This window comes from Streptomyces sp. NRRL S-378, from assembly GCF_000720645.1.
GTDB lineage: Bacteria > Actinomycetota > Actinomycetes > Streptomycetales > Streptomycetaceae > Streptomyces.
Window position 1 is genome coordinate 1 of the sequence record NZ_JOBX01000008.1, and the last position, 56340, is coordinate 56340.

The following is a 56340-nucleotide window of genomic DNA, read 5'->3' on the forward strand; positions in this document are numbered from 1 at the left end:
AGCCGATCCGGACCTCGGAAGCCGACAGCTTCCTGCCCTCCGTGGCCGCGACGTTCGTCCCGGCGTCTTCCTTCTTCGCCTCGGAGCCGTAGCCGCAGGCCGTCAGGAGGAGGGGGAGCGTTGCGGTGACGGCGATCGTGCGCAGGGTGATGAGCGGTCTGGCGGCAGACACGGAGGTGTCCTTTCACGGGAAGGGCCTTGGGGGCGCTGCGGAGCTGTGGGTGCTGCGGAGTTGCGATGGTGCGAAGTGGCTGAGGTGCGCGGTGCGAGGTCCTCGGCACGCGCGTGCCCGTCGCCGATCGGCGGGACCGTCGTCGTGGGCGGGGAACGGAGAAGGTGTCGCGGATGCCGGATGCCGGATGCCGGATGCCGGATGCCGGATGCCGGAGGCGGAGGTCGAGCCGCCGTACATCGCACGCCGCGCTGAAGGTGCTGCGGGCGGCGAGGTCAGCCGAGTGCGTCCATCCGGCTGCACGAGGAGCGGACGGCGCAACGCACCGTGTCAGGCAGGCTGACAGATGGCGCTGGAGGTTCGGGCCAGGTCGATGTGCCGACGGCTGGTGAGACGGGGCAGCAGGAGGCCTGCGTGATGCGGCATGCGCATGGCGACCTCACCCCTGAATCCCTAGTTTTCCTACCTGGCTGATAGGCATCTTGGCAGAACAGCGCCACCCACCCCAAGGGGTGGCTCATATAGTGGACGCTCCGGTCTCGGATGGCGAGAAACTGCAGGTGAGGAGGCCTGTCGGAAGGTCAGTGGAAGGTCTGACGGACGGCCTTGCTCAGGGGTTGGTCCAGGCATCCGGAACGTCGGCGAGCGCGGACACGTCGGTCGGCAGGTCGGATGCCGCCACATCGGCGATGGTCACACCGTCGAGGATCTCGCGCACGTTGGACCGCAGGGCGATCCACAGAGGGAGCAGCGACTCGGCGGGGCCGGTGTAGGAGAGGTCCGGGGGGCGGACCCCGCGTACCGAGACCAGCGGTCCGTCCACGACGCGGATGACATCCGCGATGCTGATCGACGCGGCGGGCTTGGCCAGCCGGTAGCCGCCGTTGCCGCCCCGCTGGCTGAGGACGAGACCACCCCGGCGCATGTCGTTGAGGATGCCCTCGAGGAACTTGTGCGGGATGTCCTGGGCGTCGGCGATGGCTTCGGCCTTCATGGGCCCGTCGTCCTGTGACGCTGCGAGCTGCAGTGCGGCACGTACCGCGTAGTCCGCCCTGGCTGAGATCCGCATGCGCACATTATCCCGCACGGCTTCGGCCCACGTCGTGCGGGTGGGCGGCGGGCCGCCGGGCGAACGGGCCGGCGAACCGGGCGGGCGGACCGCCGGGCGGACGCGGTGCCCGGCGGTCGTGGCGGTCGTTGCGTGGAGCGGCGGGGCCGTCCCTCGGAGGCCGGACCCGCACGTCAGTGGAAGGCCGCCGCCACCGCTCGGTGCGAGCCGTTGAGGTAGTGCTCGCCGATGGAGCGCAGGCGGTGTGCGACGGGTCGGTGGGCCGTCAGGACGCGCGCGTTGCGCCAGAAGCGGTCCAGACCGGGCGCGTCGGCGAGCTCCAGCACCCGCGTAGTGACGTGCAGGGCGGCCCGCGAGGCCACCGTCTCGGCCGTGGCCACCAGCGCGGCGACGCCCGCGGGCTCCTCGGCGTCCAGGTGCGTGCCGACGTCGAGTGCCTGTGCCATCGCCTCGGTGGCCCGGTCGACCACGGCGATGGCGGTGTGGGCTGCGGAGGCGAGCTCCCCGTACGTCAGCAGGAGGTCCGGGTCCTCACCGGGCAGCCGGTGCGCGCGGCCGCCCCTGCTGAGGTCGCGCGCTTCGGTGAGCGCGCCCTCGACGATGCCGAGGACGACGTGGCACAGGGCCAGCCGGAGGGCCGGCTCGGCCAGCGCGGTGAAGGGTGCGGTGGACTCCTCGTCGTACGGACGGCGGCCCAGCACCTGACCGGGGGTGACGGTGACGCGGTCCAGGACGACCTCGCCGGCGCCGGCGACGCGCTGCCCGAGGCGGTCGGGCGTGGCCTCGACGGTCACGCCCCGCGCGCGGGGCGAGACCCGTACGACCAGGACGTCACCGGTCACGGCGCAGACGGCGTCCAGCACGATCTGGTCGGCGACGGCCACCGCCGTGTCGACGGCCCGGCGCCCGTCCAGCACGTAACCGGTGTTGCGGGGCCTCAGGGTGAGGTCCGCCCCGTCGTCGCCGTTCTCTGCGGGTGCGGGCGCGCGGACCGCCCCGGTCCACAGCCACTGTTCGCGTACCGACGCCTCCTCAAGGGTGGCCGCCTGCTGGTGACTCGCGTAGAAGCGGCCGCTCCAGGTGTGGACGTAGTGACGGGCGAGCACGTCCCCGACGGAGCTGTCCGCCGCGGCGACCTCACGTATGACGGCGCATCCGGTACGCCAGTCCGTGCCGCGGCCGGGCGAGGGCGGGGTGAGGGCCGCGAGCAGCCCGGCCTCGCGCAGCCGGGACCGCTCGTCGGTCGGCGGCCGGCCCGCCTGCTCGCGGACGAGGGCGTCCGCGGCGAGGTCGTCCGCCACGTCGCGGGCGGTTCGCAGGAGCGCGCGGTGCCCGTCGGCGGACCGGCCGACGGGCCGGTCGGCGGCCGTGCTCGGTTTGGTCGCCACGGACTTCACCGACAGGCCGGGTCGGCGTGGCGCGGCGTGGGGGCTGGGCGGACGACGAGGCCGGGCGGGACGGCGGTGATCATGCGGGCTGCTCCGGGGCGTGTCGGGTGGCCGCGGCCGGTTGCCGGGCGATGCGTGGAACGGGGGAAACCGGGCGGACGCCGCACGGCGACTCAATCCCACTATCCCTATCGGATTGATAGGGATACTCGCCCACGCCGGCCTTCTCGACAAGGGAGCGCTCGCATCGTGGACAGGGCTGTCTCGGGAGAAGAGACGCGCTGGTCGGCGGTCCGTCCTGGGATCGGTCCAGCGGCTGTTCGACCGTGCCGGTGCCAGTGCCCTCCTGGGATTCCCAGGCCCAGCCCTCCTCCATATGGGGGCGGCCGTCGGGGAGTTCGGTCACGAGCGAGGTGCACTCGCCGCCGGCCCAGCGCCCGCAGGCGGTCGTGCCGTCCAGGCGGAGCTGGACGTACCCGGAAGCCGACGCTGGTGGCGCCCGCCCGCGTGGCCGATCAGGTCCCCCTGCCACGTCTCCGCCATGGTGGCCGGCCCGGACGGCAGATGAAGCGGGCCCGTGCGGGTAGGCGGAACGGTGAGCGAGGGGCCGGAACGGGCCCGGTGACGGAAGGCGAACCACCCATGACGCAGGACACCGAGACCGCGACGAACGAACCGCACGAGCCGACCTCCGAGGAGCGCGCGGCCCGCGACAGGGTACGCCGACGGGCCACGGGCATGACGCACCACCAGACCGCGGAGGCGCTGGAGGCCGCGGAGGAAGCCGTGGAGCGATCCGCGGGCGACCTGGCCGCGGCGGACACCGGCACCCGTGCCGAGGTGGCCGAATGGCGACGCATCACCGATCTGCTCTTCGGCCACGGAGGCCCGTACACGACGGAGACCGACGCCTACGTCCAGGGCCAGCTCACCGCCCGCAGGAACCGCCCCGCCGCGACCTCCTGAACCGGTCGGACGGTCGCGGCCTCCTGGGCCCGGTCGGGCGGTGCCGCCTCCGGCCGCGTCAGCCGGCCGCGCGGAGGCGGGTCGCGGCCGCCTCGGCCTCACGGACGACCCGGGCCGTGTCGATGTCGACCAGCCGGCCGCCCAGCTTCAGCGCCCGGCCGTCCACGAACACCGCGTCGACGTTCTCGGGCCGCCCGTTGAAGACGATCTGGCCGACCCAGTCGAAGCGTGGTGCGAAGTTCAGCGCGGCAGGGTCGATGACGACCAGGTCGGCCCGCTTGCCCGGTGTCAGGGAGCCCACCCGGTCGGCGATCCCCAGTGCCTCCGCACCGCCCAGCGTGGCCATCCGTAAGACGTCCCCCACCTGTGGGAAGACGCCGGCGTCCGTCGCCCGGGCGCGTTGCAGGCCGATGGCCGTCTTCATCAGCGCGTGGAAGTCCGAGCTGTCGTTGGTCCCGCCGTCGAGACCGAGCCCGACCTTCACGCCCCGGCGCCGGAACTCGGACAGCCGCATGATGCCGGAGGCCAGCCGCATGTTGCTCAGGGGGCAGTGGGCCGCCCGTACGTCGTGTTCGGCGACGGCGGCGATCTCGGCGTCGGTCAGGTGGACGGCGTGGTTGATCAGGAGCCGGGGCCCCAGCGCCCCGATGTCGCCGAGGACCCCGATGGGGTCGTCCGCGCGCTGCTCGGGGCGTTCCAGTACATGGGAGTTGAGCATGACGCCCAGGTCCTGGGCCGCCTCCCAGTGCGCGCGGTTGAGGTCCTGGACGGCCCGCGCCGCGTGCGTGGCCACCTGGAAGGACCCCAGGGGTACCGGATCGACGAGCTCCTTCTTCACCTTCGTGACCAGCGCCGTGTCCGGCCCTGGCGGGAACATCGCGTAGGTGAAGCGCACCCCCGTGCCGGCCAGGGCCCGTACGTAGCTCTCGATGAGCTCGTAGGCGAAGATGTCCACCCAGTCCACCAGCGTGGTGACGCCCGACTGGACGGCGTCGAGGGCGGCGAGCCGTACGAAACTGTGGAGGGCTCCGGGGGTGAGCCGTGCGCGCTGGGGGTCGGTACACCCCGCGAACCACCCGAACAGGTCGCGGTCCGTACAGCCGCCGCGGATCACCGCCTGCCAGAGGTGCGTGTGGGTGTCGACGAACCCCGGCATGACCAGCTTGCCCGAGGCCTCCACCACCCGGGCTCCGGGCGGTCGTTGCAAAGCCGTGCCGACGGCGGCGACGGCGCCGTTCCGCATCAGGACGTCGGCGTTCTCGACGGCCCCGAGAGGCCCGCTGCCGACTGCGGGGTCCATGGTGAGCACGAGGGCGGCCCCACGCAGCAGAATCGTTCCCCCGTACGGGGCGGGCCGGGGGGAGGGGAGGCTCGGGGATGTGGGGCGGTCGGTGACGCCGAGGAGCAGCGGTGCGGCCGCGACCAGACCCAGACCGGTGAGGAGATCGCGGCGGCTGGGGGACGCGTGCGGGGTGGGGGTGGACTGCATGACGTGTTACCTCCCGAGGGCGCAGAACGGAAGGCCCGCCCGGGCGACGCCGGCCGGGGCGTCCGGGGCGTCGGGGAAGGGCGGGAGATCACACGCAGCATTCCCAGCGAACGGCCGTCCGATAGGCGTCAGCGGAAAACATTTTCCGTTCCGGCAGCGCGCCAGTCACGTACCGGCCATGTTGTCGGGGGACCGCCCCCGCGGCAGCCGAAAGGGCCGGCACCGTCGGTGTGACGGTCCCGGCCCTCCTCGGCCGGACGCGCGGCGCACCGGTACACCGGTGCGCCGCTGCAGCGGTCAGGACCTGCGCATGCCCTTCTTGGTCCGGCCCGCAGCCTCCGAGGCCATCTCCTCCGCCTTGCCGGCCATCTGCTCGGCGCTGCCTTCCGCCTGCATGCGCTTGTCGTCCATCGTGTCGCCGGCGGTCTCCTTGAGCTTGCCCTTGACCTGCTTGGCCTTGCCCTTTGCCTTGCTCATGACGAAGTGCTCCTTGCCTGTGGGAGGAATGCACTGCCCACCATGCGTCCGCCGCGGGCGACCCGCAACGCACAGGGGACCGTCCGGCTCGTCTCCCTAGTCGGGCGGCTCGGTGACCGCCGGCCGTTTGCCGGAAGACGGTGGGCCGGGTACCGGGCGGGGGCGCGGTTCATCCGGCCGGGGTGCGCGCTGCGCGTGCGCGGGATCCCGTGGGGTCGGGTCGGGCTTCCTGGGCGTGGGCCCGGAGCCCTCGGGTTCGGCTTCGGACGCCTTCCGGTCCATACGGCTCTCACCTCGCTGTCCGTGTGCTCCAAAGCGGTGCTGCGCCGTCGGCGCGCTCCTGCGTCTGCCCTGCCGGAGGCGTTCCAATCCGATGCGACGGATCGCGTACCGGCACAGATAAGCGCGGTTTTCGCGGGCACACGCCGTCTGAAGCGCCACGGCGGAGCCAACCGTTCCGCCGACACTCCCACACGAGAATGAGGTACTCATGATTGCCGTCGGGCTGATCCTGCTGCTCATCGGACTTCTGACCGGGGTTTCCCTCCTGTGGACCCTAGGGGTCATCCTGCTCGTGGTGGGCGCGGCGCTGTGGATCATGGGATCGGTCGGCCACGCGGTCGGCGGCCGGCGCCACTACTGGTAGTCCAGGACGTGACCGAATCGGGCCTGTCCGGTCGATCATGACCGGGCAGGCCTCGGTGCGTTGCTCGTCGCCATGCGCCCGATGCGGCCATCGCCGTCAACCGTGGCGTCGGTGACGGCCTCGAGGCCGCACAGCGCCTGCTGCGGCTACCAGCCATCCCGGGCGAGGTTGTAGACCAGGATCAGGATCGCCGCCGCCATCACGGCCAGGTGGACCCAGACCGGCGCGTCCACGACGCTCGCAGCCATACCAGCGTTCATCACAGGGCCCTCCCTTCCCGGAAGGTGCCGAACTGCTGTAACCGCGTCAGATTCGCTGTCTCCATGTACCGCACCTGCCCGCGCCGGGCCCGACAACGCACCGCGGGGCCCGAATTGTCGCCGTGGCGACGATCGCACAAGCCCCCGGGTGGGTGCGGCCGGAGCCGCGTCCACCCGGGGACGGGTCCGCTAGAACGCCGCCCGGCAGTTCAGCAGCCCGGTGGTGCCCACCTTGCGGTCGCAGGCGTACGCCTTCACGTCCTTCTTGTTCTTGAAGGTCCAGCTCTTCGAGCCGTTGACCACCGCCACCTTGTTCTTCACCGTAACCCAGGCACCGCCCACCCAGTCCTTGTACGACAGGGCGAGCACCGCCTCGTAACCGTCGCCCGCCACCCTGTCCTTGGCGTAGGCACCCTGGAACGACCCGGCGTAGAGCTTCTCCTGGGACCCGGGGACCGTTCCCGTCACGTGGTACTCGTAGGTACCGCCGACCTCGGCCTTGCCGCTGGTGGAGGTCTGGTGGAAGCCGATGGTGGCGGCGCCGGCCGTGCCGGCCAGCCCGAGGACGAGGGCGGAGGCAACGGCGGAGGCCCCGAAGAGCACGCGCTTCACGGCGATGGTCATGACTGTGTCTCCCTTTCGCAGGGGGTCAGAGGTTCGGAAGAACGAAGGATCACGGTTCGGTACGTGCCGCCGCCGCTGTGTGCTCCCGCAGCGCGGCAGGACAGAAACTAGGCGGGCCGCGGGCCTCCACGCGGCACGCACCGGGATGATCCCGCCCTCCACCCGGCGCGGGTGGCTGCCCCCGGATCTGCAACTCCCGCGGCAGCCGGGGCACACGGACGCGGTAGGGGCCCGTCGTACCACGGGCCCATGGCCCCGCCGGGTAACGGCCCGTAGGCTGCGGCGATGCACGCTGGATCCGGGTCGCGCGACGACCTCGCGGGAGGCGACCGGCATCGGTTCCGGTACCGGCCGCTGGCCATCGACTCGGCGCTCGCCCTGGGCTATGCCGGCGCGGGACTTCTGCTGGGCCAGGAACAACCACCGCCCGGATGGCAGCCGCTGGACCAGTTGGGCGCGGTCCTTACCGTCCTGGTGGGCGTGGTCCTGCTGGCCCGCCGGATCGCGCCCGTCGCGGTCTTCGCCACCAGCAGCGCACTGTGGATCGTGTTCATCACCTGCGGGTACTGGCCCGTGGTCAATTCGATGCCACCGCTCCTGGGCCTCTACACGGTGGCCGCGACCCGCCCCCTGCGCACCTCCGTGGCGTGCACGGCCGTCGTCACCGGGACCTGGGTGTACGCAGGGCTGGGCAACGCGGATAACGGCTCCATGCCCACCGTCCTCGCCCAGGCCGTCCTGTTCCCGGCAGTGGTGTTCGTCGTCGGCCGCGGATCGGGCCGACTCGCCGAACGCAACCGCCAGTTCGCCGAGCTGACCTTCCAACTGCGCAGCCAGCAGCAGGAGATCGCCCGCCAGGCCCTCACCGAGGAACGGGTGCGCATCGCGCGCGAACTCCACGACGTCGTCGCGCACCACATGTCCGTGATCTCGCTCCAGGCCGGCATGGCCTCGTACGTGTTCGCCACCGACCCGGCGGCCAGCCGGCAGGCCCTCGACACCATCGCCGCCACCAGCCGGGAGGCGCTGGAGGAGATGCGCCGCATGCTCGTGCTGCTGCGCGTCGGCCAGGACGGCCCGCCGGACCGACGGGCAAACGGACGGGCGAGCGGACGGGCGGACGGACGGCTGGATCCGGACGACTCCGACGCCCTGGAGGACGGCGGTGCCTATGCCCCGGCCCCCGGACTTGACCTGCTCGACCGGCTCCTCGACCGGGTACGGAACGCGGGCGCCCAGGTCACCATGGAGGTATCCGGTGCCCCCGCGCCACTCCCGCAGGGCATGGCCCTGTGCGTCTACCGGGTGATCCAAGAAGCCCTGACCAATGTGCTGAAGCACGCCGGGCCCACCAGCGCCGCCGTCGCCATCCGCTACGAAAGCCGCGCCGTCGTCGTGACCGTCACCGACGACGGAGGTGGCGCGTTCCAGCCAAAGACCGTGGTCACAGCCGGGCACGGCTTGATCGGGATGAGGGAACGAGCGAAGATCTACGGCGGGTCGGTCACCGCCGGCCCCCGCACCACCGGTGGGTTCGAGGTGCGCCTCGTCCTTCCGGCACCGACCACCGGTGACCGGCCAGGTGGCCGCCCGGCCCCGGGTCCCGGGGACGTCCGTTCCCGATGAGGATGCCCCGATGCCGACGGTACTGGTGGTCGACGATCAGGTGCTGATCCGTGCCGGCCTGGTCTCCCTGCTCAATGCCGCGCCCGGACTGACCGTGGTCGGCGAAGCCCGCGACGGGGACGAAGCCGTCCGTCTCGCGGAGGCCACCGCACCCGACGTCATCCTCATGGACCTCCGGATGCCGGGCACCGACGGCATCACCGCGATGGAGCGCATACTCGGCGCGGCCGCGCCGGGGGACAGTGCGCCGAGGATCCTCGCCCTGACCACCTTCGACCTGGACGAATACGTCTACAACGCGCTGCGCGCGGGCGCCTGCGGATTCCTCCTCAAGGAAACGCCGCCCGAGCGGCTGGTCGCCGCCATCCACACCGTGGCCTCGGGCGACATGCTCTTCGCTCCCACCGTGACCAGGCGGCTGATCGAGGCCTACCACCCGGGGCCGGCGTCACCGAGGACGATCGCCCCGGAATGGGACACCGTGACCGGCCGCGAACGCGACGTCCTGCGCCTCGTGGCCACCGGAGCCACCAACACGGACGTCGCCCGGCAGCTCTTCATCAGCGAAGCCACCGTGAAGACCCACCTCAACCGCGCCATGGCCAAGCTCGGCCTCTCCAGCCGCGCCCAGGTCGTCGTCTTCGCGTACGAGACCGCCCTCGTGACGCCGGGCGGCGGCCCGACCGCCCTGCCGGACACCCCGTAGACCCGGTGGTCACGGCCTGCGGCCCTGATCGCGGCCGCGTTCCGCGTCCTCACCCGTCCGCTTCGACAGCGGTGGGACCCCGTCCAGCGCCACCAGCCGGTGGCGTGCGGCCATGACCGCCACCGCGGCCGCGGCGATGACCACCCCGCCCAGGCGCAGGACCGCGTCGTAGGCCTCCTCGGGCGGCCGCTGCGGGGTCATGGCAGAGATCGCCGCCGCCGTCCCCGCCAGGGCGATCGCCCCCAGCGTGACCAGGAACGTCAGCAGTACGCCCGAAGCCTCGCCCGCCCTGGCCGGCGCGACGACCTGCTGCGTGGCCACGCTGGAGTAGGTCCAGCCCAGGCCCAGCCCCAGGCCGCACAACGCGAACACCGGCACGTACAGCCACCACGCGTCCACCCCGGCCAGCACGAACATCCCGGTGCCCGCGAGGGCCCCGGCCAGCGCCATCACCGCGGTCGGCCGCATGTGCCGGCCCAGCCGCACACCGAGCGGCCCGCTGACCGCCACCAGCAGGGCCGGGGCCAGGAACACCGTGCCTGCCAGGAGCGGCGAGAGCCCGCGCACGCCCTGGAGGTAGAGCGTGGCGAGGAAGACGGTGACGCCGTAGCCCATGTTCGTGAGCGAGCCCATCGCGGTGACCAGGACGTAGGGGACGTTGCGGAAGAGCCGCAGATCGACCAGCGGGTGCCCGGCGCGCCGCTCCCGTACGAGGAACAGCCCGCCCGCCACCACGGCGACGGCGAAGCAGGCAAGGGTACGGGCGCTCTCCCAGCCCCAGGCGTCCCCGCGCTCCACGGCCAGCGTCAGGGCCGCCAGCGAGCACACGATCAGGGCGCAGCCGAGGAGGTCGAGCTGGCGCGGCGCCGACGTGTCGCGCGAGTCCGGTACGTACACGAGCGCGATGAGCAGCGAGAGCAGGCTCAGCGGTGCCATCAGCCAGAAGATCCACCGCCAGCCGGGCCCCTGGGTGAGCCCTCCGCCCACGAAGGGACCGAGTGCGGTCCCGATGTTGGCGACGCCGAACACCGCGCCCAGGGCCCGGGCGCGGGTCTGCTCGGGAAAGGTGTTCGTGATCACGGACACGGACACGGGGAAGACGAACGCCGCGCCCACGCCCTGTGCGACCCGTGCCGCCACCAGCGGTCCGAGCCCGGGAGCCAGCGCGCAGCCCACGGAACCGGCGGCGAACAGGGCCGTCCCGGCCAGCAGCGTGCCCCGGCGACCGAAGACGTCCCCCACCCGGCCGCCCACGACGAAGAAGCAGCCGATGGCGAGCATGTACGCGGACAGGGTCCACTGCGCGGCCGAAACCGTGATGCCGAGCTCCGCCGCGATGCCGGGAAGGGCGAGGTTGAGCGCGAAGAAGTCGAGCTGGATGCAGAACAGGGCCAGGGCGACCGCGACGAAGGCCCCCTTCCTCCGCGCGCCCGGCGAAGACTCAGCGCGCATGGGGGCGTTCCTTTCGGCCGACGCGATCGCGGCTGCACGGCCGACGACGGCCGCACGCACGCCCTCACCCCATTGTGGGGCGACCCACGACCGTCCGCAGTTCCGCACGCGGAGTGCCACGGCGCGGGACTCCCGCCGACTCGGCAGTGCCTGCGGAGCGGCGGCTGAAGACTCGCTCGAGCGTCTTCCGAACCCGCCTGCGACGGGGGGCGGTTGCTGTCTGGAGCGGGCGTCGTGCCCGGAGCGCACCACCGTTGGGGACAGACGTACTCCATGTCTGCGGGACCGTCGCCGTTCGTGCCGCCCGCCTGCCCGCCCGCACAGTCCGGCTCGCCCACGCCACCCGCGCCCCGCCACGAGTTGGGTGGCCACCCGCATCATCCGCACGCTGCTGTGCACCACCACCCTGGCGGCCCGCGCTCTGCTCCTCCACGACCGCACCATCCGCCGAACGGGGAGGGCCGCCGGCTCCGCCCGGCACCCGTCGGCGACTGCGTCGTCTCGGTGGGTCAGTGCAGGGCCAGCGCCCAGGCGAGGAGGCCGAGGGAGACCGTGCACAGTACGGCCCGCCACACGTTCGCCCGTACCCACGGCGCTTCGAAGGCGTGGCGGACCGCCGCCGGGTCGTCGATCCGCTCGACGGGCCCGGCCTGTTCCAGGGCGTTGTTCAGCGGGATGTTGATCCGGGCCGTCACGGCCATCGCCGCGAGGTACACGACGAGCGCGCCGATCAGCGGCCCCAGGGCGTCCCGCCCGCCGCCGCCGACGGCGTGGAGGACGACCGCGGCCGCGCTGAAGACGAGCGCGCCGACGTACCCCAGCAGGAACCAGCCGTTGAGGATCGCCACGTTGATCCGCTGCATCGTCTCGATTGCGGTGCGGTCGGCGGCGACCCGGAGTCCCGGCATCACGGATACGGAGAACCCGTAGAAGAGGCCGCTCATCCAGCCGATGGTGATCGTCGCGGCGATCAGTGTCGCCAACCGTGCCGTTTCCACGTGAACCCCCGGGATCGAGAATCAGGTCGAGCGGGTCGAGCAGGTAGAGCGGCCGAGCCAGCCGAGTGGGTCGAGCGGGTCGAGAACTGGTTCCGGACGGTCAAGTCCCGCCGATCATAGGATGCCGGGAACCGGTCTGCGCCCGCGTAGTCTGACCGAACCAGCACGTCACCCACCAGCACGTCGCATCCTCACCATCACCCCCGAACGGAGTCGCCCGCCATGCTGACCGCCCTCACCGGTGTCCATGGGGACCGCGCGGACGCCGTCACCGTCGCCGGCCGCACCGCCTCCTACGAGGAACTCCTGGGGGCCGCCCGCCAGGTGGCCGTCGATCTCGCCGAGTCGGGGGTGCCGGCCTTCGCGGTGACCGCGACACCCACCCTGGAGACCGTGGCCGCCGTGGTCGGCTCCCTGCTCGCCGGCGTGCCCTGCGTCCCCGTGCCGCCGGACGCCGGTCCGGCCGAGCGCGGGCACATCCTGCGCGACTCGGGGGCCCGCCCCATCGAGGTCGACTTCACCCGTCGCTCGGACCGGACGCCCGACCCGGCCGCCGCACGCACACCCGACGACCCCGCCCTGATCCTCTACACCTCCGGCACCACGGGCGCCCCGAAGGGCGCGGTCCTCAGCAGCGCCGCGATCACCGCCGACCTGGACGCGCTCGCCGAGGCCTGGCAGTGGAGCGCCGAGGACACCCTGGTCCACGGACTTCCGCTGTTCCACGTCCACGGACTCGTCCTCGGTGTCCTCGGCGCCCTGCGTACCGGCAGCCGCCTCGTCCACACCGGCCGGCCCACGCCCGAGGCGTACGCGGCCGCAGGCGGCAGCCTGTACTTCGGCGTGCCGACCGTGTGGTCACGCATCGCCCGCGAGCCGCAGGCCGCGGCCGCCCTGTCGGGGGCCCGGCTCCTGGTGTCGGGCAGCGCCGCGCTGCCCGCGCCCGTCTTCCGGGACATCGAGCGGGCGAGCGGACACCGCATCGTCGAGCGCTACGGGATGACGGAGACGCTGATCACGGTGAGCGGCCGGGCCGGCGGCGACCTCCACCCGGGCACGGTCGGCACCCCGCTCCCCGGTATCGCCACCCGTATCGCGGCCGAGGACGGCGCGGAGATCGGCGAACTCCAGCTCACCGGCCCCACGCTCTTCTCCGGCTACCTGGGCCGGCCCGAGGCGACCGCCGCCGCGTACACCGAGGACGGCTGGTTCCGGACGGGTGACATCGCGGCCGTCGGCGAGAAGGACGGTGTCCACCGGATCGTGGGCCGCGCGTCCACCGACCTGATCAAGTCGGGCGGGTACCGGATCGGCGCGGGCGAGATCGAGAACGCGCTGCTGGACCATCCCCGGGTGCGGGAAGCCGCCGTCGTCGGGGTACCGGACGCGGATCTCGGCCAGCGGATCGTCGCGTTCGTCGTTGCCGAGGGAGTCACCGGAGCCGAGCTCACCGACTTCGTCGCGGCCCACCTGTCGGTCCACAAGCGGCCGCGTGAGGTCCGCTTCGTCGAGGCGGTGCCCCGCAACGCGATGGGCAAGCCCCAGAAGCGCCTCCTCCTGGACGGTGCCGCCCCCGACGCCACCTGACCGGCCGCGCGAAAACGTGAACTGGGCGGGTTCACAGGAGCGACGGACCGGCACCTGGTTGAAGGCCTTCGCCGCGCCCGCCGCTGACGCCGGCACGCGACCGGCCGGGTGACCCCGGCCCGGTCGACGGCCGCGTACGGCGCCGGAGGGCAGGCGCACGGGCGAGGATGCACGAACGCGTCCTCGTCCACCTCGGCAGCCGAAACGGCGGAGAGGAAGAAGATCCACGATGCCGTCCCAGGGATCCGCGCAGCGGCCCACGGCCGAACTCGACGCCCGCTACAGCTCCGCGCTCAACCCCCGCCCCGGTGCCTCCGAGGCCACCGCCACCGACTGGGCCGAGGCCCGGCGGCTCCTGGGGGCCGCCGAGATCTTCTGGCTGTCGACGGTCCGGCCCGACGGACGCCTCCACGTCACCCCCGTGATCGCCGCCTGGCACGACGGGGCCGTGTACTTCTCCACGGGACCGGACGAGCAGAAGGCGAAGAACCTGGCCCACGACGGCCACTGTGCACTGACCACCGGAGGGAACTCGCTCACCGAAGGCCTCGACCTCGTGATCGAGGGAAGGGCGGAACGGGTCTCCGATCCGGCCCGGCTGGAGGAGGTGATCACGGCGTACGCGGCGAAGTACGGCCCGCACGTCACCTCGCCGGAGGGTACCTTCCACGGGATCGACGACGCGCTCCGGCAGGGGACCGCGGTGGCGTTCGCGGTGACCCCGGCCACGGCGTACGGCTTCGGCCGCGACGACGGCGTCTACAGCCACACACGGTGGACCTTCTGAGGGCCCGCGCCCGCGGCCACGCCCTCAGCCCGACCGGCGCGCGTTCAGCCGGGCGTTGATCCGGGCGGCCTGGCGCGTCAGATGGTCGCGTTCGGCGAGGTTCGGAGCCTTCCGGGCCGCCTCCGCGTACAACCGGGCCGCCGTCACCGGGTCACCGTCGCGCTCGTGCAGGTACGCGGCCACCGCGGTGTGGCGGGGGAGTGCAGCATCGAGTGCCGCGAGCACCGCCAGGCCCGCCCGCGGCCCGGCGGCCTCGCCGACGGCCACGGCACGGTTGAGCCGTACGACCGGGCTGTCCGTCAGGCGCGCCAGCTCGTCGTACCACTCGACGATCTGCGGCCAGTCGGTCTCCTCGGCGGTGGACGCGTCCGCGTGGAGCGCCGCGATGGCCGCCTGGGCCTGGAACTCGCCCAGCCGGTCGCGGGCGAGGGCCGCCTGCAGCACCGCGACGCCCTCGGAGATCATCCCCGTGTCCCACCGGCCGCGGTCCTGCTCGGCGAGCGGCACCAGACCGCCGTCGGCGGCGGTCCGGGCGGCCCGCCGGGCATGGTGGAGCAGCATGAGCGCGAGCAGACCCGCCACCTCCGGATGATCGACCCCCGCCGCGAGCTGCCGGGTGAGCCGGATCGCCTCGGCGGCCAGGTCGACGTCGCCGGAGTAACCCTCGTTGAAGACCAGGTAGAGGACGCGCAGCACGGTGGCGACATCACCGGGCCGGTCGAAGCGCACGCCGGAGACGGTGCGCTTGGCCCGGCTGATCCGCTGCGCCATCGTCGCCTCGGGCACCAGATAGGCCCGGGCGATCTGGCGGGTGGTGAGCCCGCCGACCGCCCGCAAGGTGAGCGCCACTGCGGACGACGGCGTCAGCGACGGGTGCGCGCACAGGAAGTAGAGCCGGAGCGTGTCGTCCACCCCCGGTGCGGGACCGGGCGGCGGCTCCTGATCGACGAGGTCCTCCCGACGGCGGCGGGAGGCGTCCGCACGTGTCGCGTCGAGGAAACGGCGCCAGGCCACGGTGACCAGCCAGCCCTTCGCGTCCCGCGGCGGGTCGGACGGCCAGACACGGACCGCCTCCACCAGCGCGTCCTGCACGGCGTCCTCGGCCGCCGCGAAATCGGCTCCGCGGCGGACGAGAACGGCGAGCACGCCGGGCGTGAGGCTCCGCAGGAGGACCTCGTCCATCACGGGATCACTCCGTGATGGTGGGCGGCGCGGCCAGGAACGGGCGCACCTCCAGCCACTCGTGGATCGGCTTCCCGCCCGCCCCGGGAGCGGCCGACAGCTCCCCGGCCAGCTCGAGGGCGCGCTCGTAGCCGTCCACGTCGATCACCATCCATCCGGCGATCAGGTCCTTGGTCTCGGCGAACGGCCCGTCGGTGACCGGCGGCCGCCCCTCACCGTCGTACCGGACCCACGCCCCCTCGGGCGCCAGCGCCTGACCGTCGACGAACTCGCCGGTCGCCTCGAGCCGCGCCGCGAAGTCGGTCATGTACCGCATGTGGTCCGAGATCTCCTCCGGGGTCCACCGGTCCATGGGTACGTCGTTGACCGGGGCCGGGGCGCCGCGGTAATGCTTCAGCAGCAGGTACTTGGCCATGGTGCATCTCCTCGGTGCTGGTGCGACCCATTCTGGCCGCCTTCACACCGGGGACGGAGCGGCAGGCCGCTTCTCGACATCCCGGCCCCGACCGGTTTCCGGCGACCGCCGTTCTACCGACCCGGCGCCCCGCGCCCCGGCCGAACGCACCGCCCCGGCCGACGCACCGCCCCGGCCGACCGACACCACCATCGGAATGATGCCCGTGGGCCAGTCGTGCTGCGCCCCCGCACGCCTCCGACGCCTCGGCAGGTCTCGGGACCTACGGTGCCGTCAACCCGTCCAATGCCGGACTCCGTCCCGCCCCTCCGGCGTTCCCTTGGAGGTCACGATGTCCCGTCCCCCCCAGCCGTTCGGCACCGTCGTCAGTACCGCCGGCGTCAACCTGCGCCAATACCCGAGCACGGACTCCTCCGTCGTGGGCAACCTCAGCCACGGCACCGAGATCGGCCTGCACAGCAAGGTGCACGCCCAGACCATCGACGGCAACAGCATCTGGTACCTGCTGCGCGACAGGGCCGGATGGGTGGCCGCCCGCCACGTCGACAACACGGGTGAGGTACCCCTGTCCAAGGACGTCCAGCCGGCCTCCCCCCAGGGCTGAAGCCGGTCCTCGAACCGCCCGCGTCCGCCCGGGCCGTCCCGGGGGCAGCCGGTGTCTGCCCCCGGGGCAGGAGCTGAGCGCGTCCCGGGGGGTGTACGGGGGAACGGCGGGCACCGGCGCGCCGATTCCTCAGGCGACGACGCGCAGCCCCCTCACGCCGCGGTCGACCGCACCGCGTACATGGCCGTTCGGTGCGGCCGCGGTCCGCTGGAGGAACCGGACGACCTCGGCGGTGATGACTTCGCCCGGCAGGACGTTGGGAATGCCCGGCGGGTACGCGGCCAGCGTGTCCGCGGAGATCCGCCCGACGGCGTCCTCCGCGGCCACGACCCGGGCAGGGCTCAGGAACGCCTCCCGGGCGGTGAGCTTCGTGGCGCCCGGGTCCGGCAGCCGCAGCCCCTCCGCGTCCGCGGTTGCTCGCGCGTCCCTGTGACCGGCGGCGGCCGGGCCGCCGAGGGGGGAGGGCAGGGTGTGCAGTGCTTCGACGAAGCGGTCGGTGTCCGGGACGGACCCCGCGCCGATCACGGCGACGACCGCCGCCCCGGTCGCCACCTCGACCATGACCTGATGGTCGAGGAAGAGCCGGCGCCGGGCCTCGTGGCCCGTGATCCCGCCGGCACGGGTGTCGATCGCGATCCGCAGCGGATCGGCACCGACGATGTCGGGGAAGGCGTGGAACCCGTCGCTCACCACCGTGAACCGGCCCAGCGCGCGGACCGCGCCCCGTACCCTCTCCGCGGCCTCGACGCAGCCGCCCGTGGCGTCGGCGTCTGTGGCGAGCCTCCTGCGGGCGAGATCCAGCGACGCGGTCAGCAGGGCACTGGCGCTGGTGGACTGGACGAGCCGGAAGGCGCGGTCCACCAGCGGTTCGAGCCGGTCCGCGAAGGGCCCCTCCGCCAGGTGGAGCATCGCCGACTGCGTCAGGCTGCCCGCCAGCTTGTGCGTACTGGAGGTCACCAGGTCCGCGCCCAGGAAGAGGGCACGCGCGGGGAGGCCGGGGTGGAAGCCGAAGTGCGAGCCCCACGCCTCGTCGACGATCAGCGGGACCCCCGCGGCATGGGCGGTGTCCGCGATGGCGCGCACGTCGGCCACCGCCCCGAAGTAGCTCGGCGAGACGATGTACACGGCGGCCGTGTCCGGTGTCCGCGCGAGCGCCGCCGCCACGTCCGCGGCGGTCACGCCGTGGGCGATGCCCTGGTCGGGGTCGACGGACGGCTGGACGAAGACGGCGTCCATGCCGGACAGCACCAGCCCGTCGATGACGCTGGAGTGCACGCTGCGCTGCACGACGAGGGTGCGTCCCAGTGCGGGGGCGACCATCGAGGCGATCTGGTTGCCCTGTGAGGCGCCGTTGGTCAGGAACCACGTGCGGCGCGCGCCCCAGGCTTCGGCCGCCAGCTCCAGGGCCCGGTCCAGCGGGGTGTCCTGGCCGAGGTCGATGCCGTCGAGCAGCGGCGGGAAGTCCAGCGCGGTGACCCTCGGGCCGAAGTAGCCGGCGAGGTCCGAGCCGGGAGTCGCGGCGTGGCCGGGCACGTTCAGCCTCAGCCAGTCACGTCCGGCATGGTCCAGCAGCGCCTCGGCATACGGGGCGCGGAGCTGGGAGGGAGGGGCGCAGGGAACGGCGTGCTCATCGGTGTGCTGATCGGTGTGTCGATCGGTCGTTCTCGTGTTCACCCTGGGAGGGTGACAGCCCTCGGGCCATCGAAGAAGGGTGGAGTTTTCTTTATCCCTCCATAGGATGTCTATATGCTCGAGGTCAGGCATCTTCAGGTACTGCGGTCCATCGCGCAGGAGGGTTCGCTCGCCGCCGCCGGCCGTGCGCTGCACTACAGCCAGCCCACGATCACGCATCACCTCGCCGCTCTGGAGGCCCACTTCGACGCCCGGCTCGTCCAGCGCGGACCGCGCGGCGCCACGCTGACCGAACTCGGCGAAGCCCTGCTGCCCCACGCCGAGGCCGTGCTCGAACGGCTGCGCCGGGCCGAGCTGGAGGTGCGTGACCTCGCCGAGCGGGGCGCGCGCACCCTCCACATCGGCACGTTCCCCACCGCGGGCGCCCTGCTGCTGGCGCCCGCGGTCAAGCGGCTCCACCGGCAGGGGGTGCACATCTCGCTCACCGAAGGTGAACTCCCGCTTCTGCTGAGGGGGTTGAGGGCCCGCGAGCTCGACGCCGCCCTCGTCTTCTCGCAGCCAGGCGACCGCCTCGACCTCGACGAGGACTTCGAGGTCCATCCGCTGCTGACGGACCCGCTCCTGCTCGCCATGCCGGAGGACCACCCGTGCGCAGCGCTGGACCGGGTGCCCCTCGGTGCGCTGCGGGACGCCGCATGGGTGGGCGCCGCCGATCCGCACGATCCGTGCGATCGCGTGCTCGCATGGGCGTGCGCCCAGGAGGGGTACGAGCCCCTGCACGCGATGCGCACCGACGACTACGCGGTGGTCCAGGCCCTCGTCGCGGCGGGCACGGGCGTGGCCCTCGTCCCGCGGCTCGCTCTCGGACACCCCCGGCCCGACCTGGCCGTGCGCCCCCTGACCAGCCCCGGCCTGGCACGGCAGATCAGCGTCGCCCTCCTGCGTTCCACGTCGGCCGCCGCCGCCCAGGAGCTGATCCCGGCACTGCAGGAGCAGGCCGCGCTGATCACGGAGCGCTGGTCCGAGGCCTGATCGCGGGACGCCGCCCGGCGGCTGGCCCGCCCGGCCGCGGGACGCCGCCCGGCCGCCGGACCGCCCGGCCGCCGGACCGCCGGGCCCCGGTCTCCTTCGCCGCCGCGACGCAGGGCAGCGCTCGCCACGTTCGTTCCTCGGAGGACTGAGCCGCGTCCCGGCATCCTGACAGCCCCCGCAACTGACCGGCACGGCGATGAAAAGTGATGGATCAGGGCAACCATCTGCGCAGGTCGGACGTCTTCTGTGCGAAGAAACGTTTCCAGGGGGTTTTGTCTGTGAAGTTGTCCCGGATTGCCGCAGCGGTCACCACGGCCGCTCTTGCTCCGGCCGTCCTCATCGCGTCACCGGCGTTCGCCGCCGGTTCGGACGCTCCGGCCGCCGGCAACCAGCCGGCTCCGACCACGCCGGACCAGTCCGTTCCCGACCAGGCCGAAGAGGACCGCAAGACCATCCTCGCGATCATCGCTCACCCGATGGCCAGCGAGTACATGAAGGAAGCCGGCCGCAAGGCCATGGCCGACGGCCCACAGGCCATGAGGAAGTTCATCGAGGTCGACCAGCACAGGATCCGCATCGACGACTACCGGGTGGCGATCCTCCGACTCTCCCACGATGCCGGGCCGGGCCTGAAGGAAGGGATCGAAAAGCTCTTCCGGGGCGGGGAGACCCTGGAGCAGCTGCAGCACTTCTACGAGGTGACCCAGCACGAGCTGCGCGACCAGGACAACAAGGTCGAGATCTCCAGGATCATCAGCACGGGCGGGACCGAGGTCAAGGAGGCCGGCAAGAAGGCGCTCCAGGGCACCCCGGCCGACCGCATCGCCTTCCTGAAGACGGGCCGGTACCTGGCCCAGGCATCGGACGACCGCGTCGAGCTCGCCCGCATCGACGAGGGCTGGCAGGGCCCGATCCTCAGCGACGCGATCAGCAAGCTCCTGGGCGGATCGCCGACCCCGGCCGAGCTGCGCCACTTCCTTGAGGTGACCCAGCACGAGCTGCGCGACCAGGACAACCGCGTCTCGATCGCCAAGATCATCGACGGTGGCGGTCCCGAACTGGTCAAGGCGGGCCGCGCCGCGCTGGCGGGCACCGCCGCCGACCGGGCCGAGTTCCTGAAGACGGGTCAGCACGAGGCCCGCGCCAAGGACCAGGCGGCCAAGGACAAGGGGAAGCCCGACGCGGACAAGGACGGCCAGGGGCAGGGCAACGGCTCCGGTACCGGCGGCAACGGCGCCGGCAGTGGTACGTCGGCCGGCGGCGGCTCGGGCTCCGGCAACGCCGCCGTCACCGCCCAGGGCGGCAACGGCGCGTCCCTCGCCACCACCGGCGCGGGCGACAACACGACCATGATCGCGGGCGGCGCGGGCACTGCACTCGTCGCCGGCGCAGGGCTGCTGCTCGCCGCCCGGATGCGTCGCGCCGGAGCCACGGGCTGACCGGCCCGCCCGCCGCGCGTTCACGCAGCAAGGGCCGTCACCCCCACGGGTGGCGGCCCTTCGCCTTCTCACGTAGCGGGCCGGGGCGCGCCCCTCCCTGCCGTTCGGTGCCTTCCTCTCAGCCGGCCGCCGGGCCGCCGCCCACCCCGGCCATGTCACGTGGCCCCTTGCCGTTGAGCGTCGCGCCGTCACGGGCCGGCGGGCCGCTGCCTTCGCCCTTGCGACGGCCGTCGTGGGGCGTAGCCGACGGGCTGGTCGCCCTTGTCAGGTGCAGGACGAACCGGTCGTCGTGATCCGTGCCCAGGCCGGCAACCGACGGTCGAGCAGGATGCCGTACCACCGGTGGTGACCCCCTGTGCCCGGTCGACGTCGTCGGTCACGCGGACCAGGGTGAGTCGCCTGCCCGAGGACCCGGCCTCCCGCGCAGGTACGGACTGACCGCCCCCCGCGGCGCGACACAGATGCCGGCCCCGGTGCCAAGGCTCCCTGTCGATCACAAACCGTACAGGCGGCGGGTGTTGGCCCCTATGGAGTGAACCGCGCCGGAAGCCCGTGACCCTTGGCCGGAACCTTCCATACGGTGGCCCCTCTTCGCTCATCACCACAACTGGGGGGCCGGTGCGCAACCACCGACTCGTAATGACCGCTGCCTTCGTGGCGGCCGGTCTCGGCATCATCCCGGGCACCGCGCAGGCGGCTGATCCCGTACCCGTCGCGGCCGGCGTGGCCGAGGCGATCACCAAAGCATCCACGTCCCAGGGCTTCCACAGCCCCGCGGACCGCACGGTCCGTACCACTCTGCCCGCCGCCACCGAGGGGAAAACCAAGGCGAACGCCAAGACAGCCGCACCGCAGACCGCCCAAGCCGCGGCGACCGAGCAGGCCGCACTCGACGCGGCAGCCAACCCCGGCCTCGCCGTGGACGTCAGCGGCACCAGCTACACCGCGCACGGCATCGAGCTCACCACCCTGATCACGAGCGCCGACTTCGCGCTCGACGTCGTCATCGACTGGGGCGACGGGAAGACCGACACGCTCACCGCCCAGGGCACCGCCGAACTCCACCACTCGCACACGTACGACAAGTCCGGCGAGTACCAGGTGCAGGTGAAGGTGACCGACGTCGCCAACGCCGTCCAGGCCACCAACGGCGGCGCCTTCCTCACCCCGGGCGCCGACTTCACCCCGCACGCCCCGACCCGGCTCCTCGACACCCGCAACGGCACCGGCGCACCCCTGGCCAAGGTCCCCGGCCAGGGCTCCGCCCGCGTGAAGGTGGCCGGGAACGCCGCCATCCCGGCCGGCGTCACCGCGGTCGCCCTCAACGTCACCGTCACGGAGACCGTCGACAGCGGTCACATCACCGCCTGGCCGGGCGCCGGATACGACCGCCCCGTCACCTCCAACCTGAACTACACGGCGGGACGCTCCGTACCGAACCTGGTGATCGTTCCGGTGGGCGAGGACGGCCACGTGGAGCTCTTCAACGGCGGCTGGAGCGCGGTGGACCTGATCGCCGACGTCACCGGTTACTTCACCCGCGCCTCGGACAGCGGGTACACCTCGATGACGCCCGCCCGGTTCGTGGACACCCGCGAGGGCGTCGGCACGCCCCCGGGCATGCTCGCCGCCCGCAGCGCCTTCACGACCCCGATCAGCGGCCGGCAGGGGGTACCGCAGAACATCACGGCCGTGGCTCTGAACGTCACGGTGACCGAACCGCAGGGGCCGGGTCACCTGACCGCCTTCTCCGGCACCGGGGCGGTTCCGACCGCGTCGAACCTGAACTTCGTGCCCGGCCAGACGGTGGCCAACGCCGTGATCGTGCCAGTGGCTCCCGACGGAACCGTCAAGATCTTCAACGGGGCCTGGTCGCCGACCCACGTGGTGGTCGACGTCGTCGGCTACTACAGCAAGGAGAGCAAAGCCGCCTTCCTGCCCTTCACCCCCTTCCGGACGCTCGACACCCGCGTGGAGGAGTACGGCTGGCCCGGCGGCAGGTTCCGGGCCCGCGAGTACATCACGCAGGGGTTCACCCCCGAGGCCGCGACCCCGGCGGGCGTCGAGGCCTACGTGCTCAACGCCACCGTCACCGAGACCGCCGGCACCGGATTCCTCTCCGTGGCCCCGAGCCCCTCCGCGCTGCCCGCGCCGGGCGAGCCCGCCGCACCCGCCGCGGCGCGTCCCGTCTCCTCCACCCTGAACTGGACGGCCGGTACGAGCGTGCCGAACCTGGTGCAGGCGAGCGACGGCGACCACGGCGTCATCAACTTCTGGAACCAGGGCCATGAGGACGCCGACCTGGTGCTCGACGTCTTCGGGGTCTACCAGACGAAGTGACCCCCCGGGGGTGACGCGCCCGTGCGCGTCACCCCTCCCGGTCTCCAGGGGGGTGCACGGGCGTGTCAGTGGGTGCGTCTAGCGTTGCGGCATGATCTGGACCGCCGCTCAGGACACCCTGCCGCCCGTGCCTCCCGCGCGGCGGCTGGACCCCGCGCCCGAAGGCCTCGCCGACACCGTCGAGCTGACGGCGGCCCACCTCGACTCCCGCGCCCACACCGTGGCGGACTTCGAGCGCTCCCTCGACGGGCTGGTACGGCAGGCCCACCGGGACCGCCACCCGCTCGCCAGGGCCCTCTCCTCCGCCCTGGGGCACCGCTACGAGGAGCAGGAGATCGAGGCACACCGGCTCGGCGGGGTGAACGTCGTCGTGGCATCGCTGCTGTGGCTGGTCCCGGGATACAGCCTCAAGCCCGAGTACGTGCGCCGCCACCGGGGACACGAGGAGTGCGCTCAGGAAGGCCTGGAGCTGGTGATCGCCGCCCGGCTGCGGGAGATCGCCTACACCCTCATGTCGAAGGACCCGCTCCCGTTCCTGCTGTCCACGCCCAGCTGGGACACCGGCGCACTGGAGGCGGCCGAACTGGTCGAACGGCTCACCGAGTACCGGCGCGCGGGTGTCCGGCCGGGCCCGGCCGACTTCGGCCAGGCGCTGCTGCGCGTGCGCCGCGACGACCCGGCGGCCGGAGCGGCCGCCGACGCCGCGGCCCGCCTCGGCACCGCCGAGGGCGTCCGGCTCGCCGCCTGGCTGGGCCGCGACGGCGAACCCGCCCCGGCGCTGCGCCGGGTCGTCGAACCCGACCCGGCGGCGCACCGGGCCTGGCGGCGCACCGGAGCCGCCGCCGCGCAGGTCGCTTTCCTCACCGGTGAACGTCAGCTCCTGCAGCGGGAGTTCCCGGAGCCGTTCCACTGGCTGGGCCGTCCGCACGAAGGATTCACCCAGTGCTACCACTGGCACGAAGGGCACCCCGTCCGGGCGTCGGTGCTGCCGGAGGACCGGGAGGCCCAGGCCGCCTGGCTCCTGCCGCAGGTGACCCTGGCGGCGACGGCCGGCGATCACGGCGGCGCCTGGATGCTGCCGCACCTGGCCCGGCTGGGCGGGCCCGCGGGGCCGGCCCTGCACGCCGCCGTGGCGGCGGGACTGGGCGGCCGGTACGTGGAGAGCAGGCGCCCGGCGGTGGAGGCGCTGCTGGTGCTGGCGGCCCGCGGAGAACTCGACGCCCCGCTCCTGGGCCGCGAGCTCGCCGCCATGACGGCCCTGGGTACGGTCAAGCCCAACCGGCTCGCGGACGCCGCCCGAGCCGCCGCGGCAGCGGGTGCCCACGCGACCCTCTGGCGCGTGCTCGCCGGGGTACTGCCGGCCCTGCTGCCCTCCGTACGGGGCGCGGGCGAGGTACTGGCCGTCGCCGCGGACTGCGCGGAGCGGTCCCGTGCCGCGGGCCCGGTCCCCGAGGAGGTGGCTGCGGTCGCGGCCCGCCGAGGCTCCTCCGCCGTCGTGACCGGAGCCCGCCGCCTGACCCTCGCGCTCACCGGCGGGTGAGCCGGGCGTCAGAGGCCCGCCGGTCCGGCGCCGTCGGGCCGGCGCCGCAGGCTCGTCCGGGTCGCCGGGCGGCGCGGGTTTGTGCACGAACACGGACGGCACCGGCAGCAGGCCGCTGCCGGACGCCTTCAGCTGGTGCCGACTGATCATCCGGCCGATGCGCAGCATCCCGTCCTTCCAGCGCAGGTTCGGATGCATGCCGTCGAACAGCAGCCGGGCACCCCCGCGGCCGAGCTGCCTGGCCCGATGGGTCATGTCGGCCTCCAGGACCAGCCGCATGCGCGGCCACACCGGCCGCACGGCCACACCGGCCGCACGGCCACCTCCCAGAACACCGTCGGCATCAATGGGCCACCACGGTCACGGCAGAGCCGCGGCCCGGGATCGTCTTCCGTGACCACGACCAGCCTCAGCCAGGGCGCTCCCTGCCCACGGGACCACCGATACGGGCCCAGTCAAGGCAAGCCGAAATCCGTGGAGCCCACCTGCACGGCGTGGAATGATCTTGGCGACTGCTGACGAAAAGGGAAGGCTGAAAGCGTGTACGTACCGTCATCTGCACGAGCTCTCGATAATGACGAGCGTGAGCTCGTGGAGCTGGCACGCCGCACCATAGACGCGCATACGGACGCCGGGCCCGACGAAGACGGGATCCACACGATGGGGGCGGCGGTCATGGCCGCCGACTACCGGATGTTCGCCGGCGTGAACCTCTACCACTTCACCGGCGGACCCTGCGCCGAACTCGTGGCTCTGGGAGCCGCACGAGCCCAGGGCGCCCGCCAGATGCGCTGCATCGTCGCCGTGGGAAACCACGGGCGGGGGATCATCGGCCCGTGCGGGCGCGACCGGCAGGTCTTCGTGGACTACTACCCCACCATGCGCGTCATCGTGCCTACGCCCCAAGGGCCCAGGTCCGTTCTCGCCGCCGACCTGATGCCGCTGACTCAGCGATGGACTCCCGAAGGTATGAACCGTCTCGACCGGTCGCTCTACCAAGACCCCGATACGGCCGGTCCCCAGATCATCCGGTTCAACCCCCGCTACCTCGAAGACGTCCGCTCTGGCGCCAAGACCAAGACCACCCGCTTCCGGGATCCGGCCCAGCTCGGGCCCGCGCGGCTGGTGTTCGCAAGCGACCCCGAAGTCGTCCTGCCGGCAGAAGTGACCGGCATCAGGCACTGCCTGGTCAGCGACCTCACCCACCAGGACGCCCAAGCCGAGGGGCTGAGGACCGCAACCGAACTCCGGGAAGGCCTCAAGAGCCACTACCCAGAGCTGGCGGGAACCGACGAGGTCGACGTAATCACCTTCCAGATCAACGACAGGACGGGTGCCGCTTAAACCGCGGGGGCATCTGAGGTCAGGATGACCGAGCCCGTTTCGTCAGCGCTTTAAGATCACCTGGAACACCAGGTTGACCTCGGCTCGTTCCACCGGCTGGCAGCAGGCCTCGTCAACGACGAGGACGCCCGGCCGGGGGTAAGGATGGGTGAGCACCGGGGCCGGCACCGGCAGAAGCGGCTCGCCGATCGCTGCGATGTCAGCGCGCACGATATCGGAGTAGTCGGTGTCAGTACCGTGTCCACGGTCCTTGCAATCACCACTCCCGCTTGATCTCTTCTTCTCGTGACCACGACCTCGCCGAACCTGGATCCACCACCCTGGCCGCACTGCGCCGTCGGAGCGAACCTGGACGATCCCGTGGGCTGTCGTGGCCTCATCGTCGACCCGTACGACGCCTGCCTGACCCACCTGCCGGAAGCCCTCCGCGCGACGTACCTGGCCAGCCTGGCCCCCGACACCGAGATCAATCACTCCGGCACCACCTTCACCAGTGATCTGCTGCATCGGCTGCTCCACGCGCTCCGGGACCCGCGCAGCGGGCGACTGCTGGTCAGCCATGCTCGCTTCCAAGCCACCACGTTCGCCGGTACAGCCGACTTCGGAGGAGTGACCTTCGCGGACGTCTCGTTCGACGGGGCGGTGTTTTCCGGTGATGCTGTCTTCCGCGGGGCGACGTTCGCAGGGAGCGCCGGGTTCAGGAGGGCGACGTTCGCCGGGAGCGCCGGGTTCAGCAGGGCGGTGTTCTCCGGTGCTGCAGACTTCGGTGGGGCGGGGTTCGCCCTTGACGCCCGCTTCGACAGCGCGATGTTCACCGACGCTGCGTTCGTCAGGGCGTCCTTCTCCGGTGATGCCTGGTTCGGTGGGGCGGAGTTCCGTCATAGCGCCCGTTTCGACAGTGCCGAGTTCAGCGAAGCCGACTTCCGCAGCGCGGAGTTTTCCGGGGACGCGGAGTTCAGCAAGGCGGCGTTCTCCGGTACGGCTCTCTTCGACGGGGCGGGGTTCTCGGGCGGGGCGAGCCTGCGCGAGGCGGTCTTCTCCGGTGATGCCGGGTTCGGCGGAGTCCTGTTCGGCGGCGACGCCCGGTTCGGCGGGGCGACGTTCGCCCGCAGCGCCGACTTTCGCGGCGTGACGTTCTCCGGCGATGCCTGGTTCAGCCTGGCGACCTTCTCCGGCAGCGCCCGGTTCAGCTCGGCGGCTCTTGCCGGAAGTGCCCGCTTCGACGCTACGACGTTTTCTGGCGAGGCTGCCTTCCACAGAACGGCGTTCTCCAGCGAGGCCCGCTTCGTCGGGACGGTGTTCTCGGACAACACCGACTTCAGCGGGGCGATGTTCTCCGGCGGGGCGGCCTTCCGCGGGGCGGCCTTCTCCGGCGATGCCGTTTTCGGCGCGGCGACCTTCTCCACCGGCGCCTCCTTCAGTGGAGCGACCTTCGACACCTTGTCCCAGCTGGGCCCGTTGGCCTGCCAGGGGGAGCTGGATCTCTCAGGTGCGCGTTTCGGCGGTCCGGTGGCCATCGAGGCGGCAACGGCCTCCCTCTCCTGTGCCAGGACGCGCTGGGACTCCACGGCCACGCTGCGTCTGCGCCACGCGACAGTGGATCTCACGGACGCAGTCTTCGAGTACCCGTTCAGCGTGGCCACGCACCAGTCCGTCTTCACGTACGACCGGCAGCCGCTGGACGAATCCGGGTTGGCCGGCCGGGACCCGACTGCCCGGATCACCTCGTTGACCGGTGTGGACGCGGCGCACCTGGCCCTGACCGACGTGGACCTGTCCAGCTGCAGGCTCACCGGCACCTTCCACCTCGACCAGCTCCGCTTGGAAGGCCGCTGCGCCTTCGCGGCCGCCCCCGCCGGCCTGCACCGGCACGGCGCGTTTCCGACTCGTTGGACACAGCGTCGTACCCTCGCTGAGGAACACCACTGGCGCGCGGCCACCGGCTCGACCGGCTGGACTCCCGCGCCGGCCGGGACGTCCCCCCAACAGCCTGCCGCCCTCGCCCCCGTGTACCGCCATCTGCGGAAATCCCTCGAGGACGCCAAGAACGAACCGGACGCAGCAGACTTCTACTACGGTGAGATGGAGATGCGCCGCCACGACGGCGACCGGCCCCACTCCGAGCGCGTGCTGCTCACCCTGTATTGGGCCCTGTCCGGCTACGGCCTGCGCGCGTCCAGGGCCCTTGCCTGGCTCCTGGGCGCCATAATCGCCACAGTCCTGATCATGATGCTGTGGGGCATCCCGGAGAACGACCCACAGGCCGTAACGACCGGACAGCTCACCGGGCAGAACATCTCACTGGCCACGGAGAACCCCACCCCCGTCAACCCGTCCGGCCCGCTGCGCACCCGAGTGACGTCACAGCGCTGGGAGAAGTCCCTGCGGATCGTCGTCAACTCGGTTGTCTTCCGCTCCTCCGGCCAGTACCTCACCACAACCGGAACCTACACCGAGATGGCATCCCGCCTGACCGAGCCCTTGTTGCTGGGGCTTGCGGTGCTTGCCGTCCGTGGACGAGTCAAGCGGTAGCCCAGCGCCGGCGGCGGGATGGGCACAGCCGCAAACGTCGGCCGCCGCCTCCTGCGCGCGAACCGAGCACCTCGACCGGATCACCGCCGCCCACCTCGCCGCCGCCCCAACCGGAACCCACCCGCACGCCATCTCCCCCTCACTCACGGAATGCCCGGGCCGGTCCGCACCCTCGAGCAGGCAAACGCACACCTGCTGTCCCCGCCGACACGCTCCGCGGGGAGCTGGACCGGGGGGGGTCTGGCCGCACCTGTCCGACGTCCAGTCTCCCGCCTTGACCGTCGTGGTGTGCGGGGACCTTCCCGCCGAGGCACTCCTCCCGGATTCGGGCGGAGCTGGGCGTCGCGGTGCGGGTGGTGTCCCTCCTCGATCCGGCCGTGCTCGGCGATCCCGCCGTGTGGCCCGCCGGCCTCCGCGCCGGTGAGCTGGACGCCGAACACGGCCACGTCCTCGTACTCATGGACAGAGCCCGACGGAGGTCACTACGGACCCGGCCTGGCTCTCCCCGTGAGGTTTCAGCAACTGGTGACGGGTGTGCCGTTGTACAGATTGCTGTCGGCGATGCCGTTGGTGACACTCTTGAGGTAGTAGCCGCAGGTGGGGCGGTTCTTGAAGTCAAAGGTCCGGCCGGGGGAGAGGTGCCAGATCTTGTAGTTGGAGAAGGTGAGGGGCTGTCCCGAGACCGCCTTTTCAGGCTGGTGGTCGCCGAGGACGACGTAGGCGTCGGCGCCGGAGAGGGTAGCGAGGCCGTTCTGGTCTATGAAGAGGGAGCCTCCCTCTTCGACCCCCACCCCCCAGGCCTTTCCGCCCGAGGTGAGACTGTCCTTGAGCGCGCGCGCCACGAAGGCCATGATGCGGCCCATACGGTCGCGGGTGACGAAGTGGGAGTCGTTGATGGTGCCGCCGTAATGGGGCCAGTCGAACATTCCTGTGGTGAACGTCGCGTAGGAGTCGTAGGGGTTGGCCAGAGCCTCGCTGGAGGTGATGCTCCCCTGGCAGGCGTTGTACACGACGGAGCTGTTGATGTGGTGACCTGCGCTGCCTCCGCCGGAGCCGCCGCCCTTGGCGACGACCGACTGCACCGAGGCGCGAAGCGCAGTGGATTTCCAGGCCGCGTACTTGCACTGGTCGCCACCAGCGAAGTAGACGAACTCCGCGTTACGGATGTCGGTGTTGGCCTGTGCGTTGTTGCCGTCGCTCGCCTTCGTGAGCGTCCATGTGGTGCAGGAGTTGATTCCGCCCAGGCGCATGACCGCATCGCACTCGGGTGTCCTGCTACCGGATCCCGGACTCGACGCCGCCAGCACCACCACGTCGAGTGAGCCGGTCCCGCCGCGGATCGCGTCTACGGCCTTCGCCATGGAGGCGGAGACGATGCCACCGGACCCGTTCATGGTGAAGGCGGGGCCCGACCAGCTGGTGCGGCTGACGTCGACGGCGTTGCCGAGGCGGATCCGGCCCGCGGCGGCCTCGACTTGATCGGCCTGGGCGATCCCACCGGCCATGACTGCGACAGCGACTGCGAGGCACGCGGCGATGCGGTGTGCGGGTCGGCGCTGCACCGGTGAGGCGGCGGGGAGCGCGGGGGAGCTGTGGTGGGGGAACGAACTCATGGATCCTCCGTGCGCAGAAGTGACGGGTGCCGACGAAACGGCGAAACAGGACTGCGGCTTGCAGCAACGGAAAGTACAGGTCGATCGCCAACTGCGATAGATGTAACGCACGAGTCGGCCGTGTGGACGGGTGTCGCGCCGATGGAGCAGGTGAGAGCCTCGAACGCGGAAGCATCGTGGCGTGATGCGGCCCGTTACCACGATGAAACATGAGTTACATCTAGCCAATTCTAGGCAGTGCATGTAATTTCCTTGCGTGTCAGACGGTGGCGTACCCAGTCGTCGCCGCCCGGTCTTCCGAGAGGGCTACCTGTATGCCAACCCCGTCCCCCCGTCGCGTGGCCACGGCCACCGCCTTGTCCGCAGCCATCCTCATGACACTCGCGGCCTGCGGGGACGATGGTTCTGACGGTGCCGGTGCGCCGCCCGCCGCCACGATCGCCGGGGTCACCGTCGCCCAGGACGCGGCGCTCCACGACGCCCTGCCCGAGGAGATCAGGAAGTCGGGCGTGGTGCGGGTGGCCACCGATGTCCCGTACGCGCCCTTCGAGATGTTCGTGGCCGAAGGCAAGCCCGAACTGACCGGCCTCGACTATGACCTGGGTCAGGCGCTGGGCGCGAAGCTGGGTGTGAAGTTCGCCTTCACGCCGCAGAAGTTCGACGGCATCGTGCCGGCCATCCAGGCCGGAAAGTTCGACGCGGCGATGTCGGCGATGACTGACAACAAGGAGCGGCAGGCGGTCGTCGACTTCGTCGACTACTCCGTCTCCGGGTCCGGAATCATGGTCGTGAAGGGCAACCCGGAGAAGATCACCACCCTGGACGACCTGTGCGGCAAGAAGGCGGCGGTGCAGGCGGCGACGAACCAGCTGGACCTCCTCCAGGAGCATCAGAAGAAGTGCAAGGCAGCGGGCAAGGCCGAGATCGACATCCAGACCTTCCCCAAGGATTCCGACGCCCAGCTCGCCCTGCGTTCCGACAAGGTCGTCGCCATGGTGCAGACGAAGCCCGCCGCTGGCTGGACGGCCAAGACCGCCGACAACGGAAACGCCTTCGAAGTGGTCGACGACCCGGCCGCCGCAGGCGGCTACGGTGCCTCGCCCAACGGGATCGCGGTGTCCAAGAAGCTGCCGCAGCTCAGTGACGCGATCCAAAAGGCGCTGCAGGCCCTGATCGACGACGGAACCGTCACCAAGATCTTCGACAAATACGGTGTCGCATCCATCGCCGTCAAGGAGGCCACCAAGAACGCGGCGGTGGACTAGAGATGACCACCACCACGGCTCCCGCGGGCATCGACCGCCCGGCGCCCGAGCAGCTCACCATCGTTCCACTGCGCCACTACGGCCGCTGGATCGCGGCCCTCGCGGCGGTCGCCGCCCTCACCGGCGTGGCGGGCTCACTGGCGAAGAACGGCAATCTCCACTGGGAGATCATCGGCCACTTCCTCTTCGCCGACCTGATCTTCTCCGGCCTGGTCACCACCCTGTGGCTCACCGCCGCGTCGATGGCCCTCGGGCTCGCCCTCGGCACGCTGATCGCGGTGATGCGGCTGTCGACCAACCCCGTGCTGTACGGGATGTCCTCCCTCTTCGTCTGGTTCTTCCGGGGCACCCCTCTGCTGGTGCAGATCATCTTCTGGGGGTACGCCGCAGCCCTCTACAAGTACGTGATGATCGGTGTCCCTTTCACCGACATCACCTTCTTCCAGGTCGAAACGAACTCCCTGCTCACCCCGGCCGTCGCCGCGCTGCTGGCCCTCGGCCTCAACGAGGCCGCCTACGCCTCCGAGATCGTCCGCGCCGGCATCCAGTCGGTGGACACCGGCCAGACCGAGGCAGCCCACTCCCTCGGTATGCGACCGGCCCTGACAATGCGACGGATCGTGCTCCCCCAAGCGATGCGAGTGATCATCCCGCCGATGGGCAACGAGACGATCAACATGCTCAAGATGACTGCCCTGGTGTCGATCATCTCGGCACACGACCTGATGTCCAACATCCAGGCCGTTTACGCGCAGAACTACCAGGTCATCCCCATGCTCGTCGTCGCCAGCCTCTGGTACCTCGCACTGGTGACCCTGCTCAGCATTCCGCAGGCGTGGCTCGAGCGCCGCTACGGACGCGGCACAGGCCGCAGCGGCCACGTCTCGCCCCTGCGCCGCATGGTTGCCGGAGCCCTCAGCCGACCCGCTGTGGCGAAGAAGGACACCAAGGAGGCCGTCCGGTGAACGTTCCCATGGTCCACGCCCGAGGCGTACGCAAGCACTTCGGGAAGCTCGAAGTCCTCAAGGGAATCGACCTGACCGTCGAACACGGCCAGGTGTGCTGTCTGCTGGGGCCCTCCGGCTCGGGCAAATCCACCTTCCTGCGCTGCATCAACCACCTCGACCGGGTCGACGGCGGGAAACTCGCGGTCGACGGTGACCTGGTCGGCTACCGCCAGAGCGGGCCCAGGCTGCACGAACTGCGGGAAAAGGAGGTGGCCGCAAGGCGCCGCGACATCGGCATGGTCTTCCAGCGGTTCAACCTCTTCCCCCACATGACCGCCCTGGAAAACGTCATGGAAGCCCCGGTCAACGTCCTTGGACTCCCCAAGACGCAGGCCAAGGACGACGCCCATGAACTGCTGGACCGGGTAGGCCTGGGTGACCGGGCCGGCCATTACCCGGCGCAGCTCTCCGGCGGACAGCAACAACGCGTCGCCATCGCCCGCGCCCTGGCGATGAAGCCCAAGCTCATGCTCTTCGACGAACCCACCTCCGCGCTCGACCCCGAGCTCGTCGGGGACGTGCTGGACGTGATGCGCCGGCTCGCCGCCGACGGCATGACGATGGTCGTGGTGACTCACGAGATCGGCTTCGCCCGCGAGGTGGCAGACACCGCCGTCTTCATGGACGACGGCGTGGTCGTCGAAGCTGGCGATCCCCGCCACGTCCTCGTCGAACCCACGCAGGAGCGCACGCGCGCGTTCCTCTCCAAAGTCCTGTGAGCGCCCTCTCGCCGGAGCAACTGCGCACCACCGGGCTGCTCCCGTACGCCGAGGCGCGCCTGGACGGCTACCTCGCCGACCTGGCCCACCTGGTCGCCATCGACTCCGGCTCGTACAGCCCAGAAGGCGTCAACCGTATGGCCGACTGGACCCGGGAACGGCTGATGAACCTCGGATTCGACGTCGATCGCATCGCTCCTGCGCCCACCCACGGCCATCCGGTCGGCGACGTGCTCGTCGCCCGCCGACAAGGCGACCTGCCCGTCTCCGAGGGCGGCCGGCGCGTCCTGCTCGTCGCCCACCTGGACACCGTGTTCGAGGACGGCACCGCCGCCGAACGGCCCTTCGCACTCCACGGCCGCACGGCGCGAGGGCCTGGCGTCAGCGACGACAAGGGCGGCCTGCTCGCGGGACTCACCGCCCTCGACATCCTGCACGAGACCGGATCCCGGCAATACGCCGAACTCGTCTTCCTCGCCACCCCGGACGAGGAGATCGGCTCACCCGCCAGCCGCCCGACCACGGAGGCGGCGGCATGCGGAGCTCATTTCGCCCTCGCCCTGGAGTGCGCGCGCGAGAACGGCGATGTGGTCGTCGCCCGCAAGGGCGTCGCAGACTTCCGAGTGACGGTCACCGGCCGGGCCGCCCATGCTGGCATCGAGCCGGAGCGCGGGGCGAACGCCGCCCTGGCCGCCGCCCACCTGGTCGTCGCCCTCCAAGCGCTCAACGGCCACTGGGACGACGTCACCGTCAACGTCGGCGTCGTCCGCGCGGGGACCCGCGCGAACATCGTCTGCCCGGAAGCCGAGTTGCGGGTCGAGGTGCGCTCGGCCACCGCCGCCGGTATCGGGGCAGCCAGATCCGCGATCGAAGCCGCCGCCGCACGGCCCGCCGTACCCGGCACCACCGCCACGGTGGAGCAGCTGGACCTGTGCCCTCCCATGGAGGACACCCCCGCCTCCCGCCGCATGTTCGACCGGGCCAGGAAGATCGCCGCGGACCTCGGCATTCCGCTCGGCGGTGCTGCGACGGGCGGCGTGGGGGACGCCAACTTCATCGCGGGCATCGGCGTGCCCACCCTGGACGGCCTCGGCCCGGTAGGCGGCGCCGACCACACACCCGAGGAATGGCTGGACACCTCCACCGTCCCCGTCCGCGTCGCGCTCCTCGCGTCCCTCGTCGCCGACCTCGGCGACAGCCGCACCAGATGACGCCCCAAGAACGTCCCGTACCGGTTTGATCGCGCCATTGCCCGGTACGGGGCCCCAGCCCCGGCAGCCCGGTCCACCACCACGCAGCGGGCTGCCGGCCCGCGCCGGGACCGCGGCAGGCCCTCGCCGCCGCCGTCCCGGCCACCACCTGCACCCACCCCCAGGAGGCACCACATGCGCATCCCGACCGGAGCCCGCCGCACCACCCTCGCGGGCAGCACCGCTCTCCTGCTCACCTTGGCCCTCGCCCCCTCGGCCGGTGCCGACACCACCCACCATGCGGGCGACCGGGGCTCCCTGGTCCTCGTCGGCGGCGGACTGGCGGCGGACAACACCCAGATCTACGGCGAAATCATCAAAAGGGCCGGCGGGGCCTCCGCAAAGATCGGAGTGATCACCGCCTCCTCGGTCCCCGCGAGCCAGGACCCACAGGCCGCCGATCCGGACAAGTGCAGCAACTCGGAGTGCAACGGCGCCCACTACGCCGGCCTCTTCGAACGGCACGGCGCCGCCGATGCCCAGTGGATCCCCATCGACCTCGACCACATCGCCAACGCCGACTCCGACGAGGTCGTCAGGCAGGTCAACTCCATGACCGGCTTCTTCTTCGGCGGCGGCGACCAGTACCGCTACGTCACCACCCTGCTCCACGGCTCTGCGCACACCGATTCGAAGGTACTCGCCGCGATCCGTGCCAAGCTCGCAGCCGGCGCGGTCGTATCCGGCTCCAGCGCCGGAGCGCAGATCGCCGCCGGAGCCGACATGGTGACGGGAGGCGACTCGTACGAAGGACTGCGCGACGGCAGCAGCCCCGGCTACTTCGAGGACCCGACCCGGCTCGGCTACCTGCCCGCCGGCGGGTTCGGCTTCCTGCGCTCGGGACTGATCGACACCCACACCGGCGCCTACGGACGCGAAGGCAGGGCCCTGCGGCTCGCCGCCGACACGGGACACGACCGCGTGTACGCGCTGGAGGAGAACACCGCCCTCATCGTCGATGCTCCCCGCACGCCGCACGAGCGACTGCGCGTGCTGGGCCCACGCGGCATCGCCGTCCTCGACCTCCGTCAAGCCCGGACCCAAAAGGCTTCCTCCGGAGCCTGGTCCCTGACCGGAGTACGGTACAACTACCTGACCGACGGTGACCGATACGACCCGAACCGCTGGCGCGTCCTTCCCGCCCTCGACAAGCACCCCCTGATACCGACCGCCGCCTCACCCGTCCCTCCCAACCCCGACGTCTTCGCCTCAGCGGCCAACCCCACAGCCGTCCCGTACTCCTTCATCGGCACCGTACGCGCCCTCGCGGCCAGCAGCTCCCAGCGCACCGCGACCGCCGCCACCTTCGAAAGCGGACCCCGGTTCACGGTCACCCTCAGCAAGCAACCCGGATTCGCCGCATGGACCAACGATGGCGCCACCGCGCACACCGTCACCGGCCTGCGCATGGCCGTCGCCCCGGAGTGACACCGCCTTGACCACCGGGCGACCGGGCCGACCGGCTGCCGGGACGGGAGCCGGCCGGCCCCATCCCCCCGATCAGCGGCAGTAGGCTCGACCCGGCACCTCTCACTCCTGCCCGCAACCCCGAAAGAAGACCCGCGCATGGCCCCTGGCACGCTCGCCGACGAGATCCGCCGCAAGCTGGGCGACGTCAGCCCCGCCGAACGCAAGGTCGCGCGCGTGCTGCTCGCCGGTTATCCCTCAGCCGGCTTCGAGACCATGGCTGTGCTCGCAGAGCGGGCAGCCGTCAGCACCCCAACGGTCCTGCGCTTCGTCAACCGGCTCGGGTACAGGGGCTTCCCCGACTTCCAGGCCGCGCTGCGAACCGAGCTCGACGAGCGCAACGCTTCCCCCCTCTCGCTGTACGAGGCCAGCGACTACGGTCGCAGCAACGGAGGCCCGGACGAGGACCTCTCCCTCCTCCAACGGGGCAGCAACGTCTTCAGCGGCGCCGTGGCGCAGACCCTCGCCGAACTGCCACCGCACGACCTCGAGCACGCGATCAGACTGCTGTCCGACAGCAAACGCCGCATCACGCTGGCCGGAGGGCGCTTCACCAACCTGTTCGCCCAGTACCTCGGCCTGCACCTCATGCAACTACGCGACGACGTGAGATTTCTGCCCGACCGCGACGTCGAACGCACCGCCGTCTTCGCAGCTCTCCACAGACGTGACGTCCTTGTCATCTTCGACTACCGGCGCTACGAGCAGGACAAGGTCGCGATGGCCGAACTCGTACAGGCGCAAGGCGGAAAGGTCATCCTTTTCACCGACATGTGGCTCTCGCCAGCCGCCACCCACGCCGAGGTTGTCCTGCCCAGCCAGGTCGCTGCCCCCTCCCCGTACGACAGCCTGGTCCCCACCCTCGCCGTCATCGAGACGGTCGTAGCTGGAGTGCTCACCGCTCTCGGTGAAGACGCCCACCACCGGATGCGGCACGGGGAGGACACCGCCCGCCGCATGGGCCTGTACTGACGGGCCGCTCTCGGGCGGGACGCCACCCCACAGGGCTGCACAGTGAGTGGGCCGTGGCTGGAGCCGGGCGCAACTCGTGCATGAGGGTTGGCAGCCATGCGCTCGGCGGGGCGCCCTTCGGCAGCCCCTCGGCGATCAGAGCGGGTCCGCAGCGGACGCCGGGTGGCAATGGCGCACGTTCTGCCCAGCGTCAGCGCGGCCGCGCGAGCGGTGGGGTCACTCGAAGCTGCGGTAAGGCGCGGCGTCCGGCTGCAGAAGCTTCAGGGCCGCAGTCGCCAGTCGTCCGGCGGTGAGGTGCGGTTCGTCGGCCGGCAGGACGAGATGGCTGATGGTCATGCGGACGATGACGTCTGCGGCCATCTCCACCGACTCTGTCCGCTGTTGCGGGTACCGCGTGGCCAGCCAGCCCCGGACGAGGGTTTGACCCGCATCGAAGATGGGGTCCGCTCGGGCGGTGAGGTAGGGCAGGAGGCTGTCGGAGCCCTCTCGGGCGGCTGTGATGACGGCCCGTATGAGGGGCCGGTCGTCGGCCTCCTCGAATACGTAGAGGATCGCCGCGCGGAGGCAGGCGTGGGAGTCGGGCGCGCCGGGATACAGGGCCTCGGCCACACCCGTCAGGAACTGCTGGGTTTCGAGGACCACCAGCGCACGGCCCAGGCCGGCGCGGTTGCCGAACTCCTTGTACACCGAGGGGCGCGACACTTCGGCGCGGGCGGCGACGGCCGAGAGACTGACCTGGTCCCAGCCGGCTTCGCAGGTGAGCTCGCGAGCGGCGTCCAAGACGCGCTGCCTCATCTGTTTGCGCCAGGCAACGCGCGGGGGGTCCGGTGCCGTCTGACCCGTGCGTGTCGCCGCTTCGATCCGGTGCATTGCCGCCGCCATGGTGGTCAGTCTGTCAGGGGCTGAGGGCCGTTCGGTGAACCCGCTGGTGAGCACGGGTCCTGCAGGCGGGTGCGCGGGGTGCCGACCCTCGGGAGAAGGGCCGGCACCGCGGTGTGGCACCCCAAGTGATCCGTAGGGATCAGGAGCGCTTGCGCCGCGCCACGAAGAGGAGCCCGCCACCGAGGGCGAGGACCACCGCCGCGATGCCGAGCGGCAGCACCGGGCTGGAGCCGCCCGTCTCTGCGAGCGGACCGCTTCCGCTGTGCGGCTTCAGCCCGGAGCCGCCATCGGTGCCGTCGGCGGCCGGCGCACCCGGGGAGCCGGTGGGGTCACTACCGGCGGGCTGCCCACTCACGGCAGGGGCGTCACCTTGCCGGCCGGGGGAGGAGGTCTCGGCGGCACTTGCCGGGCCACCCGTGCGCTCGGCGCCGAAGCCGTAGGCGCCCCGGTCGGGCGCGCCGCCGGCCCGCCGGGCGCCGGTGAAGTCGGTGGTGACGGCGGCGAACGGCGTACCCGAGCCGACGGCGGGGGAGCCCTCGCTCAGCCGGAAATCCGCGTCCGCCCCGGTGCCCGGTTTGGCGAGCTTCGGATCGGCGATGACATCGTTCGGGCCCTGGACCTCGGGGGCCTTGCCGCCGAAGTAGACGTTGTAGTCGTAGGTGACGTCCACATTGCGAGAACTGCTGTTGGTCGCCTGCCCCGCCCGGCCGTACGCGATGTTGTTGAGCAGCCGCACGTCGGTGCTGTCATGCGCGAAGATGTTGGCGTAGCTCTCCATGCGGGTGCTGCGCCCGTTCGCGTAGGCCGTGTTGTGGACGATGTCGACGTGCTGGCTCTTGTAGGAGTGGATGCCGGAGCCGCCGTTGTCGTACGCGAGGTTGTTGGCGACCAGTACGCGCCCCCCGTAGGCGGGGTGATCGGCGTCGCCTTTGAGGGTGTCGATGATGATGCCGTTGCCGTCGGAGTAGCAGCCGCACTTCTCCCATTTGATCTTGGTCTCGTTGTCGTGGACGCGGTTGCCGGTGATGCGGATCTTGTACGTACCGGCGTCGCCGCCACCCACGTCCCGCGGGGTGAGGACGGAGATTCCGCTGGTTGCGTACACCGCGTACCAGGAGGTCCCGTACACGTGGTTGCCGGAGATGGTCAGGTGGTCGGAGTCGATGGCCGATATGCCGCCGCCGGCGCACCCGTGCACCTCATTGCCGGTCACCTCAACGTGGTGCGACAGCGCGCCCGTGGACCGGTTCTGTTCCACGGCGATGCAGTTCGTGTTGTAGGTGGGGTCACCCTTCTTCGATTCGCGTTCTGCTCCGGCCAGGGTGAGGGCTGCGTTGTTGCCCTTGACTTCGAGGTTTCTGACGGAGATGTAGGAGGCACCGGAGACGCTGATGCCGTTCCACGCCTTCACCGGGTGGATCACCGGATGGTGGCCGGGATGAGCGGTGAAGGTAATGGGGGCTCCGGGCAGGCCGGAGCGCTTGATGGTCAGCACGTTCGACCCCGCCGAGCGCTCGGAGTACGTGCCGTTCATGATCGAGACGGTGTCGCCCGGCTCGACGCTGTCCGCGGCCTTTTGCAGGGTCCGGAAGGGAGCTCGGGTGGAGGTGCCCGCGTTGCTGTCGTTGCCGCTGGGGCTGACGAAGTACGTGCGGGCCGCGGCGTGCGCCGTACCGGCTCCCACAGTGGCGAGCGGTGCGGATGAAGCGAGCAGTGCTGCGGTCAGGGCGAGGGTGCTCGTACGTTTCACTGTTGCCTGGTCTCTCAGTTCGTCCTTGCGAGGCGGTCGGTGCCCTTGGCCGGCCGTAGCCGCACGATGAAGGGCGCGCAATGGATGCATGGAAGTCCGTATCGCCGCGCCGGGTCAGGGCGCGTGGGGCGCGCAGCCCCGTACGGTCCGCACCCAAGTCCGCTGTGAGGGGGGTGAGTTGCGTGAGTGGGACAGTTCCAGACTCGAAAAATGAAAACAACCCTGGACTGGGTGTAAATGTTCTGACAGGACGTCATGGCGGGCCTTGGCTGACTGATGCTGTGGAGTGCGCAGGGTGCTGCCGGCCCGGTTCCTGTTCGCGGGTGGCCGGAGATCGCCGAGTGGCGTGCTCTCGTGACGGAGCTTGCGGCAGGCCCTCGTGCGGGCGCCGCCGGTGGCCGTGCTCGGCGTGGCGGCTTTGACACCACCACACCACGACAAGCCGAAGGCGTAGTGGCCGATCAATTTCGCGAAGACGTCGACGCCTCTGGTGGATGTCGGGGTGCGGCAGACAGCCGCCTACGGGCGCCCTCGAGGGCCTCGACCAGGATGTCGTGGTCGGGGGCGGGAACGCAGTGTGGCCTGATCGGGGGGACCAGGTGGTGCGATGGCCGGGGCGGGATCGTAGGCTGCGGCCATGGCCGAGATCCAGACTCTGACGCCCCGCGACGCCTTCGAGCTGCTCATGGCGGGTAACCAACGTTTCGTCTCAGGTGCATCCGAGCATCCGAACCAGGACGCCGCCCGCCGTGCCGAGACCGCACCGTCCCAGCAGCCCTTCGCCGTACTGTTCGGGTGCTCCGACTCCCGGCTGGCCGCCGAGATCATCTTCGACCGCGGCCTGGGGGACCTGTTCGTGGTCCGCACCGCGGGGCACGTCGCCGGTACGGAAGTACTCGGTTCCATCGAGTTCGGCGCGAGCGTCCTCAACGCGCCGCTGGTCGTCGTCCTCGGCCACGACTCGTGCGGCGCCGTCGCCGCGGCCTGCTCCGCTCTGGAGGACGGGCAGACGCCGGGCGGCTTCGTCCGTGACGTTGTCGAGCGGGTTACCCCGAGCGTGCTGGCGGCCCGCGCAGCCGGCCGCGAGACCGCCGAGGAGATCCTGTCCGAACACATCGAGCACACTGTGGACCTGCTGCTGGAGCGCTCCCGCGTCCTGGCTGAGCGAGTGGCCGACGGCCGCCTTGCCATGGTGGGGCTGTCATACCGGCTGGCCGACGGCAGTGCCCAGCTCGTTGCCGCTCGCGGCCTCGATACGGCGGTTCTCACCACCTCGTGACCACCGCGGCTGTGTTCCTCAGCACCCCTCGCCGAGGTCTGAGGAACCCCGTACCCGTGGATGAGGAAGACCCCGTGGGGCTCGCTTGATCATCCTCGGAAGGGCACTCTCCATGGCTCACGGAGCAGACCGCCCGCCCAGCACCGGCGGCCCGCGCCGATCTGGCGCGGGCCGTGGACTGCGAGGTGTGCCGTGGACGGGTAACCACGGTCACCGATGAGGGGCGGCACGCGCTGTGCGGGGCCTGTCAGGGTGCAGCGTCGCGACCTGGGCCGCCCACGGGCCGGAGCAGCCCCAAGCGGGGGCCTTGAGGGCCGACGCCGAGGCTGGTCACACCGCGGTCCGGGGCCCGGCAGCGCGGCGGAGCCGGTTGGCGATCGCCAGCCCCAGGCCCTCCTCCGGCGGCAGGGACGCAACGATGAGGTCGCAGCCCTGCCGGTCGAGGTTGCGCAGGATCCCGTACAGGCCGCGCGCGTAAGCGGTCATCGAGGCGGGCACTGCCACCACGGCGTGCGCCTTCACCTGGGCGTCGGCGACGGAGGCAGGCACGAGGACGCCCACCTGGTGCCCCCGCTCTTGAGCGAGCTCTGCCTCGGCGACGACCCGATCCGGCTCGACGAGGACGACCCGTGCGCGCGGTGCATAGTGGGACGGATGCTGGCCGGGCACCCGGACGCTGCTTGTCGAAGGGGCCGCGAGGGGGCCGTCCAGCAGCGCTTCGAGGCTTTCACGGGTCACTCCGCCGGGCCGAAGGATGGTCGGGGTGTCGCCCGTGGCGTCCACGATGGTTGACTCGACGCCGACGGCGCAGGAGCCGCCGTCCAGCACGAAGTCGACGGCGTCACCGAGCTCCGCACGTACATGGTCCGCCGTGGTCGGGCTGACCGAGCCGAAGCGGTTGGCGGACGGGGCCGTAACACCTCCGCCGAAGGCCGACAGCAGCTCGAGTGCGACAGGGTGGTCGGGCACCCGCACGGCCACCGTCTCCAGGCCACCTGTCGCTTCAAGCGGCACTCGGCGACCACGCCGCAGGACCAGCGTGAGCGGCCCCGGCCAGAAATGTTCAGCCAGCAGGCGGGCCGTTTCGGGCACGTCCCGGACCCAGTCGTCCAGCAGCTCCGCGCCGGCAATGTGGACGATGAGCGGGTGGGAAGGCGGGCGTCCTTTGGCCTGGAAGATGCGCGCCACGGCAGCGGGGTCCTCGGCGTTGGCGCCCAGACCGTAGACGGTCTCGGTCGGGAGGGCCACCAGGCCGCCGGCGCGCAGCACACCGGCTGCCTTCTCGATGTCACTGATACTTGCCGTCACCCTCGCCATCCTAGGAGCACTCGACGAGTACCGCGGACAGCACGACCCCGGCGCCCCACCCCCTCGTCCACCCCGGACCAAGCCGCTCTCGCCGAGTGCCCGGCCGCCGCCCTCGCCCGCCCTGCCGACCTGGCGCCCTACCTCTGTGACCGCCAGGCGGACGCTGCGGCGCCGCGCACACCTGTCGGCCGCGGCACAGCGCCGAGTCGTCGCCGTCCCCAAGTCCGTACGTGCCGAGCGCATGGCAGAGAACATGCACGCATACCGAACCCGCGGGTCGGTGCCCGGGCGGGAAACGGCGGCGGCCACCGGCACGGTGACCGCCGCCGCCGTTTCCTGGACAGGTACCTCTGCTCGGGGTGGACGCGACCGGCCAGAAAGGCTTCGCGGGGGACGGCCGGGAGGCCCTTCTAGCAGGGGCCCGCCTTCCAGTAGTAGCTCACGATGTCCTCCCGGTACTCCCGGTCGGCAACGTGGCGGTCCGGCAGGAACTGAGGCGCGTCTTCCACCTGCCCCTTGCGCAGGCTCAGATGGAGCGTGCACGCCGTATGGTCGATGCGCTCTACCGCGCCCGCCGGAATCAGCAGCTTCCCGAAGATCCATCCGCCCGCGTCCACCACCAGGAACGCGTTGCCCGTCTCATCGGAATGCTCGTCCACCTCACCGATGTGCCCGTCCACGGCCTCCACCCGCCACCCGGTCAGGTCGACACCAGCCAGCGGAGCGCACGCCTGCCCGAAGCTCCACGGGTCCTGCTCCATGACCGACACTCCTCTGCTTCAGCGGGCCAGGAACTCCTGAAGGAGCGCGTCGAGATCAAGGAACTCGTCTCCTTCGCCGACCACGTCGTACGTCCGGTCCAGGAATCCCGTCAGCGCGCCGACATCCACCAAGAGCACCGCCTGTCCCTCCAGACCATCGGCATGGTTGCGCAATCCGATACGGACTTCGTCACCACCGGCCCCCCTGTGGGGGCGGAAGGTGACGTCACCTTCACCCACCGGCCGGCTCAGCCCCTCCACCATCATCTCCCGGTCGAACTGCCAGGAAGCAAGGACGGCCAGGCCGTCGAAGAAGTCCGCCCGGACCGTGTACGGCTGGTCGGCGGTATACGACAAGCGGGCGAGGAGCGGCACAGTACCCTCACCCGTCTCAAGACGGACGGCGATCAGACTGGACACGTAGGACATGAGGGAAACCTCTCCGGATCGGTGGTACGCGCGCCCCTCGTGTGCCCACTCCCGCCGTGCTCACCCGCACCGAAGGCCCGTATCGCCCATCTGCCCAGCCCCTGCCTCTCGTCACACCGCCAGGCTCGACGATCGATCAGGGTCGGCCGCACCCTGGTCGGGGAGGCCTGCGCACGGCCGCCAGCACCTCCTCGACGGCCGGAAGTCGGCATGAGATCCACCTCACACGCCACGGCGGCGGGACGTTGTCACGATCCGGGCCCGCTCCCCGGTCCTCATACCGAAGGGCTCACACGGAGCCTCGCGAGAGTGGAACGGGAACATCGACATGGGACAGAAGCAGCACGTCGTGGTGGTGGGCGCCGGGTATGCCGGAGTGACCGCGGCCCTCCGCGTCAGCCGCCGCCACCAGGTGACGCTGGTCGACCCCAAGGAATGCTTCACCGAGCGGATCCGGCTGCACGAAAGGGCCGCCGGCCGCACCGGCACCCCCGTCGTCCTGCGCGACCTCGTCGCCGGGAGGGAGATCAACACGGTCAAGGCCAGGGCCACGTCGATCGATCCGGGTGCCCGTACGGTCCTTCTGGACAGCGGAACCACGCTGACCTACGACCGGCTCGTCTACGCCCTCGGCAGCAGCACCGACACCACCCGCGTTCCCGGCATAGGCGAGCACGCCTACACCCTGGAGCAGGCTCAGGAACTCAGTGATCGACTGTCTCGCGGTCCTGGCACCGGCACCGGCACCGGCACCGTCACCGTCGTCGGCGGCGGAGCGACCGGCATCGAACTGGCCGCAGAGCTCGCCGAGTCGGCCAGTGCATGGCAGGTACGTCTGGTGACCGGCAGCGAGCCAGGGAACGGCCTTTCAGCAGCCGGCCGGGCCCATGTGCGCAACTCCCTGGAACGTCTGGGCGTCCACCTGCACCCCCACACCCGGGTCCGAGCCGTGCACCGCGGTGGACTGTCGACCGATCACGGTGAGCTGACCGGGGACGTGGCCGTCTGGGCTGCGGCGTTCACCGTTCCCTCGCTGGCCGCCGAAGCCGGGCTCCGCGTGGACGAGCGAGGCCGGGCTCTGGTCGACCCAGCCATGCGCTCGCTCTCCCACCCCGACGTGTTCGTCGTGGGCGACGCGGCACGCGTCACCGTGCCCGGCACCGGCGAACTCCGCATGGCGTGCGCGACGGCGATGCCCACCGGAGCGCACGCCGCCGAAGCCATCGACGCACTCGCCCACGGCCGCGAGCCCAAGCCGCTCAGGTTCCGCTACCTGGCCCAGTCCATCAGCCTCGGCCGCCACGACGGCGTCATCCAGCCCGTACGCACCGACGACTCGGCGCACCGCCTGGTGATCACCGGCCGGCCGGCCGCCCGGATCAACGAGTGGATCAACCGCTACACGCTCGCATCCCTGCACGCGGAACGCCGACGCCCCGGCACCTACCGATGGGCCAAGCCGCTGCGCCCCGCCCAAGGGGCCGTGGTCCCTGCCTCCGCTGCCCAGGCACAGTGATTCATCGCGGTGTCGGTCCACGCCCGACGGCGTCGCCCGCTCCACCCCCACCAACGGCGGAGGCAGGCGAAACCTTGGGTGGTGCCGCCGTCAGGAGCACACGGTCAATGCCAGCGAGGCGACGGCGGTGGCGAGGTAGAAACCGGGGAACGCGAGGTTGTAGAACACACGGGCGCGCAGATGAAAGGCGATCGCGCCCAGGTAGAGCAGGACGAGGCCGCAGGCCGCGGCGGCGCTACGGGTCGGAAGGCTCATGCGAGGAGACGAGCGCGTCCGAGCGCATGGCCCAGGTCTCGGCCGCGGCGCCCGCCGAAGGAGTACGTGGTGTCCGTGGAGTCCGCTCTGGACTCATCCGCGAGCGCCTGCTGAACCGCTGACAGCGCACCGAGGCGGCCCGGCGGGCCGACTGCCCGCCGGGCGCCGCTTTCGTGTCCCTGTCCCGCCTGAGGCAGCGTTCGACGACGTTGCGGTGGCGGTAGGTCTCGCGGTCGATGCGGCAGAGACTCTCGCTGCGTCGTCGTCGGCCGCTGATCTGGTCAACGCGTTCCGGGATCGTGCGGGCGATGCCGCGTCTGCGCAGGTAGAGCGGATCTTCCGGGACGAGTGGCCCTTGTTGCCGACGATCACCCTGGCCGGGCGGGTGCGGGGCCGGCCGGCCCCGCGCCGTGTGATGCGGATGCGAGCCATGACCGCCTCGAACTGGGTGCAGTCGTTGACGTTCCCGTCGGTGACGGTGAACGCGAGAGGCCTCCCCGGCCGTCGCAGGCGAGGTCGAACTTCGTGCTCAGGCCGCCGCGGGACCAGCAGAGTGCTTCACCGGTCCAGGACCCCCTCTACAACATCGCGACCTGGGTCGGTCTCGTGGCCGTGGTGCTGGGCAGCGGCGCGCCCCGACGGCGAGCCGCGGGCACCTGACCCACGGGCAGACGCGCAGCGACCGCCGCACCAGCCTGCTTGAAGCCCGACCGACAGCGAAAGCACCACCGTCGGCGCGGTGACTCGATTCGGATACCGCCGAAACGACTGGTCGCTCCGATACCCGCGAATGGAGGCTGGTTCAGTCCTCGTGACGTGCACGTGACAGCTCCATCCGCCGTGTCATGCACAGCGTCCGCTGGGTGTGACTATGAAGGAGGAAGATCTTGGGTCTGTACAAGGGATTCGGCCCGGCCATGGCTGCGACTGCGGCTGCCGTTGCGATGGTTTCCCCAGCGTCGGCAGCCACCCAGCAGGCACCTACGGCAGTTGCCTCGGAAACCGCCGCCGTCTGTGGTGTCACTCCAAGGCACCGCGACTTCAGCGAGTACAAGCAGCACTTCACGCAGAATGTCTACCTTCGCAACGGTCCTGCGTGGGGATGCGACATCCTCAACTCTGCCAGCGTCACCAGCAAGGTTGACTACTGGTGCTCGGCCGACGGCTTTACGTACCTGCGTACGGAGTCGACGAAGTACGGCTGGGTTTCCAACCTCTATCTGCGGGACGGTGGCTCTGCCATGCCCTGCTGATCTTTTCAGGAGGTCATCTGTCGGTCGGCGGCGGGCCGTCGACCGACAGCCTCGCCGGCTCAAGTGGGCGGCCAGGTCACCGGCTGCCAGGGCCCGGTATGGGCCGCGCGGGGTTTACAGGGGTGCGGTCGCACGGTGGGCCGTCCCGGAGGGGAACGGGGCCGCCCCTCCCTTTCCGCACGCAGTTCGCGGAAAGAAGTGCGCGGCGGTCGGTGGCCACACGGTCGAGGAGGCCTGAATCAGGAACGCCCCTCTTTGGGGGATGGCTTTCGGAGGAGAGGACGCGTCGGCACGAATACCCCCAACAACTCCTGCGCATCTCCCCACGCAGCCGCCGGAAGCACCACGGCCACTCGCCCGGTTCAGCGTTGAGCAGCAGGGGCTTGGCGGGGGGCGTGGACGCCCCGCTTCAGCGCGAGGCCGGTATGGCGTGGCAGCCGGCCACCACCCGCGAGTACAGCGCGGAGGGATGCCAGCCTTGGTCGGACGCGGTCGAGACGGTCCCTGCGGCCGTGACCGCGTACCCGAAGGAGACCGGCACGCCGCGGCATGAGGTAAGGCCCGGCCGGCCAGGAACGCAGCCGTGCCGGTCACCACGGCTCCGGCGATGCTGCAGAGAATCCACCGGTCGCGATGATCTCGGGCGGGTGCGGCCGCGGCGCGGGCGGGTCTCTCACCCATATGGGTGGGCGTAGGGAAATCGGCGGCATGCGCCTCCCACACCGCCCAACCGAGCCGTGGACGTACGGCACCCCGCCCTGACGGCGCTCTCTGCATCTGGGCGGGCACGATCAGGTTGCCGTCCTGCCCTGGCTGGGGTGCTGGCGCAGCGGCCGATGGCCTGCACGATGTCCACGGCCGACCATCGGCCGGCAGCTCGGGTATGACGACCGTGTCCGGCGGGGTCGCAGACCTCGATCTCGTGGTCGGGGTGGGCATGGGGCATGGGGCGAATGCGGCCCACCTCGCCGACGCCGTTCCACCCGAGCGCCCGCAGTAGGGGCGGTCCCGCACGGATGAACCCCCGTTGAGCCGGGTGCCCGAGCCGACTGGCGCACGGGCACCGCACGCGCCAGCGTGGCGATGCTTGCCGCCACCGCTCAGCTCCTCCGGAGGTCCGGCTCATGGCCGCCCAACGTTCCGTCACGGTGCCCAGCCCACCGCTTGGCCACGCCGGGCCCCTCCCGCACAGGCCGCGCCGAAAGGACGTGGCCGCGCTGGGAACCGTAGCCGCCGCATACGCGCTGGTCCAGATGGCGTTCATGGCGCCCGGTACCGGGCTCGGGTGGGACGAGACCGTCTACGTCAGCCAGGTCTCGCAGGACACCCCAGCCGCGTTCTTCAGCGCACCGCGCGCCCGCGGAATCAGCTACCTCGTGGCCCCCCTCGTGGCGCTCACCCCCTCCGTGCCCGGCCTGCGGGTCTTCCTCGCCCTGCTCTCGGCGGCGGGCCTCCTGGCGGCACTGTGGGCCTGGCGCAGGCTGCTGCCCCTGCGCGTCCTCACTCTGGCCGGAGCGCTCTTCGCCGGCCTGTGGGTGAGCCTGTTCTACGGCCCGCAGGCCATGCCCAACCTCTGGGTGGCCATCGCCGCCCTGGCGGCCACGGGCTGTGTCCTGAGAGCCGCCCGCGATCCGGGCGACCGCCCCGCGCTCGCCGGGATCGCCGTCGCAGTCGCCCTCGCAGCCCTCATGCGCCCCTCGGACGCTGTGTGGCTCGTCCTGCCGACAGCCTGCGCGACAGCCCTGCTGCCCGGCCCGCGCAAGCCCGCCCGCCTGGTGGCGCTCGCGGCGGGGGCCGTACTCGGCGCGGCGCCCTGGGTCGTGGAGGCCCAGCGCACCTACGGCGGCCTCCTGGCCCGCCTCCACCGCGCCGGCGAGATCCAGGGCGGGTTCGGCTGGAGCCCCTCGTTCGGCAACCACCTGCGCGCCCTCGGCGGCCGCACACTGTGCCGCCCCTGCGACATCCCGTGGACCCAGCCGGTCACCTCCCTGTGGTGGCTGTCCCTGCCCCTGCTCGCAACGGCAGGCGTGGCCCTCGCCCACCGGAGCGGCCGGGCACCCGGCCGCGCGACGGCCGTGGCCGCCCTGACCGGGCTGTCGATGGCGGCGCCCTACCTGCTGTTCGTGGGGTACGCCGCCCCGCGGTTCCTGCTTCCCGCGTACGCGCTGCTCTCGCTCCCCGTGGCCGTGGCCGTGGCCCGGCTGTTCGCCGCGGCCCGCTCCAATCCCATCCTTCTCGGCGCCCTCTGCCTCGCGCTGGCCGCGCACCTTGCGCTCCAGCTGGTGGTCACCGCTCAGCTGGCCGCCCGAAGCCGCACGACCCATACCGCCTTCGGCGCCGTGGCAGAGGCGCTGCGCCGCCAGGGCATGCGCCCGCCGTGCGTGGTCAGCGGCGAGCAGGCCGTCCGCGTGGGGTTCCGTACAGGGTGTGCCTCCCGCCAGCTCTACGGCGGCCACGACGGCAGTATCAGCGCCGCCGCCCTGGCCGCCCTCGCCCGTACCCGGCCGACCGCTGTGCTGGTGGTGGGCAGCGCACCGGCACCCGCGTGGGCCCGTACCTGGCGCCCGTACGAGCTGCCGGAACTGCCGGGGATGAACGGCTACCGCGCCTACCTCGGTCCCGCCGCACGGCCCGACGCCCCGGCGACCACCTCCACGCACGGCCCCGAGACACCAGTCGTCTCAGCTCAGCCGGCGGCTGAGCAGGCAGGGCAGAACTGGTAGAGGTGGGCGAACTCGCTGGTTCCCATCTCGCCGCGGGTTTCGCAGGGTGATGCAGGGCTCGCGGAACCGGCGCCGCTGTGCCGGCGGGGATGGTGCCGGCCGCGTGCGGCTGCTGGCCGCCCCGTACACCATCCGACTCGTCCGCCGCATCGAGCACCTCGCCGGTTCCCGCGCCGACGTGCTCGACGTCCGGGCCGCCGAACTGCGGCGCATCGAAAGGGACCTGCACGACGGGGCACAGGCCCGGCTGGTCTCCCTGGGCATGACGCTGGACGGCGCCACCCGCCTCCTCGACCACGACCCGCAGGCCGCCCGCGGCCTGCTGCAGGAGGTACGGGCCACCTCCCAGCGGGCCCTCCAGGACCTGCGCGAGCTGGTCCACGGCGTACTGCCGCCCGTCCTGGCCGACCGGGGCCTCGGCGACGCGGTGCGCTCGCTCGCCCTCGACAGCCACCTCGACGTGCACGTGGAGGCGGCCCTGCCGGGCAGGCTCCCCGCCCCCGTCGAATAGGCCGGCTACTCCGTCGCGGGACTGCTCGCCAACGCCGCCGAGCACTCCGGTGCACCCGGTCCGCATCCACCTGAGCCACACCGACGGCGCCCTGCGCGTCACGGTCGCCGACGACGGCCGCGGCGGCGCGGACCCCGGCGGAAGCGGACTGCGGGGGCTGCGCCGCCGCCTGGCACCCCTCGACGGAACCCTCGTCCTGCACAGCCCCGGGGCGGCCCGACCACCGCGACCTTGGAGATACCGTGCGCGTCGTCGACCGGATCACGCACACCACGCAGTTCGTCGACGCGGCACGCACCGTGGTGGCGGGCGGCACGGTGATGGACCCTCAGGTCACACAAACGGCGCGTGCGGCGCGTGCTGGCCGTCCTGGCCTACCTGAAGCGAGCGCGGGATGGGCAGGTGCCGTTCGGCGTGGTGAGATGCGGGCATGGAAGCCGTGTTGGCCAGCCTGATAGCCGTCACCGGAACCCTGTTGGGTTCCCTCATCACTCTGACCGTCCAGCGCCGCGCGAGTGCGCAGGCGGAGGTCTTCACCCGGGCCCAGCAGCTGCGGCAGGAGCGCCTGACGACGTACAGCGCCTACGCCGGATCGGTCACCGCACTGAAACGGGCCACCGTCACCCTGTGGTTGCGGCTGCAGGAGGCCCCCGACGGTGCCGAGGCACGGGAGGCCTTCGCGGAGTGCGACCGCCTCGGCGCAGCCACGGAGAACGCGCAGTTCCAAGTCCGGCTCCTCGCCGCCGATTCCATGCTGGTCGCCCTCGCCGCCGCGGCCTTCGACGCCATCGGCCCGCTGCGGGCGGCTCCCACCCGAACGGATCTGGCCGACCGCGAGCGGGACATGCAGGACGCCCTCGACGCCTTCGTCACCGCGGCCACGGCCCAGATCCACTGACGGGCCGTCCCGCGCGGGTGCGTGTCAGTTCGGGCCGGAGGCGCTCTGCTGCTGCAGCGTGTGCAGGAGATCGAAGGCGGGGCGGTCGACCGGGCGGCGGGCGGTGTTGCCGAGGGCGATGACGGCGAGGCGCTTCTCCGGGTCGAAGCCCACGAAGGAGGAGAAGCCCCCGGTCCCGCCGTTGTGCCAGATCTGGAGGTGGGCGCCCTGCCGGGGGTGGAGGCGGTGGGCCATCCAGCCGAGGTGCACCCGGGCGAAGGGGCCCATGCGGTGCTCCACCGCACGGCTCAGGCGGATCGCCTCGGCCAGTTCTGCGGGCCCGTCGTCCAGTTGGGCCCGTACGTAGGCCACCAGGTCGGTCGCGGTCGACCGCAGGGCGCCGGCGCCCGCCAGGTCGGCGAGGTTCCACGGGGCGGCGGGCCGCCCCGGGCGGGCGTGGCCCTGCGCGCAGCGGTCCGACCGGGCGGCGCCCACCGTGACGACGGTGTCGCTCATGCCCAACGGGGCGCAGATCTCCCGGGTGATCAGGGACTCGTAGTCCGTGCCGGCCCGCCGGGCGAGGGCGAGGCCCAGCAGCCCGGCCCCGAGGTTCGAGTAGCGGAACCGCTTCCCCGGCACGGCTCGCAGCCGCGTCCTGGCGAGCCCGGACAGCAGGGCGTCGGCCGTGCAGTCGGCGTACGGGTCCGACTTCGACCGGTTCAGGAGGGCCGGGAGCAGGATGCCCCGGGGCAGTCGTGGCAGCCCGGAGGTGTGCGTGGCCAGATGCTGCAGGGAGATGGGCCGGCCGTCGCGTGACGGTACGGCCGTCCCGGCGGGCAGCAGGTCGGCGAGCGGCTCGTCCAGCGCCGCCGTGCCGACGGATGCCATGCGTGCCAGGGCGAGGGCGGTGAACGTTTTCGTCACCGAGCCGATCTCGAACAGGGTGTCGGGCCCGGGGACCCGCCCGTCGTCCGCGCCGGTGCTCCCGGCGCCGCGGATCTCCACGGTGTCTTCCGCCACCGCGGCCACGACCACGCCGACGTGCTGTTCGGCCAGCCGGTCCGCGGTCCGCTGGGTGAGGGTGCCGAGTTCTTGTGCCATGACCAACATCATTGCGGCGCCCCGCGCGCGCCCGGTGCGCCTTGATGATGATTTCCGGCACCCGTCCCTGCGACCTGAGCAGTAGGGGACGAGGGCGAGGGCGAGGGCGCAGGCGACGGCATCGTGCCGGACAGGTCCGGAAATGCGGTTGCCCCTCCCCGCCGCACGAACGAAGGTCGACAACCCGGTCGGCTACGTCACGAACTGAGGGCCTCGGGCGGGACCTCCCGGGGCCGGGTCACCGTCCTGCCGGGGGGCCGTCGGTCATGGACATCAGGCCGCGCAGGCCGTCGCGGAGCATGGCGGGGTCGATGCCGCCGAACAGCGCCTGTTGGGTGATGTATCCCTGGGCCGCCGCGATGAGGGTGCGCGCGATGTGTGCGGCGGGGACGTCGGAGGTGAGCATGCCCGCCGCGCGGTAGCTCTCCACGAGCCCCACCCACGCCCCGCTGATCTCCTCGTACCCGCGGCGCAGCAGCGCGGCGAGTTCCTCGTTGCGCAGGGTCTCGGTCCAGACCTGGAGCATCAGGCGGGGGAAGTCACGGGGGTCGGCTCCCGGCTCCCCGGCCCGTACGTCCAGGATCGTCCCGAGGACCTCCGAGATCAGGAGGTCCGGGGCGGGCGGCGGGCTCTGCTCCGCCGCCGCCTCGAACGCGCCGCGGATCGACACGAAGGTCTCCTCGGCGATCGCGGCGATGAGTTCCTCCTTGCTGCGGAAATAGCGGTAGACGGCCCCGGCGGACAGGTCCGCCTCCTTCAGCACGTCCTGCATGGACGTGGCGTGGAAGCCGTTGCGCGTGAAGCAGCGGGTTGCGCCGTCGAGGATCTGCCTTCGGCGGGCGTCGAGATGCGCCTGGGATACACGTGCCATGCGCCCAAGCTAAAACGAACATTCATTCTTGACAAGGCGGAGAGGTCGTCCCACAGTGTGAGCCAGAGCGTAAAACGAACGATCCTTCTCTTTGAATCGAGCCCCGTCATGTCAGTGACACCCGCCTCCGACCACGCGGTCCCGGCCTCCCGCCAGGTCCTGGCCGTGATGGTCATGGTCCCGCTCCTCGCCGCGCTGGCCCTCTGGGCCTTCGCCTGGCCGGCCACCCGGACGGCCCCGCGCGACCTGCCCCTCGGCGTCGCCGGACCCGCCGCCGCGACCGCCCCGCTGGAGCAGCGGCTCGCCTCCCACGAGGGGGCCTTCGAGATCCACCGGTACGCCGACGAGGCCGCCGCCCGCACCGCCGTCGGCGACCGCGAGGTGTACGGAGCGGTCGTCGTCACCCCGCAGGGCCCGCACCTGCTCACCGCGTCGGCTGCGAGCCCCGTCGTCGCGCAACTGCTGACGCAGGCCGTCGCGTCCTCGTCGCCGCCCGGAGCTCCGGCCGCGCCCGTCACCGACGTGGTGCCCACACCAGCCGCCGACGCCCGCGGTGCCGCCTTCGGTGCGAGCGTGCTGCCCCTCGCCCTCGCCGGGGTCGCGGCCGGTGCCCTGGTCTCCCTCACCGGCCTGCGCGGCGGCCGTGCCGTCACGGCGGTCCTCGGCGCCGCTGCCCTCGTGGGTCTGACGGGGGCCGCCCTCGCCCACAGCTGGCTGGGCGTCCTCACCGGCAACTGGTGGGCCGAGGCGGGGGTCCTGGCCCTCACCGTCGCGGCCGTCGCCGGCGGCGTCGCCGGGCTCCACGCCCTCCTCGGCAAGCCCGGCATCGGCCTCGGTGTCCTCCTCGTCGTCCTTCTCGGCAACCCCTTCTCGGGCGCCGCGGGCGCGCCGCAGCTGCTGCCCGAGCCCGCCGGACTCGTCGGCCAGTGGTTGCCGCCCGGCGCCGGCAGCTCGCTGCTCCGCTCGGTCGCCTTCTTCGACGGCGCCGGCTCGGCTGGACCCGCGCTGGTCCTCTCCCTGTGGGCCGTGCTGGGAGTGACCGCCGTCATGGTCGCCGGCCGCCGCCGCCCCGCCCCGGCCGGCTCCACCCCTGCGGCCCAGCCGCGGGTGGCAGCGGCGGCCCCGGCGCCCCGCCCGTAGGGGAACCCGGCGCCCCGTTCGCCGACGGTGGGCCCGGGATGCTCCGTACCGTATTCACGAAGGTATTCACCGGTGCATACTCGGGGCATGGCAGACACGACTGTGAAGATCGACTCGGCGACGCGGGACCGGTTCGCCGCGGTGGCCGCCGCCCGTGGCATGAGCGTCCGCGCCTATCTGGCGGAGCTGGCCATCGAGGAGGAGAACCAGCTCGCTCTGGGCAGGGCGACCGCCGTGTTCCGCGACGTCGTCGGCCGACCGGGCATCGCCGAGGCGTTCGACCGTGAGTTCGGCGGGCCGCCCGCGTCCGCCCGCCCGGGCCGGGCGGCCTGATCTTGGAGCTGCACATCGACATCCGATGGCTCCTGGACCGGCAGGAGGAACTCCTGGGCCAGGACCTGGGCGTCCTGGACTACTCGGGCCTGGTCGCCGCCGTCGCCCGGCACCGCGTGAACACCCCGGCCCTGGCGGCCGAGGCGCCAGACGCGTACTGGCGGGCGGCGGCACTGCTGGAGCAGATCGTCCTCCTGCGCCCGCTGCCCGCCAGGAACGAGTACTTCGGCTACGGGGTCGCCGTGGCCTACATCAGGGCCTCCGGCAGGGACGTCGACACGGCGTTCGAACCGTGGCGCGACCTGATCACCGACATCCGCGCCCTGCGCCTGAACGTGTACGACGTGGCCGAGCGGCTGCGCTCGATGCGCCCGCCTTCCTGACCGTCCGAGGGCCGCCGCCGCGCCGACGGTGGCGATGCCCGCGACCGGTCAGGAATGGAGAAGCCCCGGCGGCGGTGCGGCGCCTAGCGTGGTGGACATGGCAACCACCACGCACACCGCAGCCCGCACGTCCCTCGCGTCCGTCACCCTCGAGGTGGCCGACCCCGCCGCCGCCCGCCGCTTCTACGCCGCCTTCGGAGTGGAGCCGTACCTGCGACTGCGGGCTTCCGGGGCGCGTTCCACCGGCTTCCGCGGTTTCACCCTGGCGCTCACCGTGTCCGGGCCCGCCACCGTCGACGGCTTCGTCGCCGCGGCGGTGGAGGCCGGCGCCACAGTGCTGAAGCCCGCCGCGAAGTCCCTGTGGGGCTACGGCGGCATCGTGCAGGCACCCGACGGGACGATCTGGAAGGTCGCGACCTCGACGAGGAAGGACACCGGGCCCGCCACTCGTGAGATCGACGAGGTCGTCCTGCTGCTGGGCGTCGAAGACGTCAAGGCCACCAAGCAGTTCTACGCCGGCCGCGGTCTGGGCGTGGCGAAGAGCTTCGGCGGCAAGTACGTCGAGTTCGTCACCGGCGCGGCCGGCTCCGTCAAGCTGGCCCTGTACAAGCGCCGCGCCCTGGCCAAGGACCTCGGGGTCCCCGCCGACGGCACCGGCTCGCACCGCATCGTCCTCGGCAGCACCTCCGACGCCTTCACCGACCCGGACGGATTCGCCTGGGAAGGTCCCGAGTCGCACACCCCCGCGCAGTACTGATTCCCCGCCCCCCGAGCCCCGGGCCCCGACGGCGTGGGGACGGCTCATGCCGCGTACGGAACCACGCGCGCGTCGTCGACGTACAGGCAGAGCGCGCCGTCCACCGGGCACCTCAGGCCGACCGAGATGCCCCGTACCTCCCCCTCCCCGGTGAAGGAGAGCGCGATCGCGACCTGGAAGACGTCGTGCCCCGCGGGGCAGCGGGGCAGATCCGGCGGTTCGAATCCCGGGCCCGGCGAAGAGGGGGGCAAGGGTGCCTCGGACGGCTCCAGCCGCCACCGGCGGGCGGTGGGACACACGTCCCCGTCCGTGATCCCGAGCGGTATGCAGCAACCCACGCAGAAGCACTCGCCCTTGGCGACCTCGAACTCGTCCTCCCCGGCACCGCACATCGTGCACTCGGCGACCCAGGTCTCGACCCGCCCGCCCGGCTCGCCCCGGACGGCACCGCGCACCCTGCGCAGGACGTCCTCGGGCCCGGCGGCGGGAGCTCCCACCGCTCCGTACGTCCAGACCGTTCCATGATCCATGAGATGGATCCTCGCACGCCGCTCCCGTTCGATGATCATGCAAAGGATCGGGCGGTGGAACGAAAACCAGCGGTGGGGGAGCGGCCGCACCTGCTTGGATGCAGCCATGACCAACGTTCTTCCCGCTGAATACGAGATATCCGCCGACACCGCACGGATCGACCCCGCCCTGGTCCACAAGTGGCTTTCGGAAGACGCGTACTGGGCCCACGACCGGTCCCGGGAGAAGCAGGACCGTGCCATCGCCGGCTCCCTGAACTTCGGCGTCTACGAGCGGGCGTCCGGCCTCCAGGTCGGTTATGCCCGCGTGGTGACCGACCGGGCCGACTTCGCCTGGCTGTGCGACGTCTACATCTCCCGGGAGGTGCGCGGCAAGGGACTCGGTACCGCGCTCGTCGCCGCGGTGCGCGACCATCTCGCCCCGTACAACCTGCGCCGCGTCCTGCTGGCCACCGCGGACGCGCACGAGATCTACGCCAAGATCGGCTTCGCCCCGCTGGAGGCGCCCGAGCGGTGGATGACCCTCGGCAGCCAGTGAGCCGCCCGTCCCCGTCGTGGGACCGGCGGCGGTTCCCCGTCACGGTCCTCGGCGGGCTGCCGGCATTGCCGCCGCGCCGGGCCGCTCCCACCGCGCGCGGGCCGGCTGGAGGGGCGTCCCCGCGCGCATGACCGTCGTGCGGACGTCTCCGCTCACCGCACCGAGCCGACAGCCGGGGCCCGCGGATGTTGTGGGCTTCCTGCTCGCTGCCGGGGTGACGAGTGGGAGATCATGAGGGTGGTGTGGCGCAGTGCGGGGCATTGCGGTTCGGCTCGGTGTGAAGGATATGCAGGCTGTGCGGGAGGCGGAGTTCGTCACGGTCGCGGGACTGGTCGCGGCGGTGGCACAGGGGGAGAGCGGCGCGCTGTGGCGGCTGGAGGCCGCCGACCGGCAGCTGGACGCCAACCTGGTGCGCCACCTGCCCGGGACGGGCGGGGCGGCGTACGTCGAGGACGAGGTCGACGTGATGCTGGTCGTCGTCGGGGGCGGTGGCACGCTCACCCTCGACGGCGCCAAGTCCCGTCTGTCACCCGGATTCCTCGG

Annotated in this window: 53 protein-coding genes and 1 pseudogene (1 of these 54 only partly in view); 31 read left to right on the top strand and 23 right to left on the bottom strand. The window is 71.7% G+C overall.

Annotation, left to right across the window (positions count from 1 at the left end; translation table 11 throughout):
* Positions 1-502: 502 nt before the first annotated feature.
* The 3 genes from IH80_RS47320 to IH80_RS0107440 form a co-directional block, all read right to left on the bottom strand.
* Complete coding sequence (locus tag IH80_RS47320) at positions 503-604, bottom strand: putative leader peptide (protein WP_386396636.1); 102 nt, start codon at positions 602-604, stop codon at positions 503-505.
* A gap of 178 nt (positions 605-782) precedes the next feature.
* Positions 783-1241, bottom strand: coding sequence for an RrF2 family transcriptional regulator (locus IH80_RS0107435; RefSeq protein ID WP_030958686.1), 459 nt, complete (start codon positions 1239-1241; stop codon positions 783-785).
* Between the two features lie 173 nt (positions 1242-1414).
* Entirely contained in the window at positions 1415-2629 is a 1215-nt protein-coding gene (locus IH80_RS0107440) for an acyl-CoA dehydrogenase family protein (protein WP_037879168.1), read from the bottom strand.
* A gap of 642 nt (positions 2630-3271) precedes the next feature.
* Here IH80_RS0107440 and IH80_RS0107445 point away from each other — a divergent pair.
* On the top strand, positions 3272-3595 hold the full coding sequence (locus IH80_RS0107445) for a hypothetical protein (RefSeq protein WP_030958690.1): 324 nt from the start codon (positions 3272-3274) through the stop codon (positions 3593-3595).
* A gap of 58 nt (positions 3596-3653) precedes the next feature.
* Here the strand turns inward: IH80_RS0107445 and IH80_RS38965 are convergent, their stop codons facing one another.
* On the bottom strand, positions 3654-5084 hold the full coding sequence (locus IH80_RS38965; RefSeq protein ID WP_030958691.1) for an amidohydrolase family protein: 1431 nt from the start codon (positions 5082-5084) through the stop codon (positions 3654-3656).
* Between the two features lie 297 nt (positions 5085-5381).
* Positions 5382-5561: a CsbD family protein gene (locus tag IH80_RS0107455; RefSeq protein WP_030958692.1), complete on the bottom strand. Its 180-nt coding sequence runs from the start codon at positions 5559-5561 to the stop codon at positions 5382-5384.
* A 490-nt stretch (positions 5562-6051) separates the two neighbouring features.
* Here IH80_RS0107455 and IH80_RS45290 point away from each other — a divergent pair, with 490 nt between their 5' ends.
* Positions 6052-6207, top strand: a complete 156-nt coding sequence (locus IH80_RS45290; RefSeq protein ID WP_199819228.1) for a DUF6131 family protein — start codon at positions 6052-6054, stop codon at positions 6205-6207.
* Between the two features lie 449 nt (positions 6208-6656).
* Here the strand turns inward: IH80_RS45290 and IH80_RS44555 are convergent, their stop codons facing one another.
* Complete coding sequence (locus IH80_RS44555; protein WP_030958693.1) at positions 6657-7091, bottom strand: hypothetical protein; 435 nt, start codon at positions 7089-7091, stop codon at positions 6657-6659.
* Positions 7092-7376: 285 nt separating this feature from the next.
* On the opposite strand from IH80_RS44555, the gene IH80_RS0107475 reads away from it, so the two are divergent.
* The gene (locus IH80_RS0107475; RefSeq protein WP_051808904.1) at positions 7377-8717 is read left to right on the top strand and encodes a sensor histidine kinase; all 1341 of its coding nucleotides are present in this window, start codon (positions 7377-7379) and stop codon (positions 8715-8717) included.
* A gap of 10 nt (positions 8718-8727) precedes the next feature.
* Positions 8728-9423, top strand: a complete 696-nt coding sequence (locus IH80_RS0107480) for a response regulator (protein ID WP_030958696.1) — start codon at positions 8728-8730, stop codon at positions 9421-9423.
* A 9-nt stretch (positions 9424-9432) separates the two neighbouring features.
* Here IH80_RS0107480 and IH80_RS0107485 read toward each other — a convergent pair whose 3' ends face one another.
* The gene (locus IH80_RS0107485) at positions 9433-11319 is read right to left on the bottom strand and encodes an MFS transporter (RefSeq protein WP_078906365.1); all 1887 of its coding nucleotides are present in this window, start codon (positions 11317-11319) and stop codon (positions 9433-9435) included.
* A 65-nt stretch (positions 11320-11384) separates the two neighbouring features.
* Positions 11385-11858 (bottom strand): DUF1772 domain-containing protein, encoded by a 474-nt coding sequence (locus IH80_RS0107490; RefSeq protein WP_234432149.1) that lies wholly within the window; start codon positions 11856-11858, stop codon positions 11385-11387.
* Between the two features lie 237 nt (positions 11859-12095).
* Here IH80_RS0107490 and IH80_RS0107495 point away from each other — a divergent pair, with 237 nt between their 5' ends.
* Both IH80_RS0107495 and IH80_RS0107500 read left to right on the top strand, forming a co-directional pair.
* Complete coding sequence (locus IH80_RS0107495; protein ID WP_030958703.1) at positions 12096-13460, top strand: acyl-CoA synthetase; 1365 nt, start codon at positions 12096-12098, stop codon at positions 13458-13460.
* A 229-nt stretch (positions 13461-13689) separates the two neighbouring features.
* The gene (locus IH80_RS0107500) at positions 13690-14247 is read left to right on the top strand and encodes a pyridoxamine 5'-phosphate oxidase family protein (protein ID WP_030958705.1); all 558 of its coding nucleotides are present in this window, start codon (positions 13690-13692) and stop codon (positions 14245-14247) included.
* 24 nt (positions 14248-14271) lie between these two features.
* On the opposite strand, the gene IH80_RS0107505 is transcribed toward IH80_RS0107500, so the two are convergent.
* Positions 14272-15429: an RNA polymerase sigma factor gene (locus IH80_RS0107505; RefSeq protein WP_030958706.1), complete on the bottom strand. Its 1158-nt coding sequence runs from the start codon at positions 15427-15429 to the stop codon at positions 14272-14274.
* A 7-nt stretch (positions 15430-15436) separates the two neighbouring features.
* Entirely contained in the window at positions 15437-15844 is a 408-nt protein-coding gene (locus tag IH80_RS0107510; protein ID WP_030958707.1) for a YciI family protein, read from the bottom strand.
* Positions 15845-16175: 331 nt separating this feature from the next.
* Between IH80_RS0107510 and IH80_RS0107515 the strand changes: the two genes are divergently transcribed.
* A complete protein-coding gene (locus tag IH80_RS0107515; RefSeq protein ID WP_030958708.1) occupies positions 16176-16448 on the top strand; it encodes an SH3 domain-containing protein in 273 nt (90 codons plus the stop codon).
* Between the two features lie 129 nt (positions 16449-16577).
* On the opposite strand, the gene IH80_RS0107520 is transcribed toward IH80_RS0107515, so the two are convergent.
* The gene (locus IH80_RS0107520; protein ID WP_234432150.1) at positions 16578-18122 is read right to left on the bottom strand and encodes an aminotransferase class I/II-fold pyridoxal phosphate-dependent enzyme; all 1545 of its coding nucleotides are present in this window, start codon (positions 18120-18122) and stop codon (positions 16578-16580) included.
* Between the two features lie 72 nt (positions 18123-18194).
* On the opposite strand from IH80_RS0107520, the gene IH80_RS0107525 reads away from it, so the two are divergent.
* The 5 genes from IH80_RS0107525 to IH80_RS41430 all read left to right on the top strand — a co-directional run bounded on the left by IH80_RS0107525 (position 18195) and on the right by IH80_RS41430 (position 25775).
* Complete coding sequence (locus IH80_RS0107525) at positions 18195-19112, top strand: LysR family transcriptional regulator (protein WP_030958713.1); 918 nt, start codon at positions 18195-18197, stop codon at positions 19110-19112.
* Positions 19113-19390: 278 nt separating this feature from the next.
* The gene (locus IH80_RS46800) at positions 19391-20551 is read left to right on the top strand and encodes an ALF repeat-containing protein (RefSeq protein ID WP_051808908.1); all 1161 of its coding nucleotides are present in this window, start codon (positions 19391-19393) and stop codon (positions 20549-20551) included.
* A 639-nt stretch (positions 20552-21190) separates the two neighbouring features.
* On the top strand, positions 21191-22891 hold the full coding sequence (locus IH80_RS41425) for a hypothetical protein (protein ID WP_063757256.1): 1701 nt from the start codon (positions 21191-21193) through the stop codon (positions 22889-22891).
* A gap of 91 nt (positions 22892-22982) precedes the next feature.
* Complete coding sequence (locus IH80_RS44560; RefSeq protein ID WP_051808909.1) at positions 22983-24431, top strand: DUF6493 family protein; 1449 nt, start codon at positions 22983-22985, stop codon at positions 24429-24431.
* Between the two features lie 591 nt (positions 24432-25022).
* On the top strand, positions 25023-25775 hold the full coding sequence (locus IH80_RS41430) for an ASCH domain-containing protein (RefSeq protein ID WP_037879139.1): 753 nt from the start codon (positions 25023-25025) through the stop codon (positions 25773-25775).
* Positions 25776-25817: 42 nt separating this feature from the next.
* Here the strand turns inward: IH80_RS41430 and IH80_RS47325 are convergent, their stop codons facing one another.
* A complete protein-coding gene (locus IH80_RS47325; protein ID WP_158943300.1) occupies positions 25818-25985 on the bottom strand; it encodes a hypothetical protein in 168 nt (55 codons plus the stop codon).
* Between the two features lie 75 nt (positions 25986-26060).
* On the opposite strand from IH80_RS47325, the gene IH80_RS41905 reads away from it, so the two are divergent.
* Positions 26061-28307, top strand: coding sequence for a pentapeptide repeat-containing protein (locus IH80_RS41905; protein WP_078906367.1), 2247 nt, complete (start codon positions 26061-26063; stop codon positions 28305-28307).
* Between the two features lie 515 nt (positions 28308-28822).
* Here IH80_RS41905 and IH80_RS0107560 read toward each other — a convergent pair.
* The gene (locus IH80_RS0107560; protein WP_199819229.1) at positions 28823-29920 is read right to left on the bottom strand and encodes a hypothetical protein; all 1098 of its coding nucleotides are present in this window, start codon (positions 29918-29920) and stop codon (positions 28823-28825) included.
* 356 nt (positions 29921-30276) lie between these two features.
* Between IH80_RS0107560 and IH80_RS0107565 the strand changes: the two genes are divergently transcribed.
* The 6 genes from IH80_RS0107565 (at position 30277) to IH80_RS0107590 (ending at position 36600) form a co-directional block, all read left to right on the top strand.
* On the top strand, positions 30277-31185 hold the full coding sequence (locus IH80_RS0107565) for an ABC transporter substrate-binding protein (protein ID WP_234432151.1): 909 nt from the start codon (positions 30277-30279) through the stop codon (positions 31183-31185).
* A 2-nt stretch (positions 31186-31187) separates the two neighbouring features.
* On the top strand, positions 31188-32150 hold the full coding sequence (locus IH80_RS0107570) for an amino acid ABC transporter permease (protein ID WP_030958727.1): 963 nt from the start codon (positions 31188-31190) through the stop codon (positions 32148-32150).
* A gap of 8 nt (positions 32151-32158) precedes the next feature.
* On the top strand, positions 32159-32911 hold the full coding sequence (locus IH80_RS0107575; protein ID WP_030958728.1) for an amino acid ABC transporter ATP-binding protein: 753 nt from the start codon (positions 32159-32161) through the stop codon (positions 32909-32911).
* On the top strand, positions 32908-34122 hold the full coding sequence (locus tag IH80_RS0107580; protein WP_037879144.1) for a M20 family metallopeptidase: 1215 nt from the start codon (positions 32908-32910) through the stop codon (positions 34120-34122). Before IH80_RS0107575 ends, IH80_RS0107580 begins: the two co-directional genes overlap by 4 nt.
* Before the next feature lie 174 nt (positions 34123-34296).
* The gene (locus IH80_RS0107585; RefSeq protein WP_030958731.1) at positions 34297-35589 is read left to right on the top strand and encodes a cyanophycinase; all 1293 of its coding nucleotides are present in this window, start codon (positions 34297-34299) and stop codon (positions 35587-35589) included.
* Between the two features lie 138 nt (positions 35590-35727).
* On the top strand, positions 35728-36600 hold the full coding sequence (locus IH80_RS0107590) for a MurR/RpiR family transcriptional regulator (RefSeq protein WP_030958733.1): 873 nt from the start codon (positions 35728-35730) through the stop codon (positions 36598-36600).
* A gap of 216 nt (positions 36601-36816) precedes the next feature.
* Here IH80_RS0107590 and IH80_RS0107595 read toward each other — a convergent pair whose 3' ends face one another.
* Together IH80_RS0107595 and IH80_RS0107600 are read right to left on the bottom strand one after the other, a co-directional pair.
* The gene (locus tag IH80_RS0107595; protein WP_051808913.1) at positions 36817-37380 is read right to left on the bottom strand and encodes a TetR family transcriptional regulator; all 564 of its coding nucleotides are present in this window, start codon (positions 37378-37380) and stop codon (positions 36817-36819) included.
* A 241-nt stretch (positions 37381-37621) separates the two neighbouring features.
* Positions 37622-39232: a right-handed parallel beta-helix repeat-containing protein gene (locus IH80_RS0107600; RefSeq protein ID WP_051808915.1), complete on the bottom strand. Its 1611-nt coding sequence runs from the start codon at positions 39230-39232 to the stop codon at positions 37622-37624.
* 637 nt (positions 39233-39869) lie between these two features.
* On the opposite strand from IH80_RS0107600, the gene IH80_RS0107605 reads away from it, so the two are divergent.
* On the top strand, positions 39870-40511 hold the full coding sequence (locus IH80_RS0107605; protein WP_030958736.1) for a carbonic anhydrase: 642 nt from the start codon (positions 39870-39872) through the stop codon (positions 40509-40511).
* Between the two features lie 330 nt (positions 40512-40841).
* On the opposite strand, the gene IH80_RS0107610 is transcribed toward IH80_RS0107605, so the two are convergent.
* The 3 genes from IH80_RS0107610 to IH80_RS0107620 form a co-directional block, all read right to left on the bottom strand.
* Positions 40842-41828, bottom strand: a complete 987-nt coding sequence (locus IH80_RS0107610) for an L-threonylcarbamoyladenylate synthase (protein WP_030958738.1) — start codon at positions 41826-41828, stop codon at positions 40842-40844.
* 401 nt (positions 41829-42229) lie between these two features.
* A complete protein-coding gene (locus tag IH80_RS0107615) occupies positions 42230-42580 on the bottom strand; it encodes a hypothetical protein (protein WP_030958740.1) in 351 nt (116 codons plus the stop codon).
* 18 nt (positions 42581-42598) lie between these two features.
* Positions 42599-43009 (bottom strand): SsgA family sporulation/cell division regulator, encoded by a 411-nt coding sequence (locus IH80_RS0107620; RefSeq protein ID WP_030958741.1) that lies wholly within the window; start codon positions 43007-43009, stop codon positions 42599-42601.
* A gap of 328 nt (positions 43010-43337) precedes the next feature.
* On the opposite strand from IH80_RS0107620, the gene IH80_RS0107625 reads away from it, so the two are divergent.
* Positions 43338-44525, top strand: a complete 1188-nt coding sequence (locus IH80_RS0107625; RefSeq protein ID WP_051808919.1) for an NAD(P)/FAD-dependent oxidoreductase — start codon at positions 43338-43340, stop codon at positions 44523-44525.
* Positions 44526-44615: 90 nt separating this feature from the next.
* On the opposite strand, the gene IH80_RS41910 is transcribed toward IH80_RS0107625, so the two are convergent.
* Together IH80_RS41910 and IH80_RS43570 are read right to left on the bottom strand one after the other, a co-directional pair.
* Positions 44616-44780, bottom strand: coding sequence for a DoxX family protein (locus IH80_RS41910; protein WP_234432152.1), 165 nt, complete (start codon positions 44778-44780; stop codon positions 44616-44618).
* A 166-nt stretch (positions 44781-44946) separates the two neighbouring features.
* Positions 44947-45349 (bottom strand): annotated as a pseudogene (locus tag IH80_RS43570) (transposase); the annotation flags it as partial.
* Positions 45350-45667: 318 nt separating this feature from the next.
* Between IH80_RS43570 and IH80_RS44570 the strand changes: the two are divergent.
* From IH80_RS44570 to IH80_RS0107650, 4 genes are all read left to right on the top strand, one after another.
* Positions 45668-46033 carry a hypothetical protein gene (locus tag IH80_RS44570; protein ID WP_158943302.1) on the top strand — a complete coding sequence of 122 codons (366 nt, stop codon included), beginning with the start codon at positions 45668-45670 and terminating at the stop codon, positions 46031-46033.
* A 1208-nt stretch (positions 46034-47241) separates the two neighbouring features.
* Entirely contained in the window at positions 47242-48756 is a 1515-nt protein-coding gene (locus IH80_RS0107640; RefSeq protein ID WP_063757257.1) for a hypothetical protein, read from the top strand.
* Between the two features lie 103 nt (positions 48757-48859).
* A complete protein-coding gene (locus IH80_RS47330) occupies positions 48860-49267 on the top strand; it encodes a histidine kinase (protein WP_051808921.1) in 408 nt (135 codons plus the stop codon).
* A 430-nt stretch (positions 49268-49697) separates the two neighbouring features.
* Complete coding sequence (locus IH80_RS0107650) at positions 49698-50165, top strand: hypothetical protein (protein WP_030958747.1); 468 nt, start codon at positions 49698-49700, stop codon at positions 50163-50165.
* 24 nt (positions 50166-50189) lie between these two features.
* Here the strand turns inward: IH80_RS0107650 and IH80_RS38985 are convergent, their stop codons facing one another.
* Positions 50190-51245 (bottom strand): serine hydrolase domain-containing protein, encoded by a 1056-nt coding sequence (locus tag IH80_RS38985; RefSeq protein WP_051808925.1) that lies wholly within the window; start codon positions 51243-51245, stop codon positions 50190-50192.
* Positions 51246-51483: 238 nt separating this feature from the next.
* A complete protein-coding gene (locus IH80_RS0107660; protein WP_030958750.1) occupies positions 51484-52116 on the bottom strand; it encodes a TetR/AcrR family transcriptional regulator in 633 nt (210 codons plus the stop codon).
* 108 nt (positions 52117-52224) lie between these two features.
* Between IH80_RS0107660 and IH80_RS0107665 the strand changes: the two genes are divergently transcribed.
* From IH80_RS0107665 to IH80_RS0107680, 4 genes are all read left to right on the top strand, one after another.
* Positions 52225-53256, top strand: coding sequence for a hypothetical protein (locus IH80_RS0107665; protein WP_051808926.1), 1032 nt, complete (start codon positions 52225-52227; stop codon positions 53254-53256).
* 87 nt (positions 53257-53343) lie between these two features.
* The gene (locus IH80_RS0107670; RefSeq protein WP_030958752.1) at positions 53344-53589 is read left to right on the top strand and encodes a hypothetical protein; all 246 of its coding nucleotides are present in this window, start codon (positions 53344-53346) and stop codon (positions 53587-53589) included.
* A 2-nt stretch (positions 53590-53591) separates the two neighbouring features.
* Positions 53592-53972, top strand: coding sequence for a hypothetical protein (locus IH80_RS0107675; RefSeq protein WP_030958754.1), 381 nt, complete (start codon positions 53592-53594; stop codon positions 53970-53972).
* Positions 53973-54069: 97 nt separating this feature from the next.
* On the top strand, positions 54070-54729 hold the full coding sequence (locus tag IH80_RS0107680; RefSeq protein ID WP_030958756.1) for a glyoxalase: 660 nt from the start codon (positions 54070-54072) through the stop codon (positions 54727-54729).
* A 44-nt stretch (positions 54730-54773) separates the two neighbouring features.
* Here IH80_RS0107680 and IH80_RS0107685 read toward each other — a convergent pair whose 3' ends face one another.
* A complete protein-coding gene (locus IH80_RS0107685; protein WP_158943304.1) occupies positions 54774-55259 on the bottom strand; it encodes a hypothetical protein in 486 nt (161 codons plus the stop codon).
* A gap of 106 nt (positions 55260-55365) precedes the next feature.
* Between IH80_RS0107685 and IH80_RS0107690 the strand changes: the two genes are divergently transcribed.
* Together IH80_RS0107690 and IH80_RS0107695 are read left to right on the top strand one after the other, a co-directional pair.
* Entirely contained in the window at positions 55366-55797 is a 432-nt protein-coding gene (locus IH80_RS0107690; protein WP_030958759.1) for a GNAT family N-acetyltransferase, read from the top strand.
* A 286-nt stretch (positions 55798-56083) separates the two neighbouring features.
* Positions 56084-56340, top strand: the 5' portion of a protein-coding gene (locus IH80_RS0107695) for a zinc ribbon domain-containing protein (protein WP_030958760.1). It continues 235 nt past the right edge of the window; 257 of the gene's 492 nt are visible here — the first part of the coding sequence; it begins with the start codon at positions 56084-56086; its stop codon lies beyond the right edge, outside the window.

Coding starts and splice junctions, on each gene's coding strand:
- IH80_RS0107665 (WP_051808926.1), top strand. CDS start 52,225: ATGTCAGTGACACCCGCCTCCGACCACGCGGTCCCGGCCTCCCGCCAG.
- IH80_RS0107455 (WP_030958692.1), bottom strand. CDS start 5,561: ATGAGCAAGGCAAAGGGCAAGGCCAAGCAGGTCAAGGGCAAGCTCAAG.
- IH80_RS0107480 (WP_030958696.1), top strand. CDS start 8,728: ATGCCGACGGTACTGGTGGTCGACGATCAGGTGCTGATCCGTGCCGGC.
- IH80_RS0107690 (WP_030958759.1), top strand. CDS start 55,366: ATGACCAACGTTCTTCCCGCTGAATACGAGATATCCGCCGACACCGCA.
- IH80_RS0107615 (WP_030958740.1), bottom strand. CDS start 42,580: ATGGAGCAGGACCCGTGGAGCTTCGGGCAGGCGTGCGCTCCGCTGGCT.
- IH80_RS0107475 (WP_051808904.1), top strand. CDS start 7,377: ATGCACGCTGGATCCGGGTCGCGCGACGACCTCGCGGGAGGCGACCGG.
- IH80_RS47320 (WP_386396636.1), bottom strand. CDS start 604: ATGCGCATGCCGCATCACGCAGGCCTCCTGCTGCCCCGTCTCACCAGC.
- IH80_RS0107560 (WP_199819229.1), bottom strand. CDS start 29,920: ATGAGTTCGTTCCCCCACCACAGCTCCCCCGCGCTCCCCGCCGCCTCA.
- IH80_RS0107495 (WP_030958703.1), top strand. CDS start 12,096: ATGCTGACCGCCCTCACCGGTGTCCATGGGGACCGCGCGGACGCCGTC.
- IH80_RS0107680 (WP_030958756.1), top strand. CDS start 54,070: ATGGCAACCACCACGCACACCGCAGCCCGCACGTCCCTCGCGTCCGTC.
- IH80_RS0107685 (WP_158943304.1), bottom strand. CDS start 55,259: ATGGATCATGGAACGGTCTGGACGTACGGAGCGGTGGGAGCTCCCGCC.
- IH80_RS0107620 (WP_030958741.1), bottom strand. CDS start 43,009: ATGTCCTACGTGTCCAGTCTGATCGCCGTCCGTCTTGAGACGGGTGAG.
- IH80_RS44555 (WP_030958693.1), bottom strand. CDS start 7,091: ATGACCATCGCCGTGAAGCGCGTGCTCTTCGGGGCCTCCGCCGTTGCC.
- IH80_RS45290 (WP_199819228.1), top strand. CDS start 6,052: ATGATTGCCGTCGGGCTGATCCTGCTGCTCATCGGACTTCTGACCGGG.
- IH80_RS0107510 (WP_030958707.1), bottom strand. CDS start 15,844: ATGGCCAAGTACCTGCTGCTGAAGCATTACCGCGGCGCCCCGGCCCCG.
- IH80_RS0107485 (WP_078906365.1), bottom strand. CDS start 11,319: ATGGTGCGGTCGTGGAGGAGCAGAGCGCGGGCCGCCAGGGTGGTGGTG.
- IH80_RS0107650 (WP_030958747.1), top strand. CDS start 49,698: ATGGAAGCCGTGTTGGCCAGCCTGATAGCCGTCACCGGAACCCTGTTG.
- IH80_RS38985 (WP_051808925.1), bottom strand. CDS start 51,245: ATGGCACAAGAACTCGGCACCCTCACCCAGCGGACCGCGGACCGGCTG.
- IH80_RS0107610 (WP_030958738.1), bottom strand. CDS start 41,828: ATGGCGAGGGTGACGGCAAGTATCAGTGACATCGAGAAGGCAGCCGGT.
- IH80_RS0107605 (WP_030958736.1), top strand. CDS start 39,870: ATGGCCGAGATCCAGACTCTGACGCCCCGCGACGCCTTCGAGCTGCTC.
- IH80_RS41425 (WP_063757256.1), top strand. CDS start 21,191: ATGACCGCTGCCTTCGTGGCGGCCGGTCTCGGCATCATCCCGGGCACC.
- IH80_RS41910 (WP_234432152.1), bottom strand. CDS start 44,780: ATGAGCCTTCCGACCCGTAGCGCCGCCGCGGCCTGCGGCCTCGTCCTG.
- IH80_RS0107515 (WP_030958708.1), top strand. CDS start 16,176: ATGTCCCGTCCCCCCCAGCCGTTCGGCACCGTCGTCAGTACCGCCGGC.
- IH80_RS0107625 (WP_051808919.1), top strand. CDS start 43,338: ATGGGACAGAAGCAGCACGTCGTGGTGGTGGGCGCCGGGTATGCCGGA.
- IH80_RS0107590 (WP_030958733.1), top strand. CDS start 35,728: ATGGCCCCTGGCACGCTCGCCGACGAGATCCGCCGCAAGCTGGGCGAC.
- IH80_RS0107500 (WP_030958705.1), top strand. CDS start 13,690: ATGCCGTCCCAGGGATCCGCGCAGCGGCCCACGGCCGAACTCGACGCC.
- IH80_RS0107445 (WP_030958690.1), top strand. CDS start 3,272: ATGACGCAGGACACCGAGACCGCGACGAACGAACCGCACGAGCCGACC.
- IH80_RS0107585 (WP_030958731.1), top strand. CDS start 34,297: ATGCGCATCCCGACCGGAGCCCGCCGCACCACCCTCGCGGGCAGCACC.
- IH80_RS0107505 (WP_030958706.1), bottom strand. CDS start 15,429: ATGGACGAGGTCCTCCTGCGGAGCCTCACGCCCGGCGTGCTCGCCGTT.
- IH80_RS0107670 (WP_030958752.1), top strand. CDS start 53,344: ATGGCAGACACGACTGTGAAGATCGACTCGGCGACGCGGGACCGGTTC.
- IH80_RS38965 (WP_030958691.1), bottom strand. CDS start 5,084: ATGCAGTCCACCCCCACCCCGCACGCGTCCCCCAGCCGCCGCGATCTC.
- IH80_RS0107570 (WP_030958727.1), top strand. CDS start 31,188: ATGACCACCACCACGGCTCCCGCGGGCATCGACCGCCCGGCGCCCGAG.
- IH80_RS0107525 (WP_030958713.1), top strand. CDS start 18,195: ATGCTCGAGGTCAGGCATCTTCAGGTACTGCGGTCCATCGCGCAGGAG.
- IH80_RS0107575 (WP_030958728.1), top strand. CDS start 32,159: ATGGTCCACGCCCGAGGCGTACGCAAGCACTTCGGGAAGCTCGAAGTC.
- IH80_RS44560 (WP_051808909.1), top strand. CDS start 22,983: ATGATCTGGACCGCCGCTCAGGACACCCTGCCGCCCGTGCCTCCCGCG.
- IH80_RS0107660 (WP_030958750.1), bottom strand. CDS start 52,116: ATGGCACGTGTATCCCAGGCGCATCTCGACGCCCGCCGAAGGCAGATC.
- IH80_RS0107435 (WP_030958686.1), bottom strand. CDS start 1,241: ATGCGGATCTCAGCCAGGGCGGACTACGCGGTACGTGCCGCACTGCAG.